At 65.4% G+C, this 45,322-nt stretch carries 42 protein-coding genes (1 of these 42 only partly in view); 30 read left to right on the top strand and 12 right to left on the bottom strand.

All coding sequences use genetic code 11. From position 1 onward, the window contains the following. From infB to typA, 4 genes are all read left to right on the top strand, one after another. On the top strand, positions 1-2,194 hold a 2,194-nt coding region (gene infB / locus HG262_RS05645), incomplete at its 5' end, for a translation initiation factor IF-2 (protein WP_169270099.1). A 24-nt stretch (positions 2,195-2,218) separates the two neighbouring features. Next, on the top strand, positions 2,219-2,620 hold the full coding sequence (rbfA, locus tag HG262_RS05640) for a 30S ribosome-binding factor RbfA (protein ID WP_006225083.1): 402 nt from the start codon (positions 2,219-2,221) through the stop codon (positions 2,618-2,620). A gap of 38 nt (positions 2,621-2,658) precedes the next feature. Next, positions 2,659-3,411 (top strand): tRNA pseudouridine(55) synthase TruB, encoded by a 753-nt coding sequence (gene truB / locus HG262_RS05635; protein WP_169270098.1) that lies wholly within the window; start codon positions 2,659-2,661, stop codon positions 3,409-3,411. After that, positions 3,408-5,231 (top strand): translational GTPase TypA, encoded by a 1,824-nt coding sequence (gene typA, locus HG262_RS05630; protein ID WP_169270097.1) that lies wholly within the window; start codon positions 3,408-3,410, stop codon positions 5,229-5,231. Before truB ends, typA begins: the two co-directional genes overlap by 4 nt. Before the next feature lie 98 nt (positions 5,232-5,329). Here typA and HG262_RS05625 read toward each other — a convergent pair whose 3' ends face one another. After that, positions 5,330-5,728, bottom strand: coding sequence for a 4-oxalocrotonate tautomerase (locus tag HG262_RS05625; protein ID WP_169270096.1), 399 nt, complete (start codon positions 5,726-5,728; stop codon positions 5,330-5,332). Positions 5,729-5,834: 106 nt separating this feature from the next. On the opposite strand from HG262_RS05625, the gene HG262_RS05620 reads away from it, so the two are divergent. Next, entirely contained in the window at positions 5,835-6,698 is an 864-nt protein-coding gene (locus HG262_RS05620; protein ID WP_169270095.1) for a LysR family transcriptional regulator, read from the top strand. 8 nt (positions 6,699-6,706) lie between these two features. On the opposite strand, the gene HG262_RS05615 is transcribed toward HG262_RS05620, so the two are convergent. Further along, complete coding sequence (locus HG262_RS05615) at positions 6,707-7,630, bottom strand: LysR substrate-binding domain-containing protein (protein ID WP_169270094.1); 924 nt, start codon at positions 7,628-7,630, stop codon at positions 6,707-6,709. A 124-nt stretch (positions 7,631-7,754) separates the two neighbouring features. Between HG262_RS05615 and HG262_RS05610 the strand changes: the two genes are divergently transcribed. Together HG262_RS05610 and HG262_RS05605 are read left to right on the top strand one after the other, a co-directional pair. Beyond that, a complete protein-coding gene (locus tag HG262_RS05610; RefSeq protein WP_169270093.1) occupies positions 7,755-8,738 on the top strand; it encodes a tripartite tricarboxylate transporter substrate-binding protein in 984 nt (327 codons plus the stop codon). Between the two features lie 47 nt (positions 8,739-8,785). Further along, positions 8,786-10,210, top strand: coding sequence for a M20 family metallopeptidase (locus tag HG262_RS05605; RefSeq protein ID WP_169270092.1), 1,425 nt, complete (start codon positions 8,786-8,788; stop codon positions 10,208-10,210). 43 nt (positions 10,211-10,253) lie between these two features. On the opposite strand, the gene HG262_RS05600 is transcribed toward HG262_RS05605, so the two are convergent. Next, positions 10,254-10,880: a TIGR00730 family Rossman fold protein gene (locus HG262_RS05600; RefSeq protein ID WP_169270091.1), complete on the bottom strand. Its 627-nt coding sequence runs from the start codon at positions 10,878-10,880 to the stop codon at positions 10,254-10,256. A gap of 64 nt (positions 10,881-10,944) precedes the next feature. Between HG262_RS05600 and polA the strand changes: the two genes are divergently transcribed. The 3 genes from polA (at position 10,945) to HG262_RS05585 (ending at position 15,457) form a co-directional block, all read left to right on the top strand. Next, the gene (gene polA, locus HG262_RS05595) at positions 10,945-13,662 is read left to right on the top strand and encodes a DNA polymerase I (RefSeq protein ID WP_169270090.1); all 2,718 of its coding nucleotides are present in this window, start codon (positions 10,945-10,947) and stop codon (positions 13,660-13,662) included. 113 nt (positions 13,663-13,775) lie between these two features. After that, the gene (locus HG262_RS05590; RefSeq protein WP_169270089.1) at positions 13,776-14,612 is read left to right on the top strand and encodes a ZIP family metal transporter; all 837 of its coding nucleotides are present in this window, start codon (positions 13,776-13,778) and stop codon (positions 14,610-14,612) included. Between the two features lie 56 nt (positions 14,613-14,668). After that, entirely contained in the window at positions 14,669-15,457 is a 789-nt protein-coding gene (locus tag HG262_RS05585) for a dienelactone hydrolase family protein (RefSeq protein WP_169270088.1), read from the top strand. A gap of 525 nt (positions 15,458-15,982) precedes the next feature. Here the strand turns inward: HG262_RS05585 and HG262_RS05580 are convergent. After that, positions 15,983-17,644 carry a Na/Pi cotransporter family protein gene (locus HG262_RS05580; protein ID WP_169270087.1) on the bottom strand — a complete coding sequence of 554 codons (1,662 nt, stop codon included), beginning with the start codon at positions 17,642-17,644 and terminating at the stop codon, positions 15,983-15,985. Between the two features lie 175 nt (positions 17,645-17,819). Between HG262_RS05580 and HG262_RS05575 the strand changes: the two genes are divergently transcribed. Then, entirely contained in the window at positions 17,820-19,211 is a 1,392-nt protein-coding gene (locus tag HG262_RS05575) for an L-serine ammonia-lyase (protein ID WP_169270086.1), read from the top strand. A gap of 92 nt (positions 19,212-19,303) precedes the next feature. Here the strand turns inward: HG262_RS05575 and htpX are convergent, their stop codons facing one another. Next, entirely contained in the window at positions 19,304-20,185 is an 882-nt protein-coding gene (htpX, locus tag HG262_RS05570; RefSeq protein WP_169270085.1) for a protease HtpX, read from the bottom strand. Between the two features lie 154 nt (positions 20,186-20,339). Here htpX and HG262_RS05565 point away from each other — a divergent pair, with 154 nt between their 5' ends. Beyond that, the gene (locus HG262_RS05565) at positions 20,340-21,194 is read left to right on the top strand and encodes a DMT family transporter (RefSeq protein WP_169270084.1); all 855 of its coding nucleotides are present in this window, start codon (positions 20,340-20,342) and stop codon (positions 21,192-21,194) included. 31 nt (positions 21,195-21,225) lie between these two features. Then, the gene (locus HG262_RS05560) at positions 21,226-22,077 is read left to right on the top strand and encodes a sulfurtransferase (protein ID WP_169270083.1); all 852 of its coding nucleotides are present in this window, start codon (positions 21,226-21,228) and stop codon (positions 22,075-22,077) included. 71 nt (positions 22,078-22,148) lie between these two features. On the opposite strand, the gene HG262_RS05555 is transcribed toward HG262_RS05560, so the two are convergent. Further along, a complete protein-coding gene (locus tag HG262_RS05555) occupies positions 22,149-22,718 on the bottom strand; it encodes a phosphonate degradation HD-domain oxygenase (protein WP_169270082.1) in 570 nt (189 codons plus the stop codon). Between the two features lie 52 nt (positions 22,719-22,770). After that, complete coding sequence (locus HG262_RS05550; RefSeq protein WP_169270114.1) at positions 22,771-23,634, bottom strand: LysR family transcriptional regulator; 864 nt, start codon at positions 23,632-23,634, stop codon at positions 22,771-22,773. A gap of 147 nt (positions 23,635-23,781) precedes the next feature. On the opposite strand from HG262_RS05550, the gene HG262_RS05545 reads away from it, so the two are divergent. The 5 genes from HG262_RS05545 (at position 23,782) to HG262_RS05525 (ending at position 29,861) form a co-directional block, all read left to right on the top strand. Next, positions 23,782-24,855 carry a putative 2-aminoethylphosphonate ABC transporter ATP-binding protein gene (locus HG262_RS05545; RefSeq protein ID WP_169270081.1) on the top strand — a complete coding sequence of 358 codons (1,074 nt, stop codon included), beginning with the start codon at positions 23,782-23,784 and terminating at the stop codon, positions 24,853-24,855. Next, complete coding sequence (locus HG262_RS05540) at positions 24,833-26,638, top strand: putative 2-aminoethylphosphonate ABC transporter permease subunit (RefSeq protein ID WP_248293247.1); 1,806 nt, start codon at positions 24,833-24,835, stop codon at positions 26,636-26,638. The genes HG262_RS05545 and HG262_RS05540 overlap by 23 nt, the downstream gene beginning before the upstream one ends. A 13-nt stretch (positions 26,639-26,651) precedes the next feature. Beyond that, positions 26,652-27,482, top strand: coding sequence for a phosphonoacetaldehyde hydrolase (phnX, locus tag HG262_RS05535; protein WP_211186971.1), 831 nt, complete (start codon positions 26,652-26,654; stop codon positions 27,480-27,482). Positions 27,483-27,608: 126 nt separating this feature from the next. After that, positions 27,609-28,631, top strand: coding sequence for a putative 2-aminoethylphosphonate ABC transporter substrate-binding protein (locus HG262_RS05530; protein ID WP_088590223.1), 1,023 nt, complete (start codon positions 27,609-27,611; stop codon positions 28,629-28,631). Positions 28,632-28,733: 102 nt separating this feature from the next. Then, complete coding sequence (locus tag HG262_RS05525; RefSeq protein WP_169270079.1) at positions 28,734-29,861, top strand: TIGR03364 family FAD-dependent oxidoreductase; 1,128 nt, start codon at positions 28,734-28,736, stop codon at positions 29,859-29,861. 94 nt (positions 29,862-29,955) lie between these two features. Here HG262_RS05525 and HG262_RS05520 read toward each other — a convergent pair whose 3' ends face one another. The 3 genes from HG262_RS05520 to HG262_RS05510 all read right to left on the bottom strand — a co-directional run bounded on the left by HG262_RS05520 (position 29,956) and on the right by HG262_RS05510 (position 33,586). Further along, entirely contained in the window at positions 29,956-31,101 is a 1,146-nt protein-coding gene (locus tag HG262_RS05520; protein ID WP_169270078.1) for an aromatic ring-hydroxylating dioxygenase subunit alpha, read from the bottom strand. Between the two features lie 292 nt (positions 31,102-31,393). Beyond that, positions 31,394-32,404, bottom strand: coding sequence for an acyltransferase family protein (locus HG262_RS05515; RefSeq protein ID WP_169270077.1), 1,011 nt, complete (start codon positions 32,402-32,404; stop codon positions 31,394-31,396). Between the two features lie 213 nt (positions 32,405-32,617). Beyond that, on the bottom strand, positions 32,618-33,586 hold the full coding sequence (locus tag HG262_RS05510; protein ID WP_169270076.1) for a tripartite tricarboxylate transporter substrate binding protein: 969 nt from the start codon (positions 33,584-33,586) through the stop codon (positions 32,618-32,620). Positions 33,587-33,759: 173 nt separating this feature from the next. Between HG262_RS05510 and HG262_RS05505 the strand changes: the two genes are divergently transcribed. The 12 genes from HG262_RS05505 to HG262_RS05450 all read left to right on the top strand — a co-directional run bounded on the left by HG262_RS05505 (position 33,760) and on the right by HG262_RS05450 (position 43,888). Next, entirely contained in the window at positions 33,760-34,614 is an 855-nt protein-coding gene (locus HG262_RS05505; RefSeq protein WP_169270075.1) for an IclR family transcriptional regulator, read from the top strand. An 82-nt stretch (positions 34,615-34,696) separates the two neighbouring features. Beyond that, positions 34,697-34,963 carry an exodeoxyribonuclease VII small subunit gene (locus HG262_RS05500; protein WP_169270074.1) on the top strand — a complete coding sequence of 89 codons (267 nt, stop codon included), beginning with the start codon at positions 34,697-34,699 and terminating at the stop codon, positions 34,961-34,963. 7 nt (positions 34,964-34,970) lie between these two features. Beyond that, entirely contained in the window at positions 34,971-35,882 is a 912-nt protein-coding gene (locus HG262_RS05495; protein WP_006225054.1) for a polyprenyl synthetase family protein, read from the top strand. Positions 35,883-35,935: 53 nt separating this feature from the next. Next, positions 35,936-37,798 (top strand): 1-deoxy-D-xylulose-5-phosphate synthase, encoded by a 1,863-nt coding sequence (gene dxs, locus HG262_RS05490; RefSeq protein WP_169270073.1) that lies wholly within the window; start codon positions 35,936-35,938, stop codon positions 37,796-37,798. Positions 37,799-37,983: 185 nt separating this feature from the next. Next, positions 37,984-38,781 carry a GTP cyclohydrolase FolE2 gene (folE2, locus tag HG262_RS05485; RefSeq protein ID WP_169270072.1) on the top strand — a complete coding sequence of 266 codons (798 nt, stop codon included), beginning with the start codon at positions 37,984-37,986 and terminating at the stop codon, positions 38,779-38,781. A 7-nt stretch (positions 38,782-38,788) separates the two neighbouring features. After that, positions 38,789-39,712 carry a DUF817 domain-containing protein gene (locus HG262_RS05480; RefSeq protein WP_169270071.1) on the top strand — a complete coding sequence of 308 codons (924 nt, stop codon included), beginning with the start codon at positions 38,789-38,791 and terminating at the stop codon, positions 39,710-39,712. Between the two features lie 229 nt (positions 39,713-39,941). Further along, the gene (gene rpsF, locus HG262_RS05475) at positions 39,942-40,316 is read left to right on the top strand and encodes a 30S ribosomal protein S6 (RefSeq protein ID WP_006225050.1); all 375 of its coding nucleotides are present in this window, start codon (positions 39,942-39,944) and stop codon (positions 40,314-40,316) included. Between the two features lie 51 nt (positions 40,317-40,367). Further along, entirely contained in the window at positions 40,368-40,691 is a 324-nt protein-coding gene (priB, locus tag HG262_RS05470) for a primosomal replication protein N (RefSeq protein WP_169270070.1), read from the top strand. Between the two features lie 108 nt (positions 40,692-40,799). After that, positions 40,800-41,072 (top strand): 30S ribosomal protein S18, encoded by a 273-nt coding sequence (gene rpsR, locus HG262_RS05465; RefSeq protein ID WP_006218308.1) that lies wholly within the window; start codon positions 40,800-40,802, stop codon positions 41,070-41,072. A 14-nt stretch (positions 41,073-41,086) separates the two neighbouring features. After that, positions 41,087-41,542 carry a 50S ribosomal protein L9 gene (gene rplI, locus HG262_RS05460; protein WP_169270069.1) on the top strand — a complete coding sequence of 152 codons (456 nt, stop codon included), beginning with the start codon at positions 41,087-41,089 and terminating at the stop codon, positions 41,540-41,542. Positions 41,543-41,669: 127 nt separating this feature from the next. Next, entirely contained in the window at positions 41,670-42,509 is an 840-nt protein-coding gene (locus HG262_RS05455; protein WP_169270068.1) for an RIO1 family regulatory kinase/ATPase, read from the top strand. Next, complete coding sequence (locus HG262_RS05450) at positions 42,506-43,888, top strand: replicative DNA helicase (protein WP_006218311.1); 1,383 nt, start codon at positions 42,506-42,508, stop codon at positions 43,886-43,888. The genes HG262_RS05455 and HG262_RS05450 overlap by 4 nt, the downstream gene beginning before the upstream one ends. Positions 43,889-43,953: 65 nt before the next feature. Here the strand turns inward: HG262_RS05450 and HG262_RS05445 are convergent, their stop codons facing one another. Continuing rightward, complete coding sequence (locus tag HG262_RS05445) at positions 43,954-44,931, bottom strand: bile acid:sodium symporter family protein (RefSeq protein WP_169270067.1); 978 nt, start codon at positions 44,929-44,931, stop codon at positions 43,954-43,956. Between the two features lie 101 nt (positions 44,932-45,032). Further along, positions 45,033-45,322: the final stretch of a 4-hydroxythreonine-4-phosphate dehydrogenase PdxA gene (gene pdxA / locus HG262_RS05440; protein ID WP_169270066.1), read on the bottom strand. 691 nt of this gene lie beyond the right edge of the window; only the last 290 of its 981 coding nucleotides appear in the window; its start codon lies off the right edge, out of view — the gene reads right to left on this strand; its stop codon occupies positions 45,033-45,035.

Below are 45,322 nucleotides of genomic sequence, written 5' to 3'. Positions count from 1 at the left end.
GCCGCTCGCCGCCTCCGCCACGTCGGCTGGCCGCGATGAGGCCCGCCGTGCCGCCGAGGCCGAAGCCGCTGCGCTGCGCGAGATGCTGAACCGTCCCCGCAAGGTGCTGCGCGCGCCTGAGCCGGAGGCACCTGCCGCCCCCGCCGCTGCGCCCATTTCGGGCACGCTGCACAAGCCGGCCGGCAAACCGGGCGCCACGCCTGGCGCCAAGAAGGACGCCAAGCCCGCCGCACCGGGCGCGAAGAAGACCATCAAGACCGCTGAAGTCGCGTCGACCTGGTCTGACGACGCCTCGCGCAAGAAGCCCGCTGACAAGCCGGCAGCCCCGGCCAGCCGTGATGGCTGGCGCGCAGGCGGCAAGGGTGGTGGCAAGGGCGGCGGCCGTGGTGGCCGCAACCAGCAGAACGACCGCCGCAACGAGCCGGCGCCGCAAGAATTCATCGCACGTGAAGTCCACGTGCCGGAAACCATCAGCGTGGCCGACCTGGCCCACAAGATGTCCGTCAAGGCCGCCGAAGTCATCAAGCAGTTGATGAAACTGGGCCAGATGGTCACCATCAACCAGGTGCTGGACCAGGAAACGGCCATGATCGTGGTCGAGGAACTGGGCCACGTGGCGATCGCCGCCAAGCTGGATGATCCGGAAGCCTTCCTGGACGAAACCGCGACGGTTTCCGAAGCCGAGCAACTGTCGCGCGCCCCGGTCGTGACCGTCATGGGCCACGTCGACCACGGCAAGACCTCGCTGCTGGACTACATCCGCCGCGCCAAGGTCGCCGCGGGCGAAGCCGGCGGCATTACGCAGCACATCGGCGCCTACCACGTTCAAACCGAGCGCGGCATGGTGACCTTCCTTGACACCCCGGGTCACGAGGCGTTCACCGCCATGCGTGCTCGCGGCGCCAAGGCGACCGACATCGTCATCCTGGTGGTGGCTTCCGACGACGGCGTGATGCCGCAAACGCGTGAAGCCATCCACCATGCCAAGGCTGCGGGCGTGCCCATGGTCGTGGCCGTGACCAAGATCGACAAGCCGTCGGCCAACCCGGAACGCGTCAAGCAGGAACTGGTTGCTGAACAGGTCGTGCCGGAAGAATACGGCGGCGACGTGCCCTTCGTGGGTGTGTCCGCCAAGACCGGCGAAGGCATCGACGCCCTCCTCGAAAACGTGCTGCTGCAAGCCGAAGTGCTGGAATTGAAGGCACCGGTCGAAGCGCCCGCCAAGGGCCTGGTCATCGAAGCCCGTCTGGACAAGGGCCGCGGCCCGGTCGCGACGATCCTGGTGCAGAGCGGCACGCTCAAGCGCGGCGACGTGGTGCTGGCCGGCGCAAGCTTCGGCCGCGTCCGCGCCATGCTGGACGAGAACGGCAAGCCGATCCAGTCGGCCGGCCCGTCGATCCCGGTGGAAATCCAGGGCCTGACCGAAGTGCCCGCCGCCGGCGACGAGCTGATGGCGCTGACCGACGAGCGCAAGGCGCGCGAAATCGCGCTGTTCCGCCAAGGCAAGTTCCGCGACGTCAAACTGGCACGCCAACAGGCCGCCAAGCTGGAATCGATGTTCGACAACCTGGGCGAGGGCACGCAGACGCTCACGCTTATCGTCAAGACCGACGTGCAGGGTTCGCAGGAAGCGCTGGTCCAGTCGCTGGTCAAGCTGTCGACCGACGAAGTCCGTGTGCAAGTGGTGCACGCGGCCGTGGGCGGCATCTCGGAAACCGACATCAACCTGGCCATTGCCTCGAACGCTGTCGTGATCGGCTTTAACGTGCGTGCGGAAGCAAGCGCGAAGAAGCTGGCCGAGAACAACGGCATCGACGTGCGCTACTACAACATCATCTATGACGCCGTGGATGAAGTGAAGGCAGCCATGTCGGGCATGCTGGCGCCCGAGAAGAAAGAAGAAATCATCGGCCTGGTCGAGATCCGCGAGGTCTACAGCATCTCGCGCCTCGGTAACATCGCGGGTTGTATGGTGCTTGACGGCATCGTGCGTCGCGATTCCCAGGTGCGCCTGCTGCGCAACAACGTGGTCCACTGGACGGGGCATCTGGAATCGCTGCGCCGCTTCAAGGACGACGTCAAGGAAGTCAAGTCGGGCTTCGATTGCGGTCTTACGCTGCGCGGCAACAACGACATCCAGGTGGGCGACCAGCTGGAAGTCTTTGAAATCAAGGAAATCGCGCGTACGCTGTAAAGCGTCCGCGAGGCATTACTGCTAATGAGCCGTCACAAGTCCAAAGCTATCCCTGGCCGCAATTTGCGGTTGGCCGACCAGATCCAGAAGGATCTGGCCGGGATCATCCAGCGCGAGATCGACATGACTCGCGCGGGACTGATCACGCTCTCTGGTGTGGAACTGTCGACCGACTACGCGCATGCCAAGGTGTGGTTCACGGTTTTGGGCGCCGAGCCCGAAGCCGCGACCGCCTTGCTGAACGAGAAAGCCGGTTGGCTGCACTCGCAGCTGTACAAGCTGCTGCACATTCACACTGTCCCCACTTTGCGTTTCTTCCACGACGAGCAGATTGCCCGTGGTATCGAAATGTCGATCTTGATCGACCGCGCAAACCGGCCCGGCCCCCACTCGGGCGTGCCCGACGAACCTGAAGACCAGTCCTGATCGGGCTGTCGTCACTGCTCTAAACACGGATTCCGACGATGGCTAAACGACGCGGGCTTGCGCTCGACGGTGTGCTGTTGCTCGACAAACCCGTAGGTTTGTCGAGCAACCACGCCTTACAACGCGCCAAGCGTGCCATGGATGCGGCGAAAGCCGGCCACACGGGCACGCTGGACCCCTTCGCCACCGGCTTGCTGGTGTGCTGCATGGGACGCGCGACCAAGATTTCCGGCGCGATGCTTAACGCCGACAAGGCATATCGCGCTACGCTGCAATTTGGCAGTGAAACCGATTCTGGCGATTTGACCGGCAATGTCGTGTCGACCGCCGAACCGGGCTTTGCCGTAGAGGAACAGGCACTGCGCGACGCGCTGTCACGTTTCTCGGGCACGATCGAGCAGATTCCGCCGATGTATTCCGCGCTCAAGCGCGACGGCAAGCCGCTGTACGAGTACGCGCGCGCCGGCATCGAGCTGGAGCGCGCACCGCGCCAGATCACGATTCACCGCATTGAGCTGCTGTCCCTGTCGGGGACGCAGGCAGAGATCGATGTGGCTTGCAGTAAAGGCACATACATCCGGACACTGGCCCAGGACATCGGGCGCGTGCTGGGCTGTTACGCCCACCTGACGGCGCTGCGGCGCACGCATGTCGGGCCATTTTCTCTGGAACGCGCCGTTGAGCTGGAAGCCTTGCAGGCCATGCCAGACCCCAAGCAGGCATTGCTTGCACTGAACGAATTGCCGGAGGGCTTGCTGCCCTCCACCCTGACCTTAAAGGACTCGCTATGACTCGCGCCTTGCGCAACGTCGCCATCATCGCCCACGTGGACCACGGTAAAACAACCCTGGTCGACCAGCTGCTGCGCCAATCCGGCACCTTCCGCGAAAACCAGGCGCTGACCGAACGGGTCATGGACTCGAACGATCTGGAAAAAGAACGCGGCATCACGATTCTGGCCAAGAACTGTGCCGTTGAATACGAAGGCACGCACATCAACATCGTCGACACCCCGGGACACGCGGACTTCGGCGGCGAAGTCGAACGCGTGCTGTCCATGGTCGACGGCGTGCTGCTGCTGGTGGACGCCGTTGAAGGCCCGATGCCGCAGACCATTTTCGTGACCCGCAAGGCGTTGGCCCTGGGCCTGAAGCCGATCGTCGTGGTCAACAAGGTCGACCGCCCGGGCGCCCGCACCGACTTCGTCATCAACGCCACGTTCGACCTGTTCGACAAGCTGGGCGCCACCGAAGAGCAGCTGGACTTCCCGGTGGTGTACGCCTCGGGCCTGTCGGGCTACGCCGGCCTGACGCCGGACGTGCGCGAAGGCAACATGCGTCCTCTGTTCGAAGCCATCCTGCAGCACGTGCCGCAGCGCGACGACGACCCCAACGGTCCGTTGCAGATGCAGATCATCTCGCTGGACTACAACAGCTACGTCGGCAAGATCGGCGTGGGCCGCATCAACCGTGGCCGTATGCGCCCCGGCATGGAAGTGGCTTACAAGTTCGGTCCTGAAGGCCAGGGCGGCCGCGGCCGCATCAACCAGGTGCTGAAGTTCCATGGCCTGGAACGCATCGTGGTGGATGAAGCTGAAGCCGGCGACATCGTGCTGATCAACGGCATTGAAGAATTGGGCATCGGCTGCACCGTCACCGACGTGACGACGCAGGAAGCCCTGCCGATGCTGCGCATCGACGAGCCGACGCTGACCATGAACTTCATGGTGAACACGTCGCCGCTGGCCGGCCGCGAAGGCAAGTTCGTGACGAGCCGCCAAGTGCGCGACCGCCTGGACCGCGAACTGAAGTCCAACGTGGCGCTGCGTGTGCGCGACACCGGCGACGACACGGTGTTCGAAGTGTCGGGCCGTGGCGAACTGCACCTGACGATTCTGCTGGAAACGATGCGCCGCGAAGGTTACGAGCTGGCGGTGTCGCGTCCGCGCGTGGTGTTCAAGGACATCGACGGCGTGAAGTGCGAGCCGTTTGAATCGCTGACGGTCGACGTCGAAGACGCCCACCAGGGCGGCGTGATGGAAGAACTGGGCCGCCGCAAGGGCGACCTGCAGGACATGCAGCCGGACGGCCGTGGCCGCACCCGCCTGGAATACCTGATTCCGGCCCGTGGCCTGATCGGCTTCCAGAACGAGTTCCTGACGCTGACGCGCGGCACGGGCTTGATGAGCCACATTTTCCATGAGTACGCCCCGGTCAAGGAAGGTTCGATCGGCGAGCGCCGCAACGGCGTGCTGATCAGCCAGGACCATGGCGACGCCGTGGCCTACGCTCTGTGGAAGCTGCAGGACCGCGGCCGCATGTTCGTGAGCCCGGGCGATGCGCTGTACGAAGGCATGATCATCGGTATCCACAGCCGCGACAACGACTTGGTCGTGAACCCGATCAAGGGCAAGCAGCTGACCAACGTGCGCGCCTCGGGCACCGACGAAGCCGTGCGCCTGGTTCCGCCGATCCAGATGTCGCTGGAATACGCCGTGGAATTCATCGACGACGACGAACTCGTGGAAATCACCCCGAAGTCGATCCGTCTGCGCAAGCGCTACCTGCTGGAAAACGAACGCAAGCGCGCTGCGCGCGACGCCGCCGTCTAAGCGGACCGGGGCCAGCGCCCCTTGCGTTTCGGCTGTATGTGAAAAAGCCGCGCACCTTCAGGGGTGCGCGGCTTTTTTTCGTCCGGCCAGGCCCGGCGCTAGACGCCGTTCTGCTGGTGCCGGTATTCCTGCGTGGCTCCGCCGTAGCCATAGGCGGCTGCCCGCGCGTCGATCACGTGCACGTACGAGCATTCGTGCAGCTCGCCCAGGATGTCCTGGAACGACGCGTAGATCGCTTTGATGAAGCGCGCCTTTTCGCCTTTGGTGTTGGTCTCGTCGGTGACGCTGATGTCCAGGTGGAACGCGTTCTTGCCGAGTTCCGACAGCGGGCGGCCGCCGATGAACCACAGGTCGTGCGGGATGTGCTGCAGCGTGATCGCGATGACCGGCAGCTGTTTTCCCAGTACAGACTGGGTCAGTCCGGCCACGGCGTCGACGACGCGGCGGTTGATGGCGGCATCGGAAGTGCCGGAGAGATGGACGACGATGTGAGGCATGAGCGACTCCTGATCGGGTAGGTGTGAAGCCAGTTTAGGAGTCTGATTGACATCGGAAAAGCGGGAAATTACGATTCTATCCATCGTGTAATCCGTTGGATAAGCCATGGCTGGATTTGATCTGGACCAGTTGCGCACGCTGGTTGCCGTGCTGGATTCCGGCAGCCTGACGGCGGCGGCGCCGAAGGTCTTCCTGTCGCAATCGTCTGTCAGCGAGCAGATGCGCAAACTGGAAGACCGCGCGGGGCAACCCTTGCTGGTGCGCGGCAAGGCGGGCGTGGCGGCGACGCCGGCCGGCGAGCGCCTGTTGACGCATGCGCGCGCCATTCTGGCGCTGAGCGACGAGGCGTACCGCGACCTGCGGGGCGTGGCGTTGCGGGGCGAACTCCGGCTGTGCATCACGGACTATTTCCGCCCGGGCGACGTGGCGCGGATGCTGCGGCGCCTGAACGAGCAGTATCCGCAGGTACGCCTGCATGTGACGATCATGAAGAGCGGGGCGATCGAGGCCGCCTACGAGCGCGGCGAAATCGACGTAGGCATCTCGATGTCGATCCAGGAGCGCGGTGCGCCCCGCGCCCGGGCGCAGGGTGCCTTGCTGCGCCGCGAACCCTTGCTATGGATGGCCTCGGAAGGCGCGGGCCAGCCTTCCGGCCCACCCTTGCCATTGCTGGTGCTGCCAGAGACGTGCGCCTTGCGCCAGTACGTCGAACGGCTGTTGTCGCGTCGTGGCGTGCCCTACGCGGTGGCGCATGTGGCGTCTGGCGTGGCGGGGTTGCAGTTGGCCATTTCGGCAGGCCTGGGCGTGGCCTGCCTGAACGAATCCGCGCTGGCGCCGGGCATCGTTCGCCTGCACGCCGCCGGGCTGCCGGCACTGCCAGCGGTGGAATTCCGCTTGTTGCCCGCCAGGGCGGGCGAAAGCGAATTCATCGGCCTGGCGCGCGAGGCCATCATCAAGACGATGAGCTGATTCCCGCTTCAACCGCGCAGCCATTCCAGGAAATCGCGGCCGGGGCCTTGCCCGCGGACCACGGCGCCGATGGGCGCGAAGGCGCCGGGCGATTCGATCGCCACGCGCTGGAAATGCCCATGCTGAAGATACCAGTTGGCCAGCGTCAGCGGCACCATGGCCAGCGCCTGCTGGGCCTGCATGACGGCAATCAGCAACGGCATGGGCGGCGCGGCGCTGGCCAGGCGGCAGCGGCGGGGCACGACACCGGCACGCTCGAAGAAGGCGGTAAAGACGGCGTGGATGGCGAGTTCGGGGCGGGGCTCGATCCACAGCTGCGAGGCCACCTGTTCCAGCGTCGGCGTGCGTCCGGGCGCAAGCAGCGGATGTCCGGCCGCCGCCACGATCACGGCGGCGTCCTGCTGCAGCGGCACGAATTCCAGGCCGGCGGGCACCGCTTCCGGGCGGCGGCACAACAGCATGTCGAGGCTGCCGCTGGCCGCAAGCGGCAGCAATTGTTCGCGGCTGCCTTCCACCACTTCCACATGCAGGTCCGGATACGCCGTCATATAGGCGGGCAGGCGTTCGGCCAGCAGGCCGCCGCTGGCGGCGGGGATCGCCCCCAGCCGCAGGCTGCCTGCCGCCCCGTCGCGCAGCGCGGCCACGGAGTTGGTCGAGGCGCGCAAGGTCGTCAGCATGCCGCGCGCGCATTCCGCCATGAGCTGGCCGCTGCGGGTGGTGCGCATGCCGCGGGCGTGGCGTTCGAACAGGCGCACGCCCAGCAGGTCTTCGATGTCGGCCAGCGCGTGGGTGGCGGCGGGCTGGCTCAAGCCGATATGGCTGGCTGCCTGCTGGATGCTGCCCAGGTCGGCAATGCTGGCCAGCAATTGCAGGTGGCGCAGCCGCCCTTTGGCAAGCAGGCGGGAAAGCAGGGTGGCGGGTGCGACATCCATGGATGGTCGTCAAGATATTCAAAATATGAATATATCTACGCATTAATGTATTTGAAATAAGGATATGCCCTGGCCACAATGCAGCGATTCGGTTTTCGCTTGCATCCTTAGGAGTGGCTGGCCCATGAAGTCCCGTCTGCTGCATGCCGTCGTCTGCGCTGTCGCCTTTGGCGCGCCTGTTTTCGCCGCCGCCCAAGGGGCGTACCCGTCTGAGCCTGTGCGCCTGATCGTGCCATTCGCGCCGGGTGGCTCCACTGACGTGCTGGCGCGCGCCGTGGCCGACGGTTTGCGCAAGGAATTAGGCCAGAGCGTGGTCGTGGAAAACCGCGCCGGCGCCGGCGGGCTGATCGGCACGGAAGCGGTGGCGCGCGCCGATGCGGACGGCTACACGCTGGGCATGGCGACGGTCAGCACGATGGCCGTCAACCCCTTGTTGTACGGCACGCAACGGGTCGACCCCGCCCGCCAGTTGGCGCCGGTGGCGTCTGTGGCGACGGTGCCGGTGGTATGGATGGTGAATCCGGCCTTTCCCGCCCATGATTTCCCACAATTCCTGGCCGAGCTACGCGCGCATCCCGGGAAGTATTCCTTCGGTTCGCCCGGCGTCGGGTCGCTGGGCCACTTGAACCTGGCCGCCATGAACGCCGAGCTGAAGGTCGATGTGCTGCATGTGCCTTACCGCGGCATGGGGCCGGCGCTGACCGCCGCCGTGGGTGGCGAAGTGCAGGTGCAGCAGGATCAGTACGCGTCGGCGCAATCGTTGATCAAGGCGGGCAAGCTGCGGGCCATCGCCGTGTCGGCGCCCGCGCGGCTGGCGGGCATGCCGGATCTGCCGACGCTGGGGGAATTGGGGTATCCGCAGTTGAACGCGCTGGGCCAGACCTGGTTCGGGCTGGTCGCGCCCGCAGGCACGCCGGACGCCGTGGTGCAGACGCTGAATCTGGCCGTGGGCCGTGCGTTGGCAGACCCCGCGTTGGTGCAGCGCCTGGCGACGCTTGGCGCGCAGCCGGACGGGGGCACGCCGGCGGCGTTTGCGCAGCGCATTGCCCAGACGCTGGCCGCCAACCGCAAAATCATTGAAACTGCCGGGATCAAGCTTGACGAATGACCGGCTTTTTTCAACGGGACAGGATCAACCCTTTCACTGGAGAAGCAATGGGTGCCATCGACAAACTTGCGCCGTTCATCGACGCGCGCAGCGACCGTTACGCGGACCTGAGTGACCGCATCTGGAGCCTGGCCGAACTGCGCTACGACGAGCACAAGTCGGCCGAGCTGCATATCGCGATGCTGGAAGTAGCGGGTTTCCGCATCACGCGGGACGCGGCCGGCATCCCCACCGCCTTCGTGGCTGAAGCCGGCCAGGGCGGCCCCGTCATCGGCATCCTGGGGGAGTACGACGCGCTGTCGGGCCTGAGCCAGGAAAGCGGCGCGTTCGCCTGCCAACCGTCGCCCGAGACGCCCAACGGCAACGGCCATGGTTGCGGCCATCACCTGCTGGGGACGGCCGCGCATTTCGCTGCGGTGGCCGTGAAGGAATTCCTGGAAGCCAACCAGTTGCCGGGTACGGTCCGATTCTACGGATGTCCGGCGGAAGAGGGCGGTTCGGGCAAGACGTTCATGGCGCGCGCCGGCCTGTTCGACGATCTGGACGCCGCCTTGACCTGGCATCCCGCATCGCACACGGGAATCTTCCACCAGTCGTCGCTGGCCAATATCCAGGCCTACTTCCGCTTCCGGGGAATCGCCGCGCATGCCGCGAATTCGCCGCACCTTGGCCGCAGCGCGCTGGACGCGGTGGAGCTGATGAATGTGGGCGTGAACTACCTGCGCGAACACATGGTGCCGGATGCGCGCGTGCATTACGCCGTGACCAATAGCGGTGGCATCTCGCCCAACGTGGTGCAGGCCCGCGCCGAGGTCCTGTACCTGGTGCGCGCGCCGGTCAATTCGCAGGCCTCGGAGCTCTACGAGCGCGTGAAGAACGTGGCGCGGGGCGCGGCGCTGATGACGGGCTGCGAGCTGGATATTGTGTTCGACAAGGCTTGCTCGAACTACATGCCCAACCGCGTATTGAACGAAGTGATGTACGCCAACATGCAGGCGCTGCAAGGGCCTGCCTACACGCCGGGCGAAGCGCAGACGGCGCGCCGCATGTGGGATTCGATCACGGAAGACGATATCGACAACGCGGGCAAGAACCTGGGCGCGGTGCTGCGCAACCCCACCCCGCTGTTCTCCGGCGTGGCGCCTTTCGATCCCGCCAAGACCGAGATCAGCTACGGATCCACCGATGTCGGCGACGTCAGCTGGGTGACGCCCACGGCGCAGTGCTGGGGTGCGTGCTACGCCTACGGCACGCCGTTCCATTCGTGGCAGATGGTGGCGCAGGGCAAGTTGTCCATGGCGCACAAGGGCATGGTGCATGCGGCCAAGATCATCGCGGCGACCGCCGCCGATCTGTACACGCAGCCCGAGGCGCTGGCCCGGGCCAAGGAGGAATTGCTGGAGGCGCGCCGCGGCCAGCCTTACCAGTGCCCGATCCCGGCCGAGGTCGTGCCGTCGTTCATGCGGAAGTGAAAAATGCCCCCTCGGGGGCATTTTTCATGGGCCGTAAGAAAATTCAGGCCGGCAGGGAGGGCGCGTATTGCGCGTCCGAGTTGACCTTTTCGTGGAACTCCACCACGCGGCGCACCACCTTGACGGGATCGTCTTCGATGATGAAGAGGTCCAGATCGTGCGCGCCGATCATGCCGTTGGCCAGCACCTGGCCGCCCAGCCATTCCACCAGGCCCGACCAGTATTCGCTGCCCACCAACACGATGGGCGCGGGCGGGACCTTGCCCGTCTGGATCAGCGTCAATGCTTCGAAGAGCTCATCCAGGGTGCCGAAGCCGCCGGGCATCGCCACATAGGCGAAGCTGTGCATGAAGAACGTGGCCTTGCGCGAAAAGAAATATTCGAACGACAGGCTGATGGTCTGGTATTCGTTGTTGTGCGCTTCGTGCGGCAGGCTGATGTTCAACCCGATGCTGGTGCCGCCCGCTTCGAATGCGCCTTTGTTGGCTGCCTCCATGATGCCGGGGCCGCCCCCGGCGATGACCGCGAAACCGGCGCCGGCGAGGGCGGCCGAGATGGCGATGGTGGTTTCATAGTGGGGGGAATTGCGACTGACTCGTGCACTGCCGAAGACGCTGACTGCGGGCCCGATGTTTGCGAGCTTGTCTGCCGCCGTCCGTATCTCTGACATAATCAGCGGAATTTGTTTGTTGGCGGGTGTTTCCGCAGTTATTGCCATATCTGCCTTTGTAACCATGAAAAAAACCTTATTACTGGTCGACGGTTCAAGTTACTTGTACCGCGCTTTCCACGCTATGCCTGATTTGCGCAATGCGCAAGGCGAACCTACGGGTGCGCTCTACGGCGTGGTGAACATGTTGCGCAAGCTTGTATCTGACCACAAGGCAGAGTATGCCGCATGTATTTTCGATGCACGCGGCAAGACGTTCCGGGACGATTTGTATCCCGAATACAAGTCGCACCGTCCTCCCATGCCCGAGGACCTGGCCGCGCAGATCGAACCCATCCACCGCGCCGTACGCGCGCTGGGCTGGCCGGTGCTGGCCATCGAGGGCGTCGAAGCCGACGACGTGATCGGCACCTTGGCCAAGCGAGCGGCCGAGCACGATGTGCACACCATCGTCTCCACCGGCGACAAGGATCTGGCGCAGTTGGTCAACAGCCACGTCACGCTCGTCAACACCATGACCGGTGAAGTGCTGGACGAGCCGGGCGTGGTCAACAAGTTCGGCGTGCCGCCCGACCGCATCGTCGACTACCTGATGCTGGTGGGCGACACGGTGGACAACGTCCCCGGCGTGACCAAGGTCGGCCCCAAGACGGCGGTTAAATGGTTGAGCGAATTCGGCTCCATCGACAAGCTGGTCGAAGGCGCCGACGGCATCAAGGGCGTGGCCGGCAGCAATCTGCGCGAGGCCATTCCGAATTTCCCGCTGACGCGCCAGTTGCTGACGGTGAAGTACGACTGCGACCTGACCGGACACGTCGAAAGCGTGGACGACCTGACGCCGCGCGAACGCGATGACGCCACACTGACCGAACTGTACGAACGCTACGGTTTCCGCACCTGGCTGCGCGACCTGACGGGCGACGCCGAGCGCGTGCCCACCGGGGATGCGCGCATCGCCGCCGAGGTGCCTGCGGCGCCCTCCGAATTGGACTACCGCATCCTCTCCGACTGGGCCGAATTCGACGCCTGGTTTGAGAAGCTGCAAAGCGCGCCCCTGGTGGCGCTGGACACCGAGACCACCTCGCTGGACCAGATGCAGGCCAGGCTTGTCGGCCTGTCGCTGGCGGTGGAGCCGGGCGTGGCCTGCTATATCCCCGTGGCGCATCGCGGCCCGGACGGCGCGACCCAGTTGCCCAAGGCCGAGGTGCTGGCGCGCTTAAAGCCGTGGCTTGAGGACGCTTCGCGCGCCAAGCTGCTGCACCACGCCAAGTACGACGCCCATGTGTTCGCCAACGAAGGCATCAAGCTTGCAGGCATTGCCGAAGACACGATGCTTGAAGCGTATGTGCTGGAATCCCATCGCGGCGTGGGCTTGAATGACCTGGCCCAGCGCTACCTGGGCCGCAGCGGCGTGTCCTACGAAGACCTGTGCGGCAAGGGCGCCAAGCAGATCGGCTTTGATGAAGTGGCCGTCGACAAGGCCGGCCACTACGCCGCCGAAGACGCCGATTTCACCTTGCAGTTGCATCAGGTGCTGCGTCCGATGGTGGCGGCCGACGTAGGGTTGAACCGCGTCTACCAGCTAGAGATCCAGGTGTCGGCGGTGCTGACCACCATCGAGCGCAACGGCGTGAAGGTGGATGCCGCCGAACTGGGCCGCCAAAGCCACAAACTGGGCCAGGAAATGCTGCGCCTGGAGCAAAAGGCCTATGAGCTGGCCGGCCAGCCCTTCAACCTGAATTCCCCCAAGCAATTGGGCGAGATCCTGTTCGACCGCATGCAGCTGCCGGTGGTGCGCAAGACCGCCGGCGGCGCGCCGTCCACGGACGAAGACGTGCTGACCAAGCTGGCGCAGGACTATCCTTTGCCCCAGGTGCTGCTGGAATACCGGGGCCTGTCCAAGCTGAAGTCGACCTACACCGATAAGCTGCCGCGCATGATCAACCCGAACACGGGGCGCGTGCACACGCGCTACTCGCAGGCGGCGGTGATCACGGGCCGCCTGGCGTCGTCCGACCCCAATCTGCAGAATATCCCGGTGCGCACCGAGGCTGGCCGCCGCGTGCGCGAAGCCTTCATCGCCGAACAGGGCATGTTGCTGTCGGCCGACTATTCGCAGATCGAGCTGCGCATCATGGCGCACGTCTCGGACGACGCCAACCTGCAGCGCGCCTTCGCCGCCGGCGAGGACATCCACCGCGCCACGGCGTCGGAGGTGTTCGGCGTGCCGTTGGCGGACGTGTCGACCGAGCAGCGCCGCGCCGCCAAGGCCATCAACTTCGGCTTGATCTACGGCATGGGCGTGTTCGGCCTGGCGTCCAACCTGGGCATCACGCGCGACGCGGCGCAGGCGTACATCGACCGCTATTTCGCCCGCTACCCCGGCGTGGCGATGTACATGGAAAACACGCGCCGGCTGGCGCGCGAACAGGGCTACGTGGAAACCGTGTTCGGGCGCCGCCTGCAATTGCCGGAAATCCGCGGTGCCTCCGGTCCGCGCCGGCAGGGCGCCGAGCGGGCCGCGATCAATGCGCCCATGCAGGGCACGGCGGCCGACCTCATCAAGATGGCCATGGTGGCCGTGCAGGACTGGCTGGAAGCCGAAAAGCTGCAGACCCGCATGATCATGCAAGTGCACGATGAACTGGTGCTGGAAGCGCCGGACGCCGAGATCGAATTGGTCAAGGAAATGCTGCCGCGCCTGATGTGCAATGTGGCCGAGCTGCGCGTGCCGCTGGTCGCCGAGGTGGGCGTGGGCAAGAACTGGGAACAGGCGCACTAAGCCCGGCACCCGTCGCCAGCAGGACCGGTGGGCCGCCTTTGGGTGGCCCATTTCCGATTTTGGGAATGCAACAATATAATGTTGCGCTTCCTCGCCTATATTGCGTCCCCAACATGTTGCTGCTCTGGGTCCTGCTTGCCACCGTCACCGGTGGCCTTATCGCCGTCCTTGTCGCCAGCTGGCTGGCTTACAAGGTATTCGCCCAATACCTGCATCACATGGTGAGCCTGTCGGTGGGCGTGCTGCTATCGGTGGCGCTCTTGCACTTGCTGCCCGAGGCCTTCGAGGGCGCGGTGGGCGATGCGCATACGCTGTTCGGGCTGATGCTGGCGTCGCTGATCGGCTTCTTCGTGCTGGAGAAGATCGCGCTGCTGCGCCATAGCCATCACCACGAGGGCGATGGCCATCATCATCACAAGGGCCACGACCACCACGAAGCTGGGCGGGGCGGCGTGCTGATCCTGATCGGCAGTTCGCTGCACAACCTGTGCGACGGCGTGCTGGTGGCGGCGGCGTTCCTGACGGATCCGCTGTTGGGCGTGCTGACGGCCGCCTCGATCATCGTGCACGAAGTGCCACACAAGCTGAGCGATTTCGTCGTGCTGCTCAATGCCGGGCTGGCTCGCCGCCGGGCCTTTACCCTGATTCTGTTCACCAGCTTGTGTTCAGCCGTGGGCGGCATAATAGGGTACTTCGTGCTTCAGCAAGCGCAGGGCTGGGTGCCCTATGTGCTGGTGATCGCCGCCAGCAGCTTCCTTTACATCTCGGTGGCCGACCTGATGCCGCAGATGCACGAACGGGTATCCCTTTCGGATGCCGTCCCGCAATTGCTGCTGGTAGGCGTGGGCGTGGCGCTGATCTATAGCGTGACGACGCTGATGCACGGGCACGAGCATGGAACCGACGCCGTCCGCGGCGCGCCCCATGCGGAGCACGCCCACCCGCACTAGGGACGCGCGCGGAAACGGGAGGCCCGGTGTCGTTGATCCCTACACAGGAGTACTCCATGAGTTTTTCCGCCGCCGCCGGCAACGTCGCTTCCACCGTCATCCATACGGATACGCAGGGCCTCGTCCACGGGGATTTCAAGCTACCCGTGGCCGATGGCTCCATCGCCGCCTACTACGCCGCGCCCGAAGGCCGCCAGGACCTGCCCATCGTGCTGGTCGTGCAGGAGATCTTCGGCGTGCACGAGCACATCAAGGACATTTGCCGCCGGGTCGCCAAGGCCGGTTATCTGGCCGTGGCCGCCAACCTGTACGAGCGGCAGGGCGATGCGTCGGTCTACACCGATATCCCGAAGCTCATCGCCGAGCTGGTCAGCAAGGTGCCGGACGAGCAGGTGTTCGCGGACCTGGACGCCAGCGTGGCCTGGGCTGCCCAGCACGGTGGCGACCCCAAGCGGGTGGCCGTCACGGGTTTCTGCTGGGGCGGACGCCTGACATGGATGTACGCCGCGCACAATCCCAACGTGCGCGCCGCCGTGGCCTGGTACGGCAAGCTCAGCGTCGGCCACGGTCCGCTGATCAAGCGCTTCGCCTATGACGTGGTCAATGAACTGCATGGCCCGGTGCTGGGGCTGTACGGCGCCAAGGATGCCAGCATCCCGGTGGCAGACATCGAGACCATGAAAACCAAACTGGCCAATGGCAACGCCGCCGCCAAGCAGTCGGAATTCGTGGTGTACCCGGACGCTGACCACGCCTTCATGGCGGACTACCGCGCCAGCTACAAGCCCGATGCCGCGAAAGATGGCTGGAAGCGGATGGTGGAGTGGTTCCAGCGGTATCTATAACTGGAAAGTATGAAAAAAGCCGACCTGCGGGTCGGCTTTTTTTGTGCCGGGCCGCCCCAAGGAAAAAAAGCCCCCTCGGGGGGCAGCTAGCTCACGTAGTGAGCGCGGCGTGGGGGCCCTTTTTTCCGCCGGGCCGCCCCCAGGAAAAAAGCCCCCTCGGGGGGGGCAGCTAGCTCACGTAGTGAGCGCGGCGTGGGGGCCCTTTTTTCCGCCGGGCCGCCCCAAGGAAAAAAAGCCCCCTCGGGGGGCAGCTAGCTCACGTAGTGAGCGCGGCGTGGGGGCCCTTTTTTCCGCCGGGCCGCCCCAAGGAAAAAAAAGCCCCCTCGGGGGGCAGCTAGCTCACGTAGTGAGCGCGGCGTGGGGGCCCTTTTTTCCGCCGGGCCGCCCCAAGGAAAAAAAGCCCCCTCGGGGGGCAGCTCGCTCACGTAGTGAGCGTGCGTGGGGGCCCTTTTTTCCGCCGGGCCGCCCCAAGGACCCCCCCCCTTGGGGGGCAGCTCGCTCACGTAGTGAGCGTGCGTGGGGGCCTCAATTCCCCGCTTCCCTTAGGCGGCTGGGGAGCAGTTCGCCGTGGCGGGCCAGCAGCGGATAAGCGGCGGCGCCCACCAGGTGGGAGTTGATCCCCTTCATGTCGCGCAGGATGTCCAGGTACAGCGCGCCGACTTCGGCGGCATCCACCTGGCCTGCCTTGATCTTCTGCAAGTGGGTGTCCGAAGCCTGGGTCTCGATCGTGCGGAAGCGGGCTTTTTCACCCGCCAGGGCGCGGGCCTGGCGCAGGTCGTCGTTGACGAAAAGCGCGGCGGCCTGGCGTTCGTTGGCGATCAATTGGCCTAGCGTGTCGTCCAGGCTGGCGCGCTGCTCGGGCGAAAAGGCCCAGCCCTGCTTGCGCAGCTTGGCTACGTGGCTGAGCAGGCCGTGATGGGCAATATCGCCCGCGTGGCCGATATTGCTGGTGAAGGCCAGAATGTCGTCCATGCGCTGGACGTCGTCGCGCGTCATGTTTTCCTGGTCCAGCGTGGCCAGATAGGTCGTGATGGCGTTTTCAAGCTTGTCCAGCGCAGCGTCCAGCTGGCGCGCCTGCACCATGCGGTGCCGGTTGTCGCGCTTGAAGCCGGCACGGGCGTACAGCAGCAGCGTTTGCACCATGTCGGCCATGCGCAGGGCCTCGCGGGCCGCATTGCCCAGCGCCACGGCGGGCACGTCGTGGGCCCATTCATCCAGGTATTGGGGACGGGACGGATCGTTCGGATCGGCGCGCTTGGGCAGCCAGCGGGTGAGCAGGGCGGCGTAGGGGGTCAAGAGCGGCAGGAATACCAGGGCGATCACCGCGTTGAACAGCGTATGGAAGTTGGCGACGGCGCGCGCCGGGTCGCTGGCCATTTCGCTCATCAGCGGTTGCAGCACCGGCAACAGCAACAAGCCGGCCAGCACGCCCAGCACGCGGGTCAGCAGGTTGCCCAGCGGCAGGCGGCGCGCGGCGGGGTCGTCGCCCGTCACGCCTTCGATCATCGGATTGATGGCGGTGCCCAGGTTGGCGCCCAGCACCAGCGCAAAGGCCACGTGCGGCGCGACCATGTGGTGGCTGGCCAGCGACATCACCAGCACGACGACGGCCACGCTGGAGTGCGCCGCCCAGGTGAAGGCGGCCGACAGCAGCACCGCGGCCACCGGCTGGGTGGCCAGGGCGTCCAGGATCATGCCCAGCATGGGGGCGGTCTGGAAGGGTTCGAACAGCTCGACCAATTGGTGCAAAGACAGCAGCAGCAGCCCCAGGCCGATGAACACCCGGCCCAGGTCGCGCGTGCGGCCGGGCGGATAGCGGCGGAACATCCAGACGCCCGCCAGGATCAGGATCGGGGCGAGCGAGGTCAGGTCGAAGGACAGCAGCTGGACGATCAGCGTGGTGCCGACATTGGCCCCCAGCATGGCGGCCAGGGCCGGCACCAGGCCGACGACCCCGCCGGCGGCGAAGCCGGTGATCATCAGGCCTGTAGCGGTGCTGCTTTGCAACGCGGCGGTAATGCCCAGGCCGGCGGCGAAGGCGCGCAGGCGGGTGCCCAGCGCTTTGCCCAGCGCCGCGCCCAGGGCGGCTCCGAAGGCGCGCTGGACGCCGGTTTGGACCATGTGCACGCCCCAAAGGAGCAGTGCGACGTAGCCGGCGAAGTCAAGCAGGGTAATAAGTCCAGACATCCAGGGGTGTTCCCTTCTTTTTATGACAAGAAATAATTCTGTAATGATCGCATGCCTGACCCGACGGGGGAAACCCGTAGCCGTGATACAGCATACGCCCGGCGGGGCTTTGCTGCGCGTAGCGGTGGCTACGCGTATCATTGCCTGACTATTCTTTGATGTACTGGAGTTTTGCGTGGCCGTTTCCGTATTCGACCTGTTCAAGATAGGCATTGGCCCGTCTAGCTCCCATACGGTGGGCCCGATGCGGGCCGCCTTGCTTTTCGCTCAAGGTCTGGAGCGCGACGGCCTGTTGCCGCGCGTGGCCTACGTCCGCGCCGAACTCTACGGATCGCTGGGCGCCACCGGCAAGGGGCACGGCACCGACAAGGGCGTGCTGTTGGGCCTGATGGGCGAAGCCCCTGATACGGTCGATCCCGCCGCCATCGTCGGCATGGTGGCCTCGGTGCGCGCCAGCCGCCAGTTGCCGCTGCTGGGCCGCCATCCGGTTCCTTTCATCGAAAAGGAGCACATGGTGTTTTACCGCCGCGAGGCGATGGCCGAACACCCGAACGGCATGAAATTCCATGCCTTCGACGCCAATGGCGAGTCGCTGCGCGAATCGCGGTACCTGTCGGTGGGCGGCGGCTTCGTGGTGACGGCGGGCGCCTCGAACAGCCAGGTCATCGCTGCGCACAACCAGTTGCCGTACCCGTTCCGCTCGGGCCGGGAACTGTTGACCATGTGTCGCGAAAGCGGGCTGTCGGTGGCCCAGCTGATGATGCAGAACGAGCTGACCTGGCGCGAGGCGTCGGAGACCAGCAGCGGGCTGGACCGCATCTGGCAGGTCATGCAGGACTGCGTGTCGCGCGGCTGCGGCATCAACTATCCGGAAGCCGACGGCGAATTGCCCGGCCCGCTGCGAGTGCGCCGACGCGCGCCCGAGCTGTACCGCAACCTGACGCAGCGCGCCGAACGCACGCTGTCCGACCCCTTGTCCGTGATGGACTGGGTCAACCTGTACGCGATGGCGGTCAACGAAGAGAACGCCGCGGGCGGCCGCGTCGTGACGGCGCCGACCAACGGCGCGGCGGGCATCATTCCGGCCGTGCTGCACTATTACGACCGCTTCGTGCCGGGCTCCAACCGCGAAGGCGTGCGGGAGTTCCTGTTGACCGCCGCGGCGGTGGGACTGCTGTACAAGTACAACGCCTCGCTGTCGGGCGCCGAAGTGGGGTGTCAGGGCGAGGTGGGCGTGGCGTGTTCGATGGCGGCCGGCGGCTTGGCCGCGGCATTGGGCGGCACGGTCGAGCAGGTCGAGAACGCCGCCGAGATTGGCATGGAGCACAACCTGGGCCTGACGTGCGACCCGGTGGGCGGCCTGGTGCAGATTCCCTGTATCGAGCGCAACGCCATGGCATCCATCAAGGCCGTGAACGCGGCCCGGATGGCGCTGCGCGGCGACGGGCAGCACTATGTGTCGCTGGATTCGGTGATCAAGACCATGCGCGAAACCGGCGCGGACATGAAGACCAAGTACAAGGAAACCGCGCGCGGGGGCCTGGCGGTGAACATCGTCGAGTGCTGACACTCCGCAGGCGCCGCCCATGAAAAAGTCCCTCCGAGGAGGGACTTTTTCATGGGCGGCGGCCGCGCGGGGGCGCGGGCCTGGCGCCGGCTTCAGATCACGCGCGCATTTTGCAGCGCGGCGATGCGGGACGGGATCGGCGGGTGCGAGGCGAACATGGCCGCCAGGCCGCCGCGTCCGGTGATGCCGGAGGCTTCAAACGACTTGGGCAGGTCGCCCGGTTCCAGGCCGCCCAGGCGGGCCAGAGCGCGGATCATGGGTTCGCGTGCACCCATCAGGTGGGCCGAGCCCGCGTCGGCGCGGTATTCGCGCTGGCGCGAGAACCAGGCCACGATGATCGAGGCCAGGACGCCGAAAATGATCTCACAGACCAGCACGGTGATGTAGTAGCCCGGGCCGATGCCGCGTTCGTTCTTGAACACGACGCGGTCGATGAAGTAGCCGACCACGCGGGCCAGGAACACAACGAACGTGTTCACCACGCCCTGGATGAGCGTCAGCGTGACCATGTCGCCGTTGGCGATGTGGGCCACTTCGTGCGCCAGCACGGCGGCGACTTCTTCTTCGCTCATGCTTTCCAACAGGCCCGTCGATACGGCGACCAGCGAGTCGTTCTTGAACGCGCCGGTGGCGAACGCGTTGGGGGCGCCGTCATAGATGGCGACTTCCGGGCGGCCGATGCCGGCGCGGTCTGCCAACTGGTGCACGGTGTCGAGCAGCCAGGCTTCGCGCTGGTTGCGCGGCGCGTTGGGATCCAGCACTTGCGCGCCGGTGCTCCATTTGGCCATCGGCTTGCTGATTAGCAGCGAGATGATCGCGCCCGTGAAACCCACCACGACCGAAAAGATCAGGAGGGCGTTGAGGTTCAGGCCGTTGGCGGTGATGTAGCGGTCTACGCCCAGGATGCGCAGCGTGGCCGACAGCACGAGCATGACGGCCAGGTTGGTGATGACGAACAAGACAATGCGTTTCATGTTTTTTGTGTTCCTCTGCGAGCGGGAAATACCCGGGTTCGACATCGCGGCGGCCCGCCAGTTCCCCGACTCGCCGGCACCGCTCCCGGTGACGGAGAGTATAGTATCGCTTTCCCCTATTTCTTCCCCACTTTTCCCTTAGCGCAGACCCCCAATGCAGGCTCTCTGGATGTTGCTGGCGTCCGCCATGTTCGCCATCATGGGGTCGTTCGTGAAGCTCGGTACCGAGCACGGCGCCTCCCTCCCGCAGATCGTGCTGTTCCGCGGGCTGCCTTCGGTGATCCTATTGCTGCTGTGGGCGCGTGCTGGCCGGCAATCGATCATCCCGACCAGCTGGAAGCTGCACCTGTGGCGCAACCTGTCCGGCGTCACGTCGATGTGGCTGGGCTTTTTCGCCATCTCGCACCTGCCGTTGGCCACCGCGACCAGCCTGAATTACACCGCGCCGCTTTTCATCGCCTGTTGGATGCTGGGCTGGGGCGGCGCGCAGCGCGACCCGGTACGCATCGTGGCGGTGGCGCTGGGCTTCCTGGGCGTGATCGCCGTGCTGCGTCCCAGCATCAACGACGACCAGTGGGTGGCGGCGGTGATGGGGATGGGCGCCGGCGCAATGTCGGCGATCGCCATGATGCAGATCCGCCAGCTTGGCCGGATCGGCGAACCCGAATGGCGCACGGTGCTGTTCTTTTCCGTGGCGGTCTGCGTGTCCAGCTTGGCCGGACTGTGGTTCGAAGGCTGGGGCCAGGCCGACTGGCAGGGCTACGCGTCGCTGTTCGGCGTGGGCGTGGCCGGCATGTTCGGCCAGTTGGCCATGACCCGGGCGTTCGGCATGGGGTCGGCGCTGCTGACTGCGGCGCTGCAATACAGCACCATTATCTTCGCGGCCTTGCTGGGCATGGGCTTCTGGGGCGACCACCTGGACGGCGTGGCCTGGGCCGGCATGGGCTTGATCATTTCCGCTGGGCTGCTGTCGGTGTGGCGCACGATGCGCGACCCCAAGCCGGCCTGACCCGCGTTCCTCTCGACCCGGAGCACAACGAATGCCGATGACACTGATTTCCGCCGCCGATCTGGCTGCGCGCCTGGATACGCCCGATGTGCGGGTGTTCGACGTGCGCCACGACCTGACCAACCACGCGGCCGGCCGCCAGGCTTATGACGCGGGCCATATTCCCGGCGCCCGCTACCTGGACCACGAGACCGAACTGGCCGCGCCGCGCACCGGCAAGAACGGCCGCCACCCCTTGCCCTCGCGCGCCGAATTCGGCGCGTTGATGGCCGCGTGCGGCGTGACGCCGCAGACGCTGGTCGTGGCCTACGACGCCAGCGGCGGCATGTACGCGGCGCACCTGTGGTGGATGCTGCGATGGCTGGGCCATGATCGCGTGGCGGTGCTGGACGGCGGCTGGCAGGCCTGGGTGTCAGCCGGACTGCCGACGACGACCGAGGCCGTAGCGCCCGTCCAGGCTGGAAAACCCGTGGAGTCTGGCGCGTCGCTGGCGGGCGCCGTGGACGCCACCGCCGTGCTGGCCAATATTTCCCAGCCGTCCTTCACCGTGATCGACGCGCGCGCTGCCAACCGCTACCGCGGCGAGGTCGAGCCCATGGATCCGGTAGCCGGGCACATTCCGGGCGCGTTGAACCGCCCCAACGGCGAAAACCTGCAAGCTGACGGCCGCTTCAAGAGCGCCGAGCAACTGCGCGCCGAATTCTCCGATCTGCTGGGGGGGCGCGACCCGGCATCCATCGTGCATCAGTGCGGCTCCGGCATCACTGCCTGCCACAACTTGCTGTCGATGGAGATCGCGGGCCTGTCGGGTTCGCGCCTGTACCCGGGTTCGTGGAGCGAGTGGTGCAGCGATCCGTCGCGTCCGGTGGCCAAGGGCGCCTGAGGCGGCCAGCGGCGGTAAGCCAGGGCGATTGCCCTGGCTTTGTCGCTTTGGCGTTTTTTTGCCTGCGGCCGCTACCAGATCGCGGCCAGCTTGACCCGCCCGGAGACGCTTTCGGCGATTTCCAGGAAATGGTCCAGGGGCGGTGTGGCCAGCCCCGGTACCTTGGCCATGTCGTCCCATCGTCTTAGACGAATCGCATCCGGCGCGCCCGGCATGCTGGCGAAATCCACCGCCTGGCCCGCATCGAAGCTGCCCCCCTGCAATGCCAGGCTGCGCTTCGAGTCTTCCGAGAGCGACGCTTCATATTGCGGTTCCACATAGCATAGGTAGCGCTTGGCTTCCACGTGGAGCCGGATGGGATCCAGCACGGCCGAGCTGAACAGCCCGCGCAGGAACGGCAGCACGAAATACTGGTGCTTGTCGTCGATGCCGCGCAGCGTGGGCGTGCCGGGCCGGTCGGCGATCAGATGGCCCAAGTCGTGTAGCAGGCAGGCGGTGATCAGTTGCGCGTTGGCGCCGTGCCGCTCGGCCAGCGCCGCCGTCTGCAGCGCATGCCGCAAATGGCTGACGGACTCGCCGTGATAGGAACGGTGTCCGCGTTCCAGGAAAATCTGCTCGATGTCTTGCAAGGTCAAGGCCATGGTTGTCTCCTGAGTGGCCGCAAGGGGGAGAGGCGGGCAGTGACCTTCGCGGTCAGCCGGCTGCCGGCGCCATCTCCAGAAAGCGCGCGATCAATTGCACCGGTTGGCGCTCGCGCAGGCAGTACAGGTATTCGTTCATCACGATGTCGGCGCCTTCGATGTCCAGCGCCGCCAGATCGGGATGCGAGGGGATTTCACGCGACGGGATGAGGCTGATGCCCAGATCGCACAGGATGGCTTGCCGGATCGACTCCCGGCTGCCGATCTCCAGGGTGCGCCGCACGGTGACGCCGGCCGCCGCCAGGGCGTCCTCGGTCAACTGGCGCGTCATGGAGCCGGGCTCGCGCAGCAGCACCGCGTGATCGGCCAGGTCGGCCAGGCGGACCTGGCTGCGGCGCGCCAGAGGGTGGTCGCGATGCGTCACTACGCGGATCGGGTCGGCCGCGATCATGCGGCGGTACAGGTGCTTGTCATCCATCAGAAAGGAAGACGTGGCAATCTCGATGCGGTAGTCGTGCAACGCCTGCAGCATCGACTGCGAATTGCCGATCGTGACGGTCAGGTCGATGCCGGGGTAGCGCTGGTTGTACCGGCGCACCGTATCCATGATGTAGAAGGGACCGGTCGCGCCGATGCGCAGATTGCCCTCGCGCAAGTCGCTGGCGTCGCGCAGCCGGAAATCGATCTCGGTTTCCTGCTGCACCAGCTTTTCCACCATCGGCATCAGGCTGTGCCCGGCGTCCGACAAGCGCATGCCGCGGCCCTGCCGGTGAAAGAGTTCGACGCCGTAACGCGACTCCAGCTGGCGCAATTGCCCCGTCACCGTGGGCTGGCTGACGCCCAATTGGGCGGCGGCTTTGGTGACGGTGCCGCAGCGGGCCACGGCGTAGAAGGATTTGAGTTCGGCGACAAGCACGATGGTGGGGGCGGGAAAGGGACGCAATGCGCAAGACCGCCAGTACACCAAAATAATTTGATGTTTTTATTACTGCATTTGCGCGAAGTGTCATAAACACTCAATACGCGCCTTCCATACTGCCTTCGTTCCCAGACCGGAGGCACCATGCCCCAACCCAATAACGCCTTCCTCTCAGTCAGAAATCTTGTGAAGCGCTTTGGCAGCCATACGGCGCTGGCCGATGTTTCGCTGGATATCCGGGCAGGCGAGCTGGTGTGCCTGCTGGGACCATCCGGTTGCGGCAAGACGACCCTGCTGCGGGCCATCGCCGGCCTTGAGCGCCAGGACAGCGGCGCCATCGTGCTGTCGGGCCGGGATATTTCGCGTGCCGAGCCGCAGGAGCGCGATTACGGCATCCTCTTCCAGTCTTATGCGCTGTTTCCCAACCTGACCGTGGCCCAGAACGTGGCCTACGGCCTGAGCGGCAAGCGCGCCCACCGCAAGCACGTCGCCAGCCGGGTCGAGGAAATGCTGGCCCTGGTGGGCTTGTCCGGCGCGGCGGAAAAATATCCGGGACAGATCTCCGGCGGCCAGCAGCAGCGTGTGGCCCTGGCGCGCGCGCTGGCACCGTCGCCGTCGCTCCTGCTGCTGGACGAACCCATGTCCGCCCTGGACGCCCGGGTGCGCGAGCACCTGCGCGTCGAACTGCGGGCATTGCAGAAGCGCCTGTCCATCACGACCTTGATGGTGACGCACGATCAGGAAGAGGCGATGGTGATGGCCGACCGCATCGCCGTCATGAACGGCGGGGTGATCGAACAATACGGCACGCCGCGCGAACTGTACCGCCAGCCGGGTTCGGCCTTCATCGCCGATTTCGTGGGCGAGGCGAACTGGCTGCCGTTCGAGCGCGTTGATGCCCACCGCGCCCGCGTGGGTCGCCAGGAGCTGGCCGTGGACGAGGCGCTGGACGGCGCATCGGGCAAGCTGTTCGTGCGCCCCGAGGCGGTGCGCGTCACCATGTCGCGTCCGGAAGAACCCAATTCCATGCTGGCCGACGTGCTGGACGGCGTGTTCCTGGGCCGGGGCTACCGGCTGGCCCTGCGCCTGGAAGGCGTGCCCGGGTCCACCGTGCATTCCATCGTGTCCCCTGAAATCGGAGACGCCCTGTTGGGCCCTCACGCTGCCAGCCGCTGCTGGGTGGAGCTGCCGCGCCATGCGATTCGCGCCTACGCTTGATTCCACCGTGACCGGATCCTCCGCCGCCGAACCGGCCGCCTCCCTGCCAGCCGTCCCGGCCCCCCGAGCCGCCGCTCCGGCCGTCCTGGCCCGCCGCCCGCTGCCCGGCTGGATCGGCGCGCTGGGATTGACGGCGGGGCAGGGCGCGCTGGCGCTGTTCCTGGTGCTGTTTCTGGCGCTGCCGCTGGCGGCAATCCTGGCCAAGTCCGTCACCGACAGCGACGGCGCCTGGGCAGGCCTGTCGGTCGTGACCGGCATCATCGGCGCGGACGGCTTTCTGGCCATGGTCGGGCGCAGCCTGACCGTCGGCATCGTCACGATGCTGCTGGTGGTGCCTTGCGCCTACGGGTTCGCCTACGGCCTGACCCGCACGCGGCTGCCGGGCAAGGGCCTGCTGCGCACCATCGCCTTGCTGCCGCTGTTGGCGCCTTCGCTGCTGCCCGGCATTGCGCTGGTCTATCTGCTGGGCAACCAGGGCCTGCTCAAGGGCCTGACGGGCGGCGCCACCATTTATGGCTTCTGGGGCATTGTCGTGGGCGAGGCCTTCTATACCTTCCCGCACGCGTTGATGATTCTGCTGACCGGCCTGACCCTGGCCGACGGCCGCCTGTACGACGCGGCGCGTGCCATGGGCGCCGGTCCGTGGCGCACGTTCCTGACCGTGACCTTGCCCGGCACGCGCTATGCCGTGTTCTCGGCCTGCTGCGTGGTATTCACGCTGACGGTGACCGATTTCGGCGTGCCCAAAGTGGTGGGTGGCGATTACAACGTGTTGGCCATGGAAGCCTACAAGGCGGTGGTCGGCCAGCAGAATTTCCCCAAGGGCGCGGCCATCGGTATCTTGCTGCTGCTGCCTGCCTTGCTGACGTTCGTGCTGGACCGCCGGTTGCGTGCCCGCCAAGGCGCCCAGATGAGCGGCCGCGCGCAGCCCTACGTCTCGGGCGTGAACGTGCGGCGCGATGCCGCCTTCCTGGCGCTGGCCGGCGCAATGGCCGCCTTCCTGCTGCTGATCATCGGCGTGGCTGTCTGGGCGTCGTTCGTGAAGATGTGGCCGTACAACCTGTCCCTGTCGCTGCGGTCCTACGATTTCGACAACATGGACGGCGGCGGCTGGCTGGCCTGGCGCAACAGTTTGCAGCTGGCGTTCTGCACGGCCCTGATCGGCACGGTGGTGGTGTTTGTCGGCGCCTGGATGATGGAGAAGGTGCCGGCGCGCAGCGGGGTGGCACGCGGCTTGCGCGGCGCGGTGAGCATGTTGGCGCTGATGCCGATGGCCGTTCCCGGCCTGGTGCTGGGCCTGGGCTACATCTTCTTCTTCAACAGCCTGATGAATCCGTTGAACGTACTCTACGGGACGATGCCGCTGCTGATCCTGTGCACGATCGTCCACTTCTACACCAGCGCGCACCTGACGGCAGCCACGGCGCTCAACGCGCTGGATCCGGAGTTCGAAGCCGCCTCGGCGTCGCTGAAGGTGCCGCGCATGACGACCTTCCGGCGCGTGACCTTGCCGATGTGCCTGCCTGCGGCGCTGGATGTCGCCCGTTACCTGTTCGTTTCCGCCATGACGACGGTGTCGGCCGTGGTGTTCCTGTACAGCCCGTCCACGGTGCTGGCCGCCGTCGCGGTGCTGAATATGGACGACGCCGGCTTCATCGGTCCGGCCGCCGCCATGTGCACCGTGATCATGGCCAGTTCCGCCGTCGCGGCGCTTGCGTTGCACCTGGCCAGCCGCGCGCTGGTGGCGCGCAGCCAGGCCTGGCGCCGTCCCGTGGCTCTTTGAACGCATTTTTAGGATGACCCCCATGACTGTTTCCCCTTTGCCCGTCCAACTGGAAGCCGTGATCTTCGACTGGGCCGGCACGCTGGTCGACTTCGGTTCGTTCGCGCCTACCAAGGTGTTCGTGGACGCGTTCTCGCAGTTCGGCATGGACGTGTCGTTGAAAGAAGCCCGTGGCCCGATGGGCATGGGCAAGTGGGACCACATCCGCGCCCTGTGCGACCAGCCCGCCATCGCCGGGCAGTACCAGGCCCAGTTCGGCCGCCTGCCTACCGACGAGGACGTGACCGCCATCTATGAACGCTTCCTGCCGATGCAGCTGGAGAAGGTCGCGCAGTATTCGGCGGCCATTCCCGGCGCGGCCGAACTGCTGCGCGCGCTGCGCCAGCACGGCCTGAAGATCGGATCCTGCTCGGGCTATCCGGGCAGCGTCATGCGCCGCGTCGTCGAACGCGCCGCCTCCGAAGGCCTGGAGCCCGATTGCATCGTGGCCAGCGACGACGTGCCGCGCGCACGCCCGGCGCCGGCGATGGCGCTGAAGAACGTCGTGGAACTGGGCTTGTCGGACGTCGCGGGCTGCATCAAGGTCGACGACACCTCGCCCGGGATCGAGGAAGGCCGACGCGCCGGCATGTGGACGGTGGGGCTGCTGCTGTCCGGCAACGCCGCCGGCCTGACGCTGGACGAATACCTGAGCCTGGACGACGCGGGGCGCGACAAAGCGCGCGCCGAAGCCACCCGCGAACTCTCGACCGCCGCACCCCATTATCTGATCGATACGGTGGCCGACCTGCCGGCCGTCGTGACCGATATCGAAGCCCGTCTGGCGCGAGGCGAACGGCCCTGAACTAGATCTCGACCAGCCGGCGCCGCCGGCCGCATTCCTCTCTTTCACACCGCGTACCGCAGCGGGCAATCGCCCGCCGCGGGGGCGACCCTCACCCTTTTTTTCCGCTCATCCACGGAGTTCCTTATGAATCGCTACAAGCTGCTTGCACTGGCCGCCGCCCTGACGGGCGTGATGGGCGCCGCCTCCGCCGAGACCACGCTGACGGTCTACACCGCGCTCGAAGCCGATCAGATCAAGGTCTATCAGGCCGCGTTCGAACGTGCAAATCCCGACATCAAGATCCAGTGGGTCCGTGACTCCACCGGCATCATCGCCGCCAAGCTGCTGGCCGAGAAAAGCAACCCGAAGGCCGACGTCATCTGGGGCCTGGCCGGCACGGCGCTGGGCCTGATGGACAAGGAAGGCATGCTGCAACCCTACGCCCCCAAGGGCCTGGACCAGATCGCCGCCAACATGCGCGACGCCAAGGCCGAGCCGTCGTGGGTCGGCATGGACGGCTACGCCGCCGCCATCTGCTTCAACACCATCGAAGCCGAAAAGCAGAAGCTGCCCAAGCCCACGTCGTGGGAAGACCTGACCAAGCCGGTCTATGCCGGCAAGATCGTCATGCCGAACCCGGCCTCGTCGGGCACGGGCTTCCTGGACGTCAGCGCATGGCTGCAGATCTTCGGCGAAGAGAAGGGCTGGGCCTACATGGACGCCCTGCACAAGAACATCGGTTCGTACACGCACTCGGGTTCGAAGCCGTGCAACATGGCGGCCGCGGGCGAGTTCCCGATCGGCGTGTCGTTCGACTACCGCGCCGCCAAGCTGAAGGCCGACGGCGCGCCGGTCGAAGCCGTGTTCCCGTCGGAAGGCCTGGGCTGGGAAGTCGAAGCCACCGCCATCATGAAGGGCACGAAGAACCTGGAAGCCGCCCGCAAGCTGGCCGACTTCTCGGCCAGCCGCGAAGCCAACGAGCTGTACAAGGCCAACTTCGCGGTGCTGGCGATCCCGTCGATCGCCACGGTCAACCCCAATCTGCCGGCCGACCTGACCAAGCGCATGATCAAGAACGACTTCGTGTGGGCCGCCACGAACCGCGAACGCATCATCGCCGAATGGACCAAGCGCTACGACGGCAAGTCCGAGCCGAAGAAGAAGTAAGCGTCCGCCGACGCGGCGGCGTGGCGTTGGCCGAGCCGCCGCTTACCGGGAAGCGCCGCCGCGCGCGGCTTCTCCCGCTATTCCTCTAGCAATGTTCCTCAGATGAAAACTTACGACGTAATCGTGGTGGGCGCGGGCATGCTCGGCATCGCGCATGCCTGGGCGGCCGCCAAGCGCGGTTTGTCGGTGGCCGTGATCGAACGCAGCCGCCAGGCGCACGGCGCCACGATCCGCAATTTCGGCCAGGTCATCGTGACCGGCCAGCCGCCCGGCATGATGCTGTCGCACGCGCAGCAGGCCCGCGAGCTGTGGCTGGATCTGGCCGGCAAGGCCGGCTTCCATGTGCGCGCCAACGGCGCCTTGGTGCTGGCGCGCAATGCCGACGAGGCTACCGTGCTGCAGGAATTCGCGGATACGCGCTTGAAGCAGGAAGGCTACCGCGCCGACCTGCTGTCCGCCCGCGACGTGGGCGGCCTGTACGGCGGGCAGTTGGCGCACCACTGCATGGGCCTGCGCGGCCATGACGACCTGCAGATCTATTCCCGCGAAGCCCTGCCTGCGATCACGCGCTATTTGGCGGAATCGCTGGGCGTGACGTTCATCACCGGCACGCTGGCGCGCGCCGTGGAAAACGGCCTGGTCGGCACCACCGCCGGCGACTTTCAGGGCAAGCATGTGTTCGTGTGCCCCGGCCACGACTACCTGACCCTGCTGCCCGAACGCTTTGCGCCGCTGAACCTCGAAATCACCCGCTTGCAGATGCTGCGCGTGGCCTTCGAGACGAACGCCATCGCCTTGGATCGGCCCGTGCTGACGGGCCTGTCGTGCGTGCATTACGGCGCCTTCTCGGACCTGCCGTCGGCGCAAGTCCTGCGCGATGTGATCCAGGCACGTACGCCGATGCTGCTTGAGAACGGCATCCATCTGCTGATGAGTCCCACGCCTTATGGCGAACTGATCATCGGGGATTCGCACCGCTATGGGCAGGATGCATTCCCGTTCAATGACGAGGTGGTCGACAACGCCATGCTGGACCTGGCGTCGCAGGCCCTGGGGGCGCGCTTGCGCGTGGTGGAGCGCTGGCAGGGCGTGTATGGCGCCCACGGTCCGGCGCCGTTCTCGGTGATGCCGGTGGACGCAGCCACGACGGTGGCGGTCATGCACTCGGGCGTCGGCATGACGGTGGGGCTGGCGATCGGCGAACGCACGGTAGCGGGCGCGATCGGGTAATGGCGGGCTGGCGCCGCGCGCAATGAAAAGGGCCTCGCGATGTGCGAGGCCCTGATTCCGTTGGCGGCAAGCCCTGCGTGGACAGGGTCTGCGCTTACACGTCCTGCATGGTGCGCCGGTACCACTCGTGGAAGTGCTGCATGCCGTCTTCCATCGGCGACTGGTACGGGCCGGTTTCGTTCACTCCGCGCAGCATCAAGGCTTTGCGGCCCGCGTCCATGCGTTCGGCGATCTCGTCGTCTTCGATGGCCGTTTCCATGTAGGCGGCACGCTGCGCCTCGACGAATTCGCGTTCGAACGCCGAGATTTCCTCGGGGTAGTAGAACTCCACGACGTTGACCGTTTCCTGGGGGCTCTTCGGATACAGCGTGGACAGTACCAGCACGTGCGGGTAGAGCTCGATCATGTGGGTCGGGAAGTACGTGACCCACACCGCACCGAAGTCCGGTGCGTCGCCGTCGCGGAACGACAGCAACCGGTCGTGCCACTGCTTGTACACGTCCGAGCCGGGCTGTGCTAGCGCATTGTGCACGCCGACCTTCTGCAGGCTGTACCAGTCGTTGAATTCCCAGGTCAGGTCGTCGCAAGTGACGAAGCGGCCCAGGCCGGGATGGAACGGACCGACGTGGTAATCCTCAAGATAGACCTCGATGAAGGTCTTCCAGTTGTAGTTGCACTGGTGCACTTCGACGTGGTCGAGCACGTAGTCGCCGAAGTTGAACTCAGGGCGCGAGAACAGTGGAGCCATGTCGGAGGCCGGATCGCGCGGGCCTTCGAACAGCAGGCCGTGGCAATCGCGCAGGCGGAACTTCTGCAAGTTCATGCAAGGCGTGGTCTCGAATTGGGGGGCGCCCAGCAACTCGCCTTGATTGTTGTACGTCCAGCGGTGCAGCGGGCAAACGATGTTGCCGCCGGTGGCTTTCAAATTGCCTTTGGCATTGCAGTTGCCGGCCACATTGCCGGCCTGGCCGCCCAGCATCAACGCCTGGCGATGACGGCAGACATTCGAGATGAGCTCAACGCCTTGCTGGTTGCGAACCAGCACGCGTCCTGCGTTTTCTTGAGCCAACGTACGCCAATCCCCGATCTCGGGCACCAATTTCTGGTGGCCGACGTATTGCGAGGATTGCTTGAAAATGAGTTCTTGCTCGCGGGCAAAGAGGGCTTCGTCAAAATAAGCACTGACGGGTAGCTGGGTGCGAGCTGGCACGACATGTGCCATCCGACCGATGTCGGTCATGATTCCCTCCGCTCGGATAAAAAAGCCAGGACGGTTTGAACGCTGCCAAGCGCTTTTGTTTCAAGCCCAGCGATTTGGCGAACTGCTCGCAAACGCTTGAGCTCAACAGTCGAGCTTGGCTAAATCCGTGCTGGCGCGAAGAAAAATCGGTGTCTGGCCGATCAAATTAGCCGTGAATTGTACCCCAAGGGATTCCCCTACGCCCGTGAAGATCCGTGAAGCTTGGTGAAGTTATCGAGGGGGGTGTTTGGCCGGGGGCAAAACCCGATTAACCCTTCATGGCGTAGGTCTTTCAGACGAGCCGGCGGGTGGCCGGATGGCGCCGTAGCAGCCAGCTGCTGGCGGCCGACAGGGCAAACACGGCGAGCGTCAGCACCGGCACGGTCCAGGCATCGCGGTCCCCGCCCGTGAAGGCGCCGGCACGCCGCGCCACATCCAGGAATACGGGGTGGATGAGGTAGACCCCGAACGTCAGCGGCGCCAGCGCGGCCAGTCGCGGCAACCGGGGCGAGGACACGATCCACTGGAACGCGGCCAGCGACATGAACGGCACGGTCAGGCTGAAGTAGTCGTAGAAGTAGGTGTCCAGCGTGTGGCCGTTGGACATGGCCGTCACGCCCAGCGCCGTGGCGGCGACGCTGGCCGCCAGCATCAGGCCGGGCCGGGGGATGCGCATTTCGCCGTCGAAGATCAGGCGGCCGGCCACGAAGTAACCCAGATAGGGCAGGAACCAGGTCAGGAAGAAGCCGTGAGGCGCGCCGAGCGCACGGCGATACAGCGCGTCCAGGATCGCCACGCCCAGGATACCCACGACCCAAAGTGTGCGTCCGCGCGGCGTGCTGCGCGCATATAGCAGGCGGGCCAGGGGCGCAAACAGGTACAGCCCCACGATCATGTACAGGTACCAGAGGTGGTAGTACGGCTCGCCCTGGACGACCTTGCGAGGCCAGAACGAAAAATCCACGTGCCCGTCGTCCCACCAGTCCAGGCCGGTGCGCCATGTCAGATAGAACAACGTCCAGAACACCAGCGGCGCGCAGATGCGCGCCATCCGGCGGCTGTAGAACTTGAGGGCGTCGTGGGGTTTGTCGGGGTCCAGCAGCAATGCGCCGCTGACCATGACGAAGACAGGCACGCACCAGCGCGCCGCCGAGTCGTACAAATTGGCGGCCAGCCACGCGCCGCCGCCATAGGCGGCCGGGTCGCTGACGATCAGTGCCGCGCTATGCAGCAGCACGACCGCCACGGCCGCCAGCCAGCGGGCGGCGTCCAGGCGGGCGTATCGGTCTTCGGGTTCAGGCATCCGGGCTCCCGCTGGTGATTCCATTTTCACCATAGCAGCGGCACACGCCCGGTTTCTGTATCCAGCGGTTAGGCAAGGCGTAAAAAACCGACAGGACCCTGGTGGGCGCTGTCGGGGGAAAGGGTGGCGGACCGAGGGGCCCGCCGCCGTTTCGCGGGCCGGCAGGGCCGCGAACGATTTGTCACTAAACCGTTGGCGGGCAACCGTGCTCGCTTATTGCAGGACGATGTTGGCCTGTTTGATCAATTGCGACACGATCGGCTGTTCGGTCTTGATTTGCTTGTCCAGTTCGGCCGCCGTGCCCGAGCGCGGGTCGATGCCCATGTCCAGCAGGCGTTTCTTCACGGCTTCGTCCTGCAGGGCCTCTGTCAGCGCGGCCTGTAGTTTTTCCAGCACGGGGGCCGGCGTGCCCTTGGGCGCCACGAAGCTGAACCAGGCGGTCATGTCGAAGGCGGGGTAGCCCTCTTCGGCCAGCGTCTGCAGCTTGGGCAGCGTCGCCAGCCGCGACGGGCTGGTGATGGCGAAGACCTTGACCTTGCCAGCGTCCGCTTGCGGCATGCCGGTGGCGACCATGTCGAAGAACAGGTCCACGTCGCCGCTGATCAGCGCGGGCAGGGCCTGGGTCGCGCCCTTGAAAGGCACATGCAGGATATCGATGCCGGCGCGTTCCTTGAACAGTTCGCCAGCCAGGTGCGACGAGGTGCCGGGACCGAAGGTCGCGAACGTCAGCTTGCCCGGGTTTTGCTTGGCGTAGGCCACCACGTCTTGCGTGCTGTTGAACGGTCGCTTGGGGCTGGACAGCAGCACCAGCGGGCCGACTCCCACCATGCCGATGCGGGCGAAACCGTCCGGATCGTAGGGCAGTTCCTTATACAGGTAGCGATTCGTCACGAGCGTGGAGTTCGTGGCCATCAGGATGGTGTAGCCGTCCGGCTGTTCCCGCGACACGAAGGCCGCGCCGATGGACGTGCCCGCGCCGGCCTTGTTCTCCACGATCATGGGCTGGCCCAGCGTCTTGGCCATGCGTTCGGCCAGAATGCGGGTCAGCACGTCGGTGGCGCCGCCGGCCGGGAAGGGCGAAACGACCTTGATGGGCCGCGCCGGATACGTATCGGCCTGCGCGCCCAGTGCGGCGGCGCTGAGCAATACGGTGGCCAGCAGCTTGATACTCGTGCGAATCATGTTTTTCCCCTTGAAATCGCGTGCGTGAGTGGATCGCCGGGCTTGGCTTGGGCGGACCGCGCTGCCGGGGCGGCTTCGCGGGGCTTGCCAAGTCTCCTTGGATCATTTAAATTCCGTTATATGGAATTTGGTTTTGTTATTCGAAATAAACTATAAAAACGAAGCGAATAGAAATGCAATCTTTTTCTGATGCCAAGCGCGTTATCCATGCGGCGACCAAGCCCGACGAGACGTTGGAACTGAGCCAGCCGGCGCGCCGCAAGCGCACGGCCGGCGTGGGCGAAGGCGCCAATTCGCCCGACTTCATCACCGCGCTGGCGCGGGGGCTGGACGTGCTGCGGTGTTTTCGCCACGGCGTGACCGCGCTGGGCAACCTGGATCTGGCGCGCCTGACCGGGCTGCCCAAGCCCACCATCAGCCGCATCACCTACACGCTTACCGAACTGGGCTACCTGCGCTATCACCCCGACACCGGCAAATACTCGCCCGGCTACGGCGTGCTGGCGCTGGGCTTTGGGCTGCTGGCCGGGCTGGAGGTGCGCGAACTGGCCAAGGCCTCGATGACCGAACTGGCCCGGGACACCGGCGGCGCGGTCGCGCTCGGCGCTTTCGACGGCGACGCCATGACCTACGTCGAAGCGATACACGGGTCTTCCGCGCTGTACCTGCGCTTGCCGGTCGGCTACCGCGCCAGTCTGGACAGCGCAATGGGCCGGGCGTATCTGGCCAGCCTGCCGGCCGCCGCGCGCGACGAGACGGTGGCGCGGCTGGGGCCGGCCGCGCCTTCCGTCGACGCCATCGCCCGCGCACGCCAGGAACTACAGGAATCGGGCTGCTGTTTCGCCATCGGCGAGTGGCAGTCGGGCATCAACGCCGTCGCGGTGCCTTTCACGTCCATCACCGGCGAAGGCGTCTTCGTGATGAGCTGCGGCGGTCCCGCCAGCCTGCTGCCGGAAGCCGACCTGCGCACGCGCGTGGGGCCCGCGCTGCGGGCGGCGATCGCGGGTCTTGCGGGGGCATCAGCCTGATCGTGCGGGCAAGGCCGGGTCCGGCGTGGCGATCTCGTACAATTCGAAGATTGATCCACCCCTAGCGCCCTCGGAGACCCGTTTGGCCAAACCCACACAAGCCGATCCGCAGATCGACGACCGTCCCTTGCCCCAGGATTTCGAAACGGCCCTGGCCGAATTGGAGTCGTTGGTTGCGGCCATGGACGACGGCTCGTTGCCGCTTGAGCAATCGCTGGCGGCCTACCGGCGCGGCGTGGCGCTCACCCGCGTCTGCCAGGACCGCTTGGCGCAGGCCGAACAGCAGGTGAAGGTCCTGGAGGGCGACTTGCTGCGCCCGCTGGACCCGGCGGCGCTGGATGACGAATAAGAACCCGATGAAGCAAACTCAACTCGCTTTCCCGGAGTGGCTGCAGGGGCGCGTGCGGCACGTCGAAGACGTGCTTGACGACCTGATGCCCCCCGCGGATGTGCTGCCTGTCCGTCTGCATGAAGCCATGCGCTACGCTGTTCTGGGCGGCGGCAAGCGGGTACGCGCCGCGATGGTCTACGCCGCGGGCCAAGCCTGCCCCGTCAGCGGCAGCGTGCTGGCCATCGAGGCCTCGCTTGACCGCGCCGCCGCGGCGGTGGAACTGATCCACGCGTATTCGCTGGTTCACGACGATCTGCCCTGCATGGACGACGACACGTTGCGCCGCGGCCAGCCGACCACGCACGTCAAGTTCGACGAAGCCACCGCCATGCTGGCGGGTGATGCCTTGCAGCCGCTGGCCTTCGACCTGCTGGCCTCCATGCCGATCGCCCCCGCGCTGATCGTGCAGGCCACCCAGTCGCTGGCGCGCGCCGCCGGCAGCCAGGGCATGGCGGGCGGCCAGGCCATCGACCTGCTCAGCGTCGGCCGTTCGCTATCGCGCGACGACCTGCAAACCATGCACAGCATGAAGACCGGCGCCATGCTGGCCTGCAGCGTCGCATTGGGCGGCATCGTCGCGGGCGCCAGTTCGGCGTCGCGCCAGGCGCTGGACGCCTATGCGCAGGCGATGGGCCTGGCCTTCCAGGTCGTGGACGATATTCTTGATGTGACCGCCGATACGGCCAGCCTGGGCAAGACCCCGGGCAAGGACGCGGCGGAGAACAAGCCGACGTATGTGTCGCTCCTGGGCCTGTCCGAGGCGCGGGCGTTTGCCGACGAATTGCGTGAAGCGGCGCTGGCGGCGCTGGCGCCTTTGGGCGATGCTGGCGGGCGCCTGGCGCAACTGGCTGATTTCATCGTCCTTCGAGACCGCTGATCCGTGACTAGCCCGGCCTGAATCCACGCCGGGTCAACGAACCCCATAAAAGCATGACGACTGATTTATTGGACCGCATTCAATCCCCGGCAGACCTCAAGCGCCTGGATCGTCGAGAGCTGAAAAAGCTTGCGGACGAACTGCGCGGCTTCGTGCTGGAGTCGGTATCCAAAACGGGCGGGCACTTGTCGTCCAACTTGGGCACGGTCGAGCTCACGCTGGCGCTGCACCAGGTGTTCGACACGCCGCATGACCGCATCGTCTGGGACGTGGGCCACCAGTCCTATCCGCACAAGATCCTGACCGGGCGCCGTGCCGGCATGGCGCAACTGCGCCAGGCGGGCGGGATCTCGGGCTTTCCCAAGCGCAGCGAATCCGAATACGACGCCTTCGGCACCGCGCATTCATCGACGTCCATCTCGGCGGCGCTGGGCATGGCGGTGGCCTCGCGCAACGCCGGCGTGCAGCGCCAGCACATCGCCGTCATCGGCGACGGCGCCATGTCCGCGGGCATGGCGTTCGAGGCCATGAACAACGCGGGTGTCACGCCCAACATCAACCTGCTGGTGATCCTGAACGACAACGACATGTCGATCTCGCCGCCGGTGGGGGCGCTGAACCGCTATCTGGCGCGCCTGATGTCGGGCCGCTTCTACGCTGCGGCCAAGAACGTGGGCCGCGCCGTCCTCCAGCACGTGCCGCCGGTGCTGGAGCTGGCGCGCCGGTTCGAAGAGCACGCCAAGGGCATGGTCACGCCGGCCACGCTGTTCGAAGAGTTCGGTTTCAATTACGTCGGCCCCATCGATGGCCACGACCTGGACGCCCTGGTGCCCACGCTGCAGAACTTGAAGGCCCTGCAAGGCCTGCAGTTCCTGCACGTGGTGACCAAGAAGGGGCAGGGCTACAAGCTGGCCGAGGCCGATCCGGTGCTTTACCACGGCCCGGGCAAGTTCGACCCCGCCGTCGGCATCCAGCAATCCAAGGCCCCGGGCAAGCGTACCTTTACCCAGGTGTTCGGCAACTGGCTGTGCGACATGGCCGAGCAGGATTCGCGCCTGGTCGCCGTCACCCCCGCCATGCGCGAAGGCAGCGGGCTGGTGGAATTCGAAAAACGTTTTCCGCTGCGCTATTTCGACGTGGGCATCGCCGAACAGCACGCCGTGACGTTCGCCGCAGGTATCGCCTGCGAAGGGCAGAAGCCTGTCGTTGCGATCTACTCGACCTTCCTGCAGCGCGGCTACGACCAGTTCATCCATGATGTGGCCTTGCAGAACCTGGACGTGACCTTCGCGCTGGACCGCGCGGGCATCGTGGGCGCCGACGGCGCCACCCATGCCGGCAACTACGACACCGCGTTCCTGCGTTGCGTGCCGAACATGGTGGTCGCCACGCCGTCCGACGAAAACGAAACGCGCCTGTTGCTGTCCACCTGTTATCAGCACCCCGGTCCGGCATCCGTGCGCTATCCGCGCGGCGCGGGCTGTGGCGCGCTGGAAGGCGCCGGGCTGGACACGGTGGAGCTGGGCCGCGGCGTGGTGCGCCGCGAAGGCAAGAAGATCGCCATCCTGGGCTTCGGCACGCTGGTGCAGGCTGCGTTGGCCGCGGCCGGCAAGCTGGACGCCACGGTGGCCGACATGCGCTTCGTCAAGCCCATCGATCGCGAACTGATCCTGGATCTGGCCTCCAGGCACGATGCGCTGGTCACGCTGGAAGACGCGGCGATCATGGGCGGGGCGGGCAGTGCGGTGCTGGAAACGCTAAGCGCCGCCGGCGTGCAGATCCCCGTGCTGCAGTTGGGCTTGCCCGACGTCTTCATCGACCATGGCGAACAATCGGCCCTGCTGGCCGGCGTCGGCCTGGATGCCGCGGGCATTGAGCAGTCCATCCGCGCCCGCTACGCCGATCTGCTGGCCTGACCGGTTGCGGGGCCGGGTGAAGGCGCCGCTTTTGCCCGGAATATGAAACACACTGTTCCGGCCCCGCTAACCTACGGATAGAAGGGTTTTCCCTGGCGGTTGCCGGGGTTTGGGCGATAATGCCCCTCTCTCAAAGTTTCCTAGGCCGTGCGCGAGCGACTGATTGCCTAGACAGGTAAGCTGAAATGAATTCTCCGATCGACCCCGCCATCGTGATGCCCGACGTCCAGAGCTCGGCGGATACCCGTCACATCCCGATTCAACGCGTGGGCATCCGTGGCGTGCGCCACCCCATGCTGATTGAAAGCGGCGATGGCTCGGCCCAAGGCACCGTCGCCAACTGGACCCTGACGGTGGCGCTGCCGCCCGAAGAAAAGGGGACGCACATGTCCCGCTTCGTGGCGCTGCTGGAAAAGTACCGCAGCACGCCCATGACGCCGACCCTGTTCCGCGCCATGGCGGCCGACATGCTGCCGCTGCTGCATGCCGAACGCGGCGACATCACCGCGTCGTTCCCGTACTTCATCAACAAGTCGGCGCCGATCTCCGGCGTGCAGAGCCTGCTGGACTACGAAGTCCAGTGGATCGCCCGCGCCCAGGGCGACGGCGTCGAATTCGAACTGGTCGTGCAGGTGCCCGTCACCAGCCTCTGTCCGTGTTCGAAGGCCATCTCGGAATACGGGGCGCACAATCAGCGCTCGCATGTCACGGTCTCGGCCATCCTGAGCGACGATATCAGCATGGATGGCGTCATCCGCCTGATCGAAGAAGAAGGCTCGTGCGAACTCTGGGGCCTGCTCAAGCGCCCTGACGAAAAGTACGTGACCGAACGCGCCTACGACAACCCCAAGTTCGTCGAAGACCTGGTGCGCGACGTAGCTGCCCGCCTGAATGCGCACCCCGGCATCGCCCGCTATCGCGTCGAGGCCGAGAACTTCGAATCGATCCACAACCACTCGGCCTACGCCGTCGTGGAAGGCTGAGCGTTCCGTGAGCCATCCGGCGGCCAGGGACTGGCCGCTTATCGCGGGGCTGCAAGAATGGGAATCGCGGCTGGCCAAGCATCTGGCCGGCCGCGGCCGTTTTGGCGTCGCGCTCTACGAATTCTTCCGCTTTGGCGTGAAACAGGCCTGGGCGTGCCTGTTCGGCGGCTTGATGTGCGCGCTGCTGCTGGGCACGCACTGGTGGTATCCCAAGGATGCCGCGCTGGCCCGCTACGATTTCCTGACCTTGGCCGCGCTGGGTATCCAGGCCCTGTTGCTGGCGCTGCGCATGGAAACCTGGAGCGAGGCCCGCGTGATCCTGATGTTCCATGTGGTGGGCACGGGGATGGAGCTCTTCAAGACGGCGGCCGGATCCTGGATCTATCCCGAGGCCAGTGTGCTGCGGATCGGCGGCGTGCCGCTGTTCACGGGCTTCATGTACGCGGCGGTGGGCAGCTATCTGGCCCGGGTGTGGCGCCTGTTCGATTTCCGTTTCCGCGCGCATCCCCCGATGGCCGCCACGGTGGCGCTGTCGGTGCTGATTTACGTGAATTTCTTCGCGCACCACTTCATCATGGATTTCCGCTGGGCGCTGTTCGGCCTGACGGCGGTGCTGTTCGCGCGCACCTGGGTGTATTTCCGGATCTGGCGGGTCTACCGCCGCATGCCGCTGCTGCTGGGGTTCGTGCTGGTGGCCCTGTTCATCTGGTTCGCAGAGAACATCGGCACCTTCGCCAACGCCTGGCGCTATCCCAACCAGTCGCATGCCTGGCAATGGGTGTCGATCGCCAAGCTCGGTTCGTGGTTCCTGCTGATGATCATCAGCTATGTGATGGTCAGCGTGGTCAACCGGCCGCAGGAAATCCGTGTTGCCGATCTGCCTCAGCCAACGGGGCAGGGCGGTGAAAATAGCCCGTCCCTGATTTCGTAAGGCGCATGCGGCTTGCGCCGCGCTGCCCGATCGGTGATAATCGAGGGCTTTCTTGCTCGACCGCCCATGGTTTTTGGGTAGCGGGCTGCCCCTTGCGGGCCGACGTCTTAGCGCGCTGAAACCCCAAAGTGGGGCTTCCCCAGTGGAACACTGGGACAGCGCGACACCCATGATGGAAAGCGCGGGTGCAGGATGTTGGCCAGCGAGACATCCTCAAGGAGTTTTACTCATGCGTCACTACGAAGTAGTGTTTATCGTTCACCCCGACCAAAGCGAGCAAGTGCCCGCCATGGTCGAACGTTACCAAGCGCTGGTCACGGGCCAAGGCGGCTCGGTTCACCGCCTGGAAGACTGGGGTCGCCGTCAACTGGCCTACCCGATCCAGAAGCTCGTCAAGGCTCACTACGTTTGCCTGAACATCGAGTGCGGCCAAGCCACGCTGGATGAGCTGGAGCACTCGTTCCGCTACAACGACGCCGTTCTGCGCCACCTGGTCATCAAGACCAAGAAGGCCCAGTCCACGCCCTCGATCATGATGAAGTCGGTTGAGCGCGAAGAAGCCCGTAAGGCTTCGGCTGAAGCAGCGCCGGCTCAGGCCGAGTAAGCAGGGCTCACGCAGAGCTCATCCCGTGAAGTCCCCTTGGTGCACGGCAGGATGAATAAGCTGGAACTCAGCGCCCGCGTTCTTGAATGCGAGCCTTTGCGCCACACTCCCGCCGGACTGCCAGCGCTGGAAATGCTGCTGGCTCACGAATCGGAAGTCATTGAAGCCGGCCATCCGCGCCGTGTTGAATTGACGATTACCGCCGTGGCACTAGGCGATCTGGCGTTGCTGTTGAAGAACACCGCGTTAGGGTCTGAATTGCTGGTGCAGGGGTTTTTGGCTCCTGTCCGCAAGGACTCGGTGAAGATCAAGCTGCATTTGCAGCAGGCACGCAAGATCAGCGGCAGCGCAGGACGCGATCCGCAGGTGGCTTGAAGGGAATGGGCAAAAGGTGCGAGAGCGCCTTCTGAATACGGATAGGTTATGGGAGTTTGGCCTGGTTATCGATAACCACCAGATCCCTCAAACATAGAGGCACATATCATGGCTTTCTTCGGAAAACGCAAAGAAAAACGCAAATTCACGCAGCAGAACCCGCTCTTCAAGCGTCGTAAGTTCTGCCGCTTCACCGCAGCCGGCGTCGAAGAGATCGACTACAAGGATCTGGACACCCTGCGCGACTTCGTGCAAGAAAACGGCAAGATCATCCCGGCTCGTCTGACCGGCACCAAGGCAATCTACCAGCGTCAGCTGGACACCGCCATCAAGCGCGCACGCTTCCTGGCCCTGTTGCCTTACACCGACAACCACAACTAATCCGGGGCACTGAAATGCAAGTTATTCTGCTCGAAAAAGTCGTCAACCTGGGCAACCTGGGTGAAGTCGTCCGCGTGCGTGATGGTTACGCCCGCAACTTCCTGATTCCCCAGCGCAAGGCTCGTCGTGCAACCGACGCCGCCCTGAAGGAATTCGAAGCTCGCCGCGCCGAGCTGGAAAAGGTCCAGGCTGAAAAGCTGGCCGCCGCCCAGGCTCTGGGCGAGCGCGTCTCCGGCTTCCAGCTGAAGATCGCTCAGAAGGCCGGTGTCGATGGCCGCCTGTTCGGCTCGGTCACCAATGCCGACATCGCTGATGCGCTGAAGAAGGCCGGTTTCGAAGGCATTGAAAAGGCGCAAGTGCGTCTGCCCAACGGCCAACTGAAGTCGATCGGCGAGTTCCCGATCCAGGTCGCCCTGCACGCCGACGTTGTCGTCGACGTCACGGTCCTGGTTGAAGGCGAACTGTCCTAAGCCGGTACTCGCAGTACAAGAAAGCCGGCCCGCGCGCCGGCTTTTTTTCTTTTTGCCCGGCCGTCATTGCGTGTAGCCTTTCGGGCATTGCGCATAAGGCGCGCCATTGTTTCGTACCGAGGACCCTTTGACTCAGCCGCCCGTCCATCACAACGCGCCGCCCGGCCTGCGCGCCTGGCTCGACAGCGTTGATGCCTCGCGCGAACCCTCCGTGCGGGACGTGACGATCGACGGCGTGCGCTGCATCATCAAGCGCCGCCGCCCGAGCTTTGGCCGCGGCGTGGCCTACGCGTTGCGCTATGTGCGGGCCTTTCTGCTGGGCGTTGGCTGCAAGCTGTTCCTGGGCGAATTCCCGCGGCCTGGCGTGCTGTTGCAGAATGGTCTGGCGCATGAGGCCCAGCGCCTGTCGATGCTGCTTCAGGCGGGTTGCCGCGTGCCTGAAGTGTGGTGGCAAGAGCAGGGCCTGCTGGTGCTGGAATACGTGGGTGAAGACCTGGCCGACCTGATCCGCAACGAGGACTCCACCTCGCAGTTGTGGCTGGCCCGCGCGGCTGCCACCGACATGGCGGCGTTCCACGCCCGCGGCATGTGGCATGGCGGCGCCCAGATCCGCAACATCACGTTGCGCGACGGCGAGCTGTGGCGCATCGATTTCGAAGAGAATATCGGGTCCACGCTGTCTCGCCCGTTGGCCCAGGCGTACGATCTGTTCCAGATGCTGGCTTCGCTCGTGTCTTTGCGTAAATTGCCGGACGATGTGGCGCGGGCGCTGGGTAAACTGGCGCTTGAGGTCTACTTCGAGAGCAATCCCGACCCCGAGGTCAAAGCCCGCCTGACGCGCCTGGCGCGCGTTCTTTGCGGCCTCGCGACGCCCTTGCGGCCGCTGTTGCGCCGTTTGCCCTGGCGCGATGTCCAAGGCTTTTTCCGCGCTGCCGATATCTTGCAGCCGTTACTATTGAAGTTATGAACACACCTGCCGATCCCCAGCTCGAATACCTGCGCGTTCCTCCCCATTCCATCGAGGCGGAGCAGTCGGTTCTGGGCGGCCTGTTGCTGGACAACACCGCGTGGGACCGCATTGCCGATGTGCTGGTCGAAGAAGACTTCTACCGCCACGACCACCGGCTGATCTGGCACCACATTGCCCGGCTGATCGGGCTGGCGCGTCCCGCCGACGTCATCACCGTCAACGAATCGCTGATCAGCGCCGGCAAGGCCGAAGATTCGGGCGGGCTGGCTTACCTGAACGCGCTGGCGCACAACACGCCGTCGGCCGCCAACATCCGCCGCTACGCCGAGATCGTGCGCGAGCGCGCCATGTTGCGCAAGCTGGTGTCGATCGCCGACGAGATCTCGTCGGCGGCGTTGAATCCGCAGGGCAAGGAAGCGCGGCAGCTGCTGGATGAAGCGGAATCCAAGGTGTTCAAGATCGCCCAGGAAGGCTCGCGCGGCGCCGCGGGCTTCCAGGAGATCCAGCCGCTGCTGACCCAGGTCGTCGAGCGCATCGACGAGCTCTACCACCGGGAAGGCAGTTCGGATGTCACTGGCGTGCCGACGGGCTTTACCGACCTGGACAAGATGACCTCCGGCATGCAGGGCGGCGACCTGATCATCGTGGCGGGGCGCCCGTCCATGGGCAAGACGTCGTTCTCGATGAACATCGGCGAACACGTGGCGATCGAACAGGGCCTGCCCGTGGCCGTGTTCTCGATGGAAATGGGCGCGGTGCAGCTGGCGATGCGTATGCTGGGTTCGGTCGGTCTGCTGGACCAGCACCGCATGCGTACCGGCAAGCTCATCGCCGACGACTGGCCTCGCGTGACGCACGCGGTGCAGCTCATGCAGGACGCACAGGTCTATATCGACGAAACGCCCGCATTGAGCCCGATGGAAGTGCGTGCGCGCACGCGCCGCCTGGCCCGCCAATGCGGCCAACTGGGCCTGATCATCATCGACTACTTGCAACTGATGTCCGGCAACGGTTCCGGCGAAAACCGCGCGACCGAAGTGTCGGAAATCAGCCGCTCGCTCAAGGGTCTGGCCAAAGAGCTGAATTGCCCCCTGATCGCGCTGTCGCAGTTGAACCGAAGCCTGGAGCAGCGTCCGAACAAACGTCCCGTGATGAGCGACCTGCGCGAATCCGGCGCTATCGAACAGGATGCCGACGTGATCCTGTTCATCTATCGCGACGAGGTCTACAACCCCGATTCGCCGGACAAGGGCACGGCCGAGATCATCATCGGCAAGCAGCGTAACGGGCCGATCGGCACGGTGCGTTTGACGTTCCAGGGCTCCAGCACGCGCTTCTTGAACTTCTCGGGCGCGCAGCCCCGGGACATGTACTGACGGCCGGACGGCCTTCATGAAAAAACCGCGCCTGGGCGCGGTTTTTTATTGCGTCGCAGCCGGGCTCAGGCCTCGGTTTCGGGACGCTTGCCGTAGCGCGCGGCCAGCACGCCGCACACCATCAGCTGGATCTGGTGGAACAGCATCAGGGGCAGCACGATGGCGCCGACCGCATGGCCGGCGAACAGCACCTGCGCCATCGGGATGCCGCTGGCCAGGCTCTTCTTCGAACCGCAGAAAAGCAGGGTGATGCGGTCTTCGACATTGAAACCCAGCAGCTTGCCGGCCAGTGCGGACAGCCCCAGCGCCAGGGCCAGGATCACGGCGCAGCACACGACCAGGCCCACCAGCGCGGGGATCGGCGTGGTGCTCCACAGCCCTTCGTTGATGGCTTCGGAAAACGCCGTGTAGACCACCAGCAGGATCGAACCCTGGTCGACGAATTTCAACATCGCCTTGTGCTTGTGCACCCAGGCGCCGATCCAGCGGCGGGCGAACTGGCCCAGCACGAAGGGTAGCAGCAGTTGCAGCATGATCTTGCCGACTGCGTCGAACGAGATCGGCGCGCTGCCGGCGTTGGCCACGACCGTGCCCACCAGCAGCGGCGTCAGGAAGATGCCCAGCAGGCTGGAGGCGGACGCGCTGCACACGGCGGCGGGCACGTTGCCGCGGGCCATGGACGTGAATGCGATGGCCGACTGTACCGTGGCGGGCAGGCAGCACAGGAACAGGATGCCCAGGTACAGCTCGGGGGTCACCAGCGGTTCCAGCACCGGCTTGAGGGCCAGGCCCAGCAAGGGGAACATCAGGAACGTGGCGGAGAAGATGGTCAGGTGCAGCTTCCAGTGCGTCAGGCCGGCGATGATGGCCTCGCGGGACAGGCGCGCCCCGTGAAGGAAGAACAGGAGGCCGACGGCGATGTTGGTGATCCAGCCGAATATCACGACGCCTTGCCCGTGCGCGGGCACGATGCTGGCGATGATGACGGTGCAGATCAGGTAGAGGGTGAAGCGGTCTGGCAGAAGGCGGACAAGGCGTGACATGGAGGGATAAAGGGCAAGTCGGGAAAGCGGCGGCGCGCATGAGGCACCGGAAACGGGGCGTATTGTAGTCCCGTGCCTGCCCGGGCTCGTGTCAACAGGCGCTAAGGCGTCATGGCCAGCGCCAGATCGAACGCGGCGACCAGCGACGCCTGGTCGGCCACGCCGTGGCCGGCAATGTCGAAAGCGGTGCCGTGATCGACGCTGGTTCGCACGAAAGGCAGACCCACCGTGACGTTTACGCCGTGGTCCAGCCCCAGGTACTTGACCGGGATGAGGCCCTGGTCGTGGTATTGGGCCACGACGATGTCGAATTCGCCCCGGCGGGCGCGCATGAAGATGGTATCGCCCGGCCACGGGCCGCTGGCGTCGATGCCTTCGGCGCGCGCGCGGG

This window comes from Achromobacter sp. Bel (genome assembly GCF_012928505.1).
Lineage (GTDB): Bacteria > Pseudomonadota > Gammaproteobacteria > Burkholderiales > Burkholderiaceae_B > Achromobacter.
The sequence above is the reverse complement of the archived record's forward strand: the minus strand, read 5'-3'. Positions and strand labels throughout refer to the sequence as shown.

Bases quoted from the DNA above. Each gene is read 5' to 3' on its own strand.
- rbfA (WP_006225083.1), top strand. From the start codon at position 2,219: ATGAGCCGTCACAAGTCCAAAGCTATCCCTGGCCGCAATTTGCGGTTG.
- truB (WP_169270098.1), top strand. From the start codon at position 2,659: ATGGCTAAACGACGCGGGCTTGCGCTCGACGGTGTGCTGTTGCTCGAC.
- typA (WP_169270097.1), top strand. From the start codon at position 3,408: ATGACTCGCGCCTTGCGCAACGTCGCCATCATCGCCCACGTGGACCAC.
- HG262_RS05625 (WP_169270096.1), bottom strand. From the start codon at position 5,728: ATGCCTCACATCGTCGTCCATCTCTCCGGCACTTCCGATGCCGCCATC.
- HG262_RS05620 (WP_169270095.1), top strand. From the start codon at position 5,835: ATGGCTGGATTTGATCTGGACCAGTTGCGCACGCTGGTTGCCGTGCTG.
- HG262_RS05615 (WP_169270094.1), bottom strand. From the start codon at position 7,630: ATGGATGTCGCACCCGCCACCCTGCTTTCCCGCCTGCTTGCCAAAGGG.
- HG262_RS05610 (WP_169270093.1), top strand. From the start codon at position 7,755: ATGAAGTCCCGTCTGCTGCATGCCGTCGTCTGCGCTGTCGCCTTTGGC.
- HG262_RS05605 (WP_169270092.1), top strand. From the start codon at position 8,786: ATGGGTGCCATCGACAAACTTGCGCCGTTCATCGACGCGCGCAGCGAC.
- HG262_RS05600 (WP_169270091.1), bottom strand. From the start codon at position 10,880: ATGTCAGAGATACGGACGGCGGCAGACAAGCTCGCAAACATCGGGCCC.
- polA (WP_169270090.1), top strand. From the start codon at position 10,945: ATGAAAAAAACCTTATTACTGGTCGACGGTTCAAGTTACTTGTACCGC.
- HG262_RS05590 (WP_169270089.1), top strand. From the start codon at position 13,776: ATGTTGCTGCTCTGGGTCCTGCTTGCCACCGTCACCGGTGGCCTTATC.
- HG262_RS05585 (WP_169270088.1), top strand. From the start codon at position 14,669: ATGAGTTTTTCCGCCGCCGCCGGCAACGTCGCTTCCACCGTCATCCAT.
- HG262_RS05580 (WP_169270087.1), bottom strand. From the start codon at position 17,644: ATGTCTGGACTTATTACCCTGCTTGACTTCGCCGGCTACGTCGCACTG.
- htpX (WP_169270085.1), bottom strand. From the start codon at position 20,185: ATGAAACGCATTGTCTTGTTCGTCATCACCAACCTGGCCGTCATGCTC.
- HG262_RS05565 (WP_169270084.1), top strand. From the start codon at position 20,340: ATGCAGGCTCTCTGGATGTTGCTGGCGTCCGCCATGTTCGCCATCATG.
- HG262_RS05560 (WP_169270083.1), top strand. From the start codon at position 21,226: ATGCCGATGACACTGATTTCCGCCGCCGATCTGGCTGCGCGCCTGGAT.
- HG262_RS05555 (WP_169270082.1), bottom strand. From the start codon at position 22,718: ATGGCCTTGACCTTGCAAGACATCGAGCAGATTTTCCTGGAACGCGGA.
- HG262_RS05545 (WP_169270081.1), top strand. From the start codon at position 23,782: ATGCCCCAACCCAATAACGCCTTCCTCTCAGTCAGAAATCTTGTGAAG.
- HG262_RS05540 (WP_248293247.1), top strand. From the start codon at position 24,833: ATGCGATTCGCGCCTACGCTTGATTCCACCGTGACCGGATCCTCCGCC.
- phnX (WP_211186971.1), top strand. From the start codon at position 26,652: ATGACCCCCATGACTGTTTCCCCTTTGCCCGTCCAACTGGAAGCCGTG.
- HG262_RS05530 (WP_088590223.1), top strand. From the start codon at position 27,609: ATGAATCGCTACAAGCTGCTTGCACTGGCCGCCGCCCTGACGGGCGTG.
- HG262_RS05525 (WP_169270079.1), top strand. From the start codon at position 28,734: ATGAAAACTTACGACGTAATCGTGGTGGGCGCGGGCATGCTCGGCATC.
- HG262_RS05520 (WP_169270078.1), bottom strand. From the start codon at position 31,101: ATGACCGACATCGGTCGGATGGCACATGTCGTGCCAGCTCGCACCCAG.
- HG262_RS05515 (WP_169270077.1), bottom strand. From the start codon at position 32,404: ATGCCTGAACCCGAAGACCGATACGCCCGCCTGGACGCCGCCCGCTGG.
- HG262_RS05510 (WP_169270076.1), bottom strand. From the start codon at position 33,586: ATGATTCGCACGAGTATCAAGCTGCTGGCCACCGTATTGCTCAGCGCC.
- HG262_RS05505 (WP_169270075.1), top strand. From the start codon at position 33,760: ATGCAATCTTTTTCTGATGCCAAGCGCGTTATCCATGCGGCGACCAAG.
- HG262_RS05495 (WP_006225054.1), top strand. From the start codon at position 34,971: ATGAAGCAAACTCAACTCGCTTTCCCGGAGTGGCTGCAGGGGCGCGTG.
- dxs (WP_169270073.1), top strand. From the start codon at position 35,936: ATGACGACTGATTTATTGGACCGCATTCAATCCCCGGCAGACCTCAAG.
- folE2 (WP_169270072.1), top strand. From the start codon at position 37,984: ATGAATTCTCCGATCGACCCCGCCATCGTGATGCCCGACGTCCAGAGC.
- rpsF (WP_006225050.1), top strand. From the start codon at position 39,942: ATGCGTCACTACGAAGTAGTGTTTATCGTTCACCCCGACCAAAGCGAG.
- priB (WP_169270070.1), top strand. From the start codon at position 40,368: ATGAATAAGCTGGAACTCAGCGCCCGCGTTCTTGAATGCGAGCCTTTG.
- rpsR (WP_006218308.1), top strand. From the start codon at position 40,800: ATGGCTTTCTTCGGAAAACGCAAAGAAAAACGCAAATTCACGCAGCAG.
- rplI (WP_169270069.1), top strand. From the start codon at position 41,087: ATGCAAGTTATTCTGCTCGAAAAAGTCGTCAACCTGGGCAACCTGGGT.
- HG262_RS05450 (WP_006218311.1), top strand. From the start codon at position 42,506: ATGAACACACCTGCCGATCCCCAGCTCGAATACCTGCGCGTTCCTCCC.
- HG262_RS05445 (WP_169270067.1), bottom strand. From the start codon at position 44,931: ATGTCACGCCTTGTCCGCCTTCTGCCAGACCGCTTCACCCTCTACCTG.